We start from the raw sequence: 57,162 nt of genomic DNA on the forward strand, positions 1-57,162 counted from the left end.
CTTCGTCGTCCGCGGCGCCCCGGGCGCCCCCCCCCCCCCCGCCCCCCCCCCCGCCCCCCATACCCCCCCCCCCCCCCCCCCCCCCCCCCCCCCCGCTTCTCTGTCGTGACTCAGCGCAAATTAGTTGCGCAGGCGCCGCGCGTGACGCAGTCCGTGCAGCTGAGCATCGAACTCGTCGTCGACATGCGGGACTGCAGTCGCCGGCTCCGCGGATGCCGATCTGGTCTTCTTGGCGTTCCGACGCGCTGACTTCTTCCCCGCTCCGGCGTCGGAGCTGGAGGAGTAATACTGGCCGTAGTAGCCGTACTGCGCAGAGCCAATGCCCTTGGTGGGCACCTGGTTCAGGATCACACCGAGCACGCGCGCGCCGACTCGTCGAAGGTTCTCCAGCGACTTCCCAAACTCGTCGACTGTGGTCTTGCCTGCACGTACGGTCACGAGCATCCCGTCGGCCAATGTGGACAGAACCAGAGCATCGGTCACGGGGAGAAGCGGCGGCGCATCGATAATGACCACGTGATCAGCGACGAGCGTGTCGATGAGACGCACCATGGCCTGTGTTCCTAGGAGTTCAGCAGGATTCGGCGGCATTCGTCCGGCTGCAAGAATTTCCAGCTCTGGGATGGGGCCATACGGCATGAGGACGTCTTCAACGTAGGCGGTTCCGGCCAGCACATCAGACAGTCCGGCACCGCCAGGCAAATCGAAAATGATACTTTGCACGGAACGGCGAAGGTCAGCATCAATAAGGACTGTGCGCTTCCCAGTGGCTGCGATGGCGGCCGCCAGATTGGCCGCCACGGAGGACTTGCCTTCGGCGGCAACGGAAGACGTGACGACAATGGAGCCTGGCGGATTGTCCACATCGACATACGAGAGGTTAATCCGCAATTCCCGGAGCGCTTCGGCGAATGCATGGCCGTGTTTATCGTTCGCTAATTCCAAAGTCGGACCGCTGACTACGGCCCTGCCCTTCTTGAGCCGCTCATCCTGCGGAATTGTGCCGACAACCGAGCACCCCATCCCCTCCACGATCGTGGTGGACCGGATCCGACGGTCTAGATGCTGCCTCAAAATCGCATAAGCAGCTCCGAGAGCGATCCCCAAAACTGCGCCGATGAGGACCGCCAACTGCACGTTCGGCGAATACGGACTCGTAGGCAGGGTGGGCAACCCTAGCGTTTCAATCCGGACCGACGGACTAGCTTCAGAGTCAGTCACACCGGTTAGTTCAATGTCTCTAACCTGTCGGGCCAGGGACTCCATCCACACCTCAGCCAGTCGTTGCGCCTCGTCTGGGCTGGGTGCGACCGCCGCAATCCGTATCTCGGCGGTACCTGTCGGCACCGATACAGAGACTCGTTGAAGAAGCGTGCTCTCGCTGACTGGAACATCTAGAGTCCTTTTTACTTCACTCGCAACCGTCCTGCTCTTAGCAATGCTGCTGTAGGCTGTAGCTTTCGACTTGGACAGGTTGTCGCCAACCAAGGCGCTGCCAAGATCCTCTGATCCTACGACAAGCACAAGACCAGAGGCCGTAGATTGATACATTTTAGGTTGCGTAAGAGCCCAGGATGCCGCCAGCACCAAGGCAAGTACGACAATCACACCAACCCCGCGCCAGTAAGTGCGGAGGACAGCGAAATGCTGACGAAGATCTCGTCTCGCTGCTAGCTCTCGATTGGTTGCTTCCAAGTTCCTGCCCCCGAACGTCTACTGGATAGTTCCGCGCCACTCACACGGCCAGCGCCCAGTCCATTGTACTGACTCGATGCGGAGCGGACGTCAGCTCCCCGGCATCACGTCCAGAGCCGTCACGATGTCGGGTGGTGAATTGCTATTTCAGCATGGCCAGTACTTGCACAATATGCTGTGTAGAAACTACACTCTACGCCTCGAAGCGCCGAACGCTCAATTGAAGATTCTCCTGGCACTCTTGGCCAGGCACTGTGAGCGCCCCAAGGAAGATCCGACAGCTAGTCGTTCCGGCATCCTATACATTGGGAAGGCGAAGGGTCCCTAATAGAGTCGCCACCCCTGTCGAGGCCGCCTATCCCTCGTCGTGAAGACCAAGTGTACGCCTAACCGGGCATTTAATCGGTGAAACACGGGGCAACCCACGACGGAGAACGAGAAGCGGCCGACGTCGGGTAGACTCTGCGTGCCTCGCCATCATTAGCCCAGGGGGAAGAGTGTCAGCGTCTACGAGCTTCCCAGCGTCGAACTCAGCCCAGGTGAGGGTCGGGACGGCCATCCTGGCACTGACCTGTCTAGCGCTACTAGCGGGCCGATTCACACTTGACCGAATCTCGCCCGCACTCCCAAACGTTGACCTACGATGGGGGTTCGCCGTACTATTGGCGCTGCTTACGACTTGGTGGCTCTCGATGCCGACCTACCCAATCGAGCGCAGTATTCCAAAGACGGGCTACTACTGGTTTTCCGCGTGGGCACTATGGATGTTCATCTCCTCCGCATGGTCACCCCTCGGCGCACGTTTAAGTGAGCGATTAGAAGACATCTTTCTACTGTGGTTCTTCTGCTCCGTTTCCTGGTTACTCCTCTCGATACTTCCCGCCGAAATGACCCATCGAGTTTTCAACTGGCTCCTCGGGGTCGGCGTCGTATACTTTCTGCTGGCAGTAGCACAGGGCGGGGGCGCTCAAGGTCGCCTCGCGGCCCCGGGCGGTGGTCCAAACGTATTCGCCAGAATTATGCTTTTAGCATTTCTCGCTGCAATTATGTATCTAATCCAAAGGCGACGCACTCTGATTGCGATTAGTTGCGCTTCATTCTTTGCGATCGGGGCAGTCATGTCCGGTAGTCGCGGAGCCCTTTTGGGAATTGCCGTAGCGTTACTGCTGGCTTTCATCCCCTTAATCCGGCGACTGGGCGCCTGGAGGATCCTACTTTGCGTCACAGGGCTTTCTGCACTCGGGTTAATCGTAGCGCACTTCGCCAAACTGGACATAAAGACTTTCATCGAACGCAGGTATATCGAGCAAACATTCGAACAAGGTTATGCCTCAGGAAGGGTTGTCATTACTCAGGACGCCTGGGGAATGTTTCTAGAGAATCCATTCATCGGTGTCGGCTTAGATGGATACTATGCTCTGCAGGAAGTTAGCGGCGCCTTTCAGTACCCGCATAACTTGCTTCTATCGTCTGGCGCGGAGGGGGGCGTGATTGGAATGGTTCTCCTGTTAGGCGCATGGCTTTCTATCATTATCACTTCGACCAATGCTCGACCTCTCTCCGCGACAACACTGATTGCTCTCGTAGCGTTTCTATTTTTAGTGGTAGCCTCATTCACTTCAGGTGATTACTACGACTCTCGCTACAGCTGGTTTTTCGGCGCATTGGCTACGATTGCAGCCCAAAAGACCGCGCCATCTTACTATGCTGTTTCACGTCCACGAGTGGCCAACCATTTGGAATAGGCTAAGAGAACTCCACCGCGACGGCCCTGGTGCCGGCCGACGGCCAGATGGTCCGCATTGAAGAAAAAACACATTTGGGGCCCGCACTCCTAGCGGTACACCAGTTCCGCTGATATAGGTCGTAGGTCTTCACAAGACACCTCCGGAGGTGCCAGAAGGGATCTATCCGATTCCTTCGAGGATCCTGGGCGTTGCAGCGCCCGGGTTTTCTCCTGGTCTAACCCTCCGGAGGTGTGTTGTGTCTGCTCATGATCTCTCAGATGCCGTCGTCGTTGCAGTGGAGGTCGGCAAGAATGTCTTCGCTGTCTCAGCTACCGACGGGCGGCGGAGGGGACTGCTCGGACCTCTCGAGGCCCCGATGACCTGGACCGGGATGCGGTCGCGCGGATCGAGTCCGTCCTGCCGGCCCGGGCACCGGTCCGGGTCGGGATCGAGGCAGCCGGCCACTACCACCTGCCCCTTCTCGCAGATTCCTGCTGGCCGGCCGGGTGGCAGGTGCTGCAGCTGAATCCGGCCCATGTGGCCGAGCAGCGGCGCGTCCAGGGCCGACGTCGGGTCAAGACCGATGCCCTGGACCTAGAGGCCATCACCGAGCTCGTCCTGGCCGGACGGGGCATGCCGGGGCCCGGGCGCACCGACGCGCTCGAGGAGCTTCGGGCGCTGGCCTGGCACCGCTCCCGCCGAGTCCTGGCCCGGACGGCGGTGAAGAACCACCTCCTGGGCCAGCTCGACCGCACCTTCCCGGCCTCTCTGGGGCACTGGCCGACGTGTTGGGCACCCGGGTCGGACGCTTGGTCGCCGCGCATTTCGCCGACCCCGATCGTCTGGCCGCCCTCGGAGCGGACCGATTCGTTCAGTTCGCCACGGACCGGGGGGTGCACGTGTCCCGGACGGTCGCGGCCCGGCTGGTAGCTGCCGCCCGCGACGCGCTGCCCCAACGCGGCGCGGCCGCCGCGCGCGGAGTCCTCGCCGCTGACCTGGCCCTGCTCGAAGTCCTCGACGGCCAGATCGCCGCCGCCGAGGACGCTCTCGCGGACCTGCTTCCGGCCACGGCGTTCCAGGTGCTGCGCACCGTGCCCGGTTGGGGCGCCGTGCGGGCCGCGAACTACGGCGCCGCACTGGGCGATCCGTCCCGGTGGCCCGGGCCCGCGCAGGTCTACCGGGCCTCCGGGCTCTCCCCGGCCCAGTACGAGTCCGCCGGACACCGCCGCGACGGGACCATCAGCCGCGAAGGAAGCGTCCCGCTCCGCCGGGCCCTGATCGACCTCGGACTCGGGCTGTGGCTGCACGACCCCGCCGCCCGCGCCTACGGGGCCGCCCTGCGATCCCGCGGCAAGAAGGGCAAAGTTATCGCCTGCGCCATGGCTCACCGCGCGAACCGCATCGCGTACGCAATGGTGCGCGACCAGCGAGCCTACGACCCCGCCCGCTGGCCCCTCCAGGAGGACTGAACCCGCACAGCTCTTCCCCACCGCCCCGCCAGAGTGCACTCTGGATGGTGGCGGAGGGCCGGAACAGACGCCGCTTCCGCTATGGCGGGCCCCTACGGGTCACGCCGCGCCTAGCTGGGCGCCCGGCCCTTCGTCCCCACGCAGCTCGAACGACGCCAGATGGCCCACCGGCCCACCGGTGAGGCCGCATCAGTCAGCGTGAGCGCGACAGCAGGCGCACCGCGCCACCACCTCGAAGAGCACCACAGAGCGGACCCCGCCACGCCACGAAGCGCCCCCGCGCACACGTGGCCATCCCCACGCGCCCCCACGCTCCCCTTGACACGCCCTATAGCCAGCTAGGCACTCCTTCGCACCCCTGAGTTCATGCTCCTGGGGGGCGTCATGGAGCCGGTGGCTCTGCCGTCAATCTGCCGCGTGAAAACTTCGGCGCGGGACGCGCCCCGGTCGCGATGCGGACGTAGGTGAGACCCGCTACCCCCAACTAATCCATTGGCTTCACGCGGACACGGCAGGGAAGGTCCGAGCGCGGCCGAGACCGTAGCCGGAGCCTGTCGCCCCCCAACGCCCTAAGAGGTACCAGCCGCGCGCATCCGGCGGGCGCACTAACCCGTTCTGGGCACCTATCCGGAACGGCACATCATCGGCAACCAGGTTACGATCCCATACAACAATAGTTCGCAGAGGTCGGCCACCGCGGCTCCACGCGACGAACCGGTCCTCACCGCCCAGTAGCCGCGACAAGGGATTAACCCACGCTCTGGTCGATTGAGCGGATGCGCTGGTCCCAAACCAGACGCGATCCCGACAGGGATCGATAGGCCCTTCTCGTCGCATGACGGCCGCACTACGTGCGCTAATATGGCGATGCGGGTCCTAAAGAACCTGTTAACGGACTTCAACACAATCGAGCCTCGATTGAGCCCAGTTCCTGAACAGCGTGCGTACCCGAACTTGCTCGCGGCTGGCGTCAGTCTCAGCTGTCCCATAACACAGACGCCACACTCCGGTCGAAATCCGGAGTCTCGGCAGCATATCCCTGGTAACCGTGAACCTCGCGGGAGAGTCCACGGCCTCAACCACTCAGTCATCTTACCCACAAAAGTGAACCGAAGTACTTGGGAACTTCTAGGCCACACCCAGCTTCATATCCAATGGTCGAACGGAGCTAAGCCGAGGGTTGGTCAAGCTGACGCGATAAGTAAAATCAGCCATATTTCTGAGCTACCGACTCGAGCGGACTTCATTTGACGAAAGAACGTCATCAAAGACGTCAATAAGTTTGGCAGCGAGATTGTCACGGGCAAACTCGGTCTCTGCCAGATTCTTCGCTGAACGACGTGCCCTCGCCATACCTGCCTCATCATTGACAAACTCGACGAAACGCCGAGCATCTGCGTCAGATGCCTCAGGCGAAAGAACAACTCCCGCGCCACTCCTTTCCAGGATCTCTGCTTGCCACCCACCATGATTAATGGCGATTGGGCGCCCAGCAGCGAAAGAGTCGAAGACCTTATTGGCGCTGTTTCCTGCCAGTCCCGGTATATCAGCCACAGTTGAAATATTTATGGTCGCCGCGCCAAAAATGCCACAAACATTTTCTTTAGGGACTCCGGGGTCAAAGTACACAGTCGAATTTAGCAGAGATCTCTTCGCCGCAAGCTCGACGAGCTCATCTTTCTCGGGGCCTTCTCCAACGAGATAAAACAAGATAGTATCATCTATACTACGAACGCGATCAGCCAAATCAATAATGTAACGAACGTACTTTGCCGGGCCGAATGTTCCACAATAGACCGCCAACTTTTTTCCATAAAATTCAGGTCGCGAATCGATCAACTCTGCTCCTTGAGTATCTGCGTCCGCAAAGGTGTCCAGGTCCGAACCGTTCGGAATGACACTTACACGATCTTCAGAATATCCGGTCTCTACAACTCCGGCCTTCATTTCAGGAGATAAAGCGACAATGGCGTCGGCTCTTCGGTAGATAGTCTTCTCCAGCCAAACAGCAGCTGCGCGCATTATCGGATTCTTGAGAGCGCCCATCGCTATCGGTATAGCTGGCCACAAATCTCTTACCTCGAAAACAAAAGGCGACCGACGGCCTAAAACTGCAATCAGCCCAGGAATACCAATTGTTAAAGGAGTACTAGTCGCGAAAACCAAGTCACTATTCAGTTTTCGGGCTCGGAAGGAAGAAACTACAGCGAACTCAAGAAAAGCAACTAGACGCCTCATCACCCCCATTTTTTGATCGTATGGAACTGGGTAATAATGGACTCGTGCTCCATTGACGTCTTCGACCCGCCAAGTCTTCCGGCCAGAACGGCGCAGAGCCCGATCCGACGTAATGACGTCCACGCGGTGCCCCGCTCTCACGAGGCGCTTAGTCATCTCGTACGTACGACTTCCCCCGTTCTGTTCTGGTTTTACAAAATACTGATGCAGATAAGTGATATGCATGAGATACTCCCGGAGTTAAAAACAAAGAAGGGTTGATTAAGTCTCGATTGACGATTATATCGCCGTGTCAATATTCCTAAGGCGCTCCCAAGCCAGCGGCAGCGAGACAAGCAAGGCCATCTTAAGGCGCCTCAGATTTCTGCCTGATAGCCATCACGCAACTAACGAAGAAGCAAACTGAATACCCAAGTACAGAACCATAGGCGGCCCCCAAAGCGCCAAGAGACGGAATGAGGACGAGATATGCGAGTATGGATACCGCCATCCCTGCGCCCTCAATCACTGATACAGCTGTCCCCGCACCCCGAGATATAAGCACACCCTGCGTTAACCGGGATAGGGAGTAGAAAATGGCTGCAACACTCAGGGGAAGAAAGAGAGTCATGCCGGCCGCATACGGCTTCGGAAGAAATTGTGTAACAATGTAATCAAGAAGAAACGCAATTACTGCCACGAGGCCGACTGTAATTATTAAGGCAATCCCACACATTAACGACACCATCCTCTTTGAAGGAGGAGCTTCCTTCCAAGCGTGGAGTCGAGAATCAGCCCACTGCTGCACCGGCCATGTAGCCATATCAATCGCCGTTGCCACTACGACGTAGATTCCGAGCTCGGCTGCGCTGGAAAGCGCAGGTATCAATAGTCGGTCAGAGCGTACCATCGCAGTATTGCCTAGTGACGCAGGCAATAAGCGCAAACCCTGTGATCTGACTGTCCTCCCAATTTTGGCTTGACCCGAATCCACTGGAGGCGAAACACGACGCGGGGTACAGATGACCACCGTGGCCACGAGACCGGCCACGGTATAGGCGGCGAACCACACCTCAAAGGCTCCTACGTGCAAGACAGTCAGCAAGAGGCAGCATGCAACTAGCAGAACCTGACTCGCAATTCCAGTAAATACGAACGGACGCCAAGTCCGACTCGCAATATACGCTGTGCGTACAATCTTCATATGCATCGTTGATACCACGAAAATCGTCGATAGCACCCCGATCATCACAAATGAATAGTTCTCCGTACCCAGTCCGTATAGAACCAGGAGCAAGCCGATGATTCCCGCCCAGTAACCCGGGCGAACAAGACGTTCCAAAAATGAGACCGTCTCGTTGAACTGTCGGCCACTAACATTGGCAGTAAAGGGACGCTCCATGCCGAGCATCCCCAAAATTGCCAGCAAATACCCTACCTGGAGGGTCAGTGCGAGCTGCCCTCTGCCCGTTGGATCCAATACAGAGGCGGCCAATAGGTTGACTACGAAGGCGACCCCAGCAGCGAGGAGCTGTGACGAGACAAGCCAAGTCGTCATGGACATCGCGCCTAGCTGGTGGCGTGTGATTTTCCTGAGGTAAAACCTAGATCCCGTGCTGCTTGCCAAGATCAAGCACCCGTTCCCACGAGACCAGAACTTTTTCTCGTTCTAGCGAGACAAGTAGAAGATAGGCCAGATTCACTGAGCCGATTGGTAGCGTTTTCAATCGCAACTCCGTCCATTAGCGATCTCCCAAGGCGCTTCGAACTTGCTCTGCGTGGGCCTGCAGTCTAACGCTCTCATTAATCTTGGTCGCGAACACTGCGCAGCCGACGGGGAGATCCTTACTCGTTCGTAGGAGGGCATTGCCCAAACTCGGAATGCTGCCTCGCAACGCAGATAGCATTTCCGCGTCGCAGAACGAGTCAATATCATCGCAATTGACTGTCTTCCCGCCTATAATCCCCATCCTGGAAGTTTTTCCACGCCACTCGACGTCGAGATATGTCACGCCGAAAGCATCCAGTTTGGCAATTGCCTCTGGGAAGTTGGTGATTCTCACCCCGGGAACTTTGTTGGGTATGCTTCGTACAAACCAATGCTGAACTAATCCACCAGAGAAACCCAACCAAGTGTAAAGCTTTCGAGCCTTCATATTATCGGTAAACACATCGAGGCCGATGTTGGCGATCTCACGGTGCTCATGGATGTAATCGCCGATCAGGCGCCTAGCTACACCACGGCCGCGGAAGTTGGCGTCGACGCAAATATTAGAGAGGAATGCTTCATCCACCGAAAGACGATGCCACTCAACATAACCGACTACCTGATCGTCGACAATCGCCACAAGTCGTGTGACATCGTTTTGAACGTCAGGATACCTCAAACTAATCTTCCAGAGATTAGTTATCTCAGGTTGCATTTGTGTCATGTACGGCGTCAAACGTGACGGGAGGCTTGACCGAACCAGTCGCGAGGACTCCTCCAATGTCTCATTAGATAGATGTTCAATCTGCACGCTCAACTCGTTCCTGTCGCTCCACATCTAAGTCAGCCATCAGACGCTGCGGATCGACCTCGAAGCCTCTTCGCTGCAACACACCAAGAACCGTTTTAGCCAAGATGGCCACGTCTCCTGCCAGACTTAACGTTTCAACATATTCGATGTCATCTGAGAGACGCTGTTCCCAGGTAGCCGTATTCCTTCCGTTTAGCTGAGCTTTTCCTGTAATGCCGGGACGGACGTGGAAGCGAATCATTTCGTCTCGAGTATAGAACGGCATGTACCGCTCCAAGAGAGGCCTTGGTCCAACCAGAGACATATCGCCCTTGAGCACGTTAACTAGCTCGGGCAGTTCGTCCAAGCTAGTAGAACGGAGCCACGTTCCGAACGGAGTCATTCGATACTTGTCCGGAAGCATCTCTCCATTCGCATCGCGCTCGTCCGTCATCGTGCGGAACTTGTACATATAAAATAATGTCGCGTCCTTGCCCGGGCGAAGTTGTTTGAAGATTATCGGCGATCCGATTTTCACTCGGATGACGACTGACAAGATAGCCATTGGTATGGAGGCAAGGACAAGGACAGCGCTACTGATCACGACGTCCATAGATCTTTTTAGTGCTAGGGTAAGGCTCTTCCTAGGCCCGCCTATGGTACCTTGATAGGTTGTCATTCTATGTCCTTGTTATTGTCTTCGGCCGGCCTCTCCGGAAGTGGCGTCCGATAAGCGGGATAATAGGTCGATTCTTTCCACTCAACATTCGCCGCCACGAAATCGTTCATTCGTTGGGCTACAAGCTCCGCATATGCCTCCTTGTTGTGTGTGATGCGGCCAGTCCAGAACGGCACGGCTCCGCTAGGCGCAAATGAACGTTTGTAGCGTTCGATGCCATCCCCGGGCCGGGCTCCTCCTCCTAGCACGAATGATCGGAATCCATTTTCGATTCCCCAACGCATAATGCCAACCTTTAGCGCATCGTTAGGCCGGTAGTCGAAGGCCGCGCTGTCGGTGCCACCAAGAAAAGAGAACAATCGATCCGAGGACGTTAGGACTAGTTCAGTAGAGACGATGGCCCCTCCTAGAACGGCGTGGAAAAATACGACGTTCTCGGGCAGGTTGGAAATTAGGGACTTGAAGAACGTCTCATCGAAATAGTACTGTTCCCCGGCATTCCGTCTGTCCATCGTCCCTTCATAGATTCGTAAGAAGTCGGCTAGATGCCGTCCCCTTGGATCTTCGATAACGTTTACTCCGGACCTTTCGGCCTTCTTATAGTTTTTCCGAACTTTTTTTTCGAAATCTGTCCATAGTTCGTCTGGTGCGATATCGAGTGTTCGCACAATATTGAACGCGCTTGTTCTAACCTCGCCTGGATGGGGCAGGAGCCTTTCCAAGTCAACGTCCAATCTCACAAATTGCGAAACAATTCCTGTATTTGAGAGCCATCGTTCGAACCTCGACCAAAATTCTACCTTTTGCAACTCTGATAAGGTTCCGCGCACGTAGGCACCCCCGTAGCCATACGGGGAGACAATGTCTCTATACACATCTCCGTCTGGGGATTCAACTGGTCGGACAATGAAGGCATATATCACCGAGGAGCCATCACTTGTCCGAGCCGTAGCACACATCGCTCGATCACCTGGTGCGCAAAACAATTCAACATAGTCCGGATGGCTGAATGGCTCTCTTGTCCCACCCTGCCACTCATTCAACCAATCAGTTCGTTCTCGAGGCAAAACAGCGTCGAGAATCTCGAATTTCATTTCACGCCTCCGTGCTGCCTTGTGCCAAGAAGTTCGATATCGATGTGAAGATGCGGTCTACCTGTTCGTCGTGGAGAGCGGAGCCGCTCGGTAACGTGAGGCCAGAAAGAAACAAGCTTTCTGAACTTCCATTTACCTTTCGAGGTGCATTCGAGTATATTGGCTGAAGATGCATGGGTTTCCATAGGGGCCTGGCCTCAATAGAATCTTGACTCAGCGCTCTTTGGAAGTCCTGAGACGTCCACCCTGTCAGTTCAGAATCGACGATGATCGAAGTAAGCCAGTAGTTATCTTCAGCGTCAGTGGCGCCTCCAAAGATTTCCACGCCTGACACCTTCGCGAAGAACTGCCTATACTGGTCTCGCAAAGCCTTACGGCGTGCGATCATGTCGTTAAGCCGAGTCAGCTGGGCCCTCCCCAATGCGGCCAGCAGGTTGCTTAGTCGGTAGTTGTAGCCCACATCGGTGTGCTCGTAATGCGCCACCGGTTGCCGTGCCTGGGTTGCGAGATATCGGATACGCGCCGCCAGTTCACTATCGTTGGTCAGCAACATGCCGCCACCCGAGGTGGTCATGATCTTGTTCCCGTTGAAGGAAACGATCGAAGCACTCCCGAAGGAGCCGGCGGGCTTGCCCTGATGTGTTGCCCCCAACGACTCGGCGGCATCGCAAAGCAGAGGGATGCCATACTCGTCTGCCACACTCTCGATGGCGGTGTAGTCAACGGCCTTTCCCAGCAGATCCACCGGGACGATCGCCGCAACACGACTCCCCTTCGACACAAGCTCGTCCAACGCTTCCCGGAGCAGCTCCGGGTCCATATTCCCCGTGTCGGGGAGGGAATCCACGAAGTACGGTGTGGCGCCTGTGTACGTGATGGCATTGGCCGTCGCGGCAAAGGTCATGCTGGACGTGACGACGACATCGCCGGTTCCCACGCCGAGCGCCAGAAGCCCCAGGTGCAGGGCTGCGGTGCCAGAGCTCAGGGCAACCGCGTGCTCTACTCCCAGACGCGCCTTCAACTCGTCCTCGAAGGCGTCTACATCCGGTCCCAAGGGAGCGATCCATCCGGACCTGACCGCATTCACGATGTACTGTTCCTCGAGTTCACCGACATCGGGCGAGGACATGTGGATTCGTTCGTTCACGGAGCTTCTTTCTCAGGTGGACGCGTTCGGTGGCTGGAAAGCCCGGCGATGGTGTCCGCCGTCGCGGTCTCCATTCTTTCCTTCCAACCGCCGATATCAAGCCGTGCCGGGGCCAATGGTTCTACTTCCGTATGCGAAATCTTCGGGTGGAAGGGCCGCGAGTCGGACTCGCCGAACCCGATCAGCTCTTCATGCAGCTTTTCCCCCTCCCGGAGCCCCGTGAAAACGATCTCGATGTCCTTGCCCGACATGTCGATCATCCTCCGGGCAACGTCCAGGATTCGTACCGGCTCGCCCATGTCGAGGATCAGAACTTCGCCGGCACGGCCGATGCCACCAGCCTGGACCACGAGCTGACAGGCCTCGGGAATGGTCATGAAGTAGCGCGTGACGTCCGGATGGGTCACCGTCAGCGGTCCGCCCGCTTCGATGAGGGTCTGGAATGTGGGCAGCATGGAGCCGCGGCTGCCAATGACATTTCCGAAGCGGACCGAGATGTAGGGTCTGCCGGTGGCGCTGGCCATCCAGGCGGTCAGGCGCTCGGCAACGCGCTTGGAGTGTCCCAGGACGCTGGTCGGGTTCGCGGCTTTGTCGGTGGAGATGTTGACGAAAGTCTCGACATCGGCGGCCTCGGCCGCGCGAAGTACATTGAGCGTGCCAATGACGTTGGTCTTCCATGCTTCGTCCGGGTACTGCTCGAGCATCGGTAAGTGCTTGAGAGCGGCAGCATGGAACACCACGTCGGGCTTTCGATCGGCGAAGATGGCATTCAACGACTCGAGATCGCGGATGTCCGCCAGGACCACGTCGCGGGTGTGGAGCAGTCCGTGTCCCGTGGTGCCCAGCTGCGCACTCTGCAGCCCGGTCTCATCACGGTCCAGCATAATCAGTTCCGACGGTGCGTACTTCAGGATCTGCCGGCACAGCTCCGAACCGATCGAGCCGCCCGCCCCGGTGACGAGGACGCGCTTTCCCGCGAGGTAGCCGGCGATCGATTCGACGTGCGTATCGACCGGCGTCCGCCCAATGAGGTCCTCAATCGAGATGTCGCGCAGGTCGGACAGCTTCGTCTTGCCGGCCAGGATTTCCTCGAGCGGCGGGAAGACCATGACGTGTAGATGGACCGCAGCCGCTGCGTCCGAGACACGCCGTACGAGGTCGGCATCGGCATCGCCGATGGCGATGACGACGTTCGTCGCCTCCGTGCGGCGGGCGACTTCTTCCAGCTTCTCCAAACCGCCGACGACCTTGACGCCGTGGAGGATCAAGCGAGCTTTCGCGGGGTCGTCGTCCAGGAGAGCGACGGGGACGAAGTTCGAACCGGCGTCGTGGACCATCCTTCGCACCGCGGTTTCACCGAGGTAGCCGGCTCCGAAGACGAGGGTGCGCTCGGCCTGCGCTGCCGGACGAACTCGGCTCTGCAGCCGCTTCCGGACGACGAAGCGAGCGCATCCCATGATGACCAAGGCCAGCGGGGCCGCGATCAACGCGGTGCTGCGCGGGACGCTGACCTCGGGTCCGACCACCAGGAGTACCACCGTCGAGATCAGCGCAACGGTCATCGTCACCAAGCCGACCGACCGGGCTTCGTCGAAGGCGCCGTACTGGAAGCGCCCCATGATGGCGCTGAACACGGCCGCGACCACCACGTGGAGCGCAGCGACGCCGAGCGCAAAGATCACGAGGGAAACCAGGTGCATCCGCGTCACATCCAGCTCGAAGCGGAGCCAGGCGGCGACGACGATAGCGAAGATCCAGATGACGACGTCCACAAGGACCTTCGCCAGGCCGATGACCCAGCGCGCCGGATAGATTCCTGAATCGGGCGTCCCGCCCTCAGAGCGCACGTAGGCCTTCGGCATTTTCTCCCCCAAGAACTGTCGAACTGCCCCGCAGCAGCGGAGCCCGACTAACTCTAGCAGGAAAAAAGCATCAAGCTTCAAGCAATGGTAATTTTCCTATTCATAACCACGCTTGCGGCACATATCGGATCAATTCTGCACGCGGCGGGCGTGACGCATGCCGTGCAGCTCCTCGTCGAACTCGCTGAGCGGCTCGGCTGCGGCCGGAGCCTCGGCCTTGACCGGCGTCGTCTTCTTGATCCGGCGCTTGGTGCCCTTGGACTTCGAGCCCGACGATCCGGCGTCGTCGCTCGAGTAGTAGTACTGGCCGTAGTAGCCGTACCTCGATGAGCCCAGGCCCTTGGTCGGGACCTGGTTGAGGATGACGCCGAGCACCCGGGTGCCCACGCGATGGAGGTTGGCGAGCGACTTCTCGAGCTCGTCGATGGTGGTCTGGCCCGCCTTGACGCTGACGAGGGTTCCGTCGACGGCTGTGGACAGCACGGCCGCGTCGGTGACGGGCAGCAGCGGCGGCGCGTCGACGATCACCACGGCATCCTTCACCAGGTCCTCGATCAGGTGCTTCATGGACTTCGAGCCGAGCAGCTCGGACGGGTTCGGCGGGATGCGCCCGGCGCCGAGGACCTCCAGGGCGGGCAGGGGGCCGTACGGCAGGAGCACGTCGTCGAGGTCGGCGGCCCCGGAGAGCACATCGGTCAGACCGCCGCCGGCGGGGAGATCGAAGATCTTGGCCTGGACGGGCCGGCGCAGGTCCGCGTCGATCAGTACGGTGCGCTGCCCGGTGGAGGCGATCGCCCCGGCCAGGTTGGCGGCGAGGGAGGACTTGCCCTCGGCTGGCACCGAGGAGGTGACGACGATCGACCGCGGCGGGTTGTCGACGTCGATGTAGGAGAGGTTGGTGCGCAGCTCCCGCAGCGCCTCCGCGAAGGCGTGCGCCTGCCGGTCCGGGCCCACCTGGAGGGCGTCCGTCTCGACGATGGCGCGTCCCTGCTCGAGGCGCTCGTCGCGCGGGATTGTGCCCACGACGGCCTGGCCGAGCCGTTCCACCATGGCCGCCGAGCGGATGCGGCGGTCCAGATGGTTGCGGATCAGTGCGTACGCGAGGCCCAGCGCGAGGCCGGCGACGGCGCCGATCGCCAGCGCCAGCCGGACGTTCGGCGACGTGGGGCTGCTCGGGAGGGCCGCCCGGCCGAGTGGCTCCACGGTGACGGCCGGGCCGATATCGGCGGCCGACCCCTGCGTCTCGAGGTCAACGGCCTGCGCGGAGAGGGCCTCGACCCAGGCGTTGGCGAGCTCCTGCGCCTGCTCCGGCGTCCCGGCGCTGGCGGTGATGCGGATCTCCGCCGTCGCCGTGGGCACTTCGACGGAGACGCGACCGAGGAGCTCGTCCTCGCTGGCCTCGAGCCCCAGCGATTCCTTGACGCGCGCCGCCACCGGCCGCGTGGCGGCGATGCTGCTGTAGGACGTCGCCTTGGACTTGGAGAGGTTGTCGCCGGCGAGCGCCGTTCCCAGGTCGCTGGCCCCGGCCACCATGACGAGGCCGGAGGAGGACGACTCGTAGACCTTCGGCTGCAGCAGCGTCCACCCGAACGTCATGATCAGGACCATCAGGAGGATCGCGAGGATGCCCTTCCAGTAGGACCGGACGATCGTGAAGTAGTGGCGCAGGTCGGGGCCCGCTTCAGTCTGGTCGTCCCGTGGTTCCAAGGTGTGGTCCTCATGTTCCTAGTCGTGCGAGTGGTGCGCCCCCTCGCGGCACGCGCCCCCTGAGTCTACCGGGCAGGGGCCTGCGCCCGTGATGCAGGCAACGGTTACGCGGCGTGCAGGTCGCTCAGGGTGATCTGGGTGACGGGTTGACCGGGGTCGGTGGCGAAACCCAGCCCGCTGGGGGCCACGCCGGCGGCCACCACCTGGGCGGCCAGCGCCGCGATCATGGCCCCGTTGTCCGTGCAGAGACTCGGCTTCGGGATGCGCAGCGAGATGCCGGCGGAGTCGCAGCGCGCCTGCAGCAGCTGCCGCAGGCGCGAGTTCGCCGCCACTCCCCCGCCGAGCAGGAGGTTCTCCATGCCGTGCTCGGTGCACGCCATGACGGCCTTCTTGGTGATGACGTCCACCACGGCCTCCTGGAAGGACGCGGCGACGTCGGCCACGGGGACCTCGAGCCCCTTGGCCTGGTACTGCTCCACGAACCGTGCGACGGCGGTCTTCAGCCCGGAGAAGGAGAAGTCGTAGCGATGCTTCCCGGGCGCCTCGGCGGTCCCGACGAACTTCGGCAGGCTGAGCCCGCGGGGGAAGCGGATGGCCTTGCCGTCGCCCTCCTTCGCGAGGCGATCGATGACCGGGCCGCCCGGGTAGCCGAGCCCGAGGAGCCGGGCGACCTTGTCGTAGGCCTCGCCGGCGGCGTCGTCGATCGTCGCACCGAGGAGTTCGACGTCGTCCGTCAGGGAGTCGATCTTCAGGATCTCGGTGTGGCCGCCGGAGACGAGCAGGGCGCCGAGCCGGTCCGGCAGTTCTCCGCCGTCGAGCACGCCCACGCCGACGTGCGCGACGAGGTGGTTGACGGCGTACAGGGGCTTGCCAGTGGCGACGGCCAGCGCCTTCGCCGCGGCCACGCCCACCATGAGCGCCCCGGACAGGCCGGGCCCGCTGGTGACGGCGAGCGCGTCGACGTCGTCGAGGGCGACGCCGGCGGTGTCGAGGGCCTGCTGGAGCGTGGGCACCATGGCCTCGAGGTGGGCGCGCGAGGCGATCTCGGGGATAACCCCGCCGAAGCGGACGTGCTGCTCCATGGAGGTGCTGACCGTGTTCGCGAGCAGCTCGGTGCCGCGCACGATCCCGACGCCGGTCTCGTCGCAGGAGGATTCGATGCCGAGGATCAGGGGCGCGTCAGACATGGCATCGATTCTAGTGGGAGCCCCCACGCGCTTCAGGTCCGGCTACCCGGCGTCGAGGGCGCGGCCCGCTCCCGGCCGCCCCCGGTGGTTCCGAGCGCGGAGCAGCAGGCCTCCGGCCGCGAGGGCAGCGAGCCCGGCGAGCGCGAAGGTCACCAGGGGCCCTGCGTCCGTGCCGAGGCCCCGTTCCCAGGGGACGCTTCCGGAGCCGGCTCGGCCGGCGGGCGTGACGGAGACCTCTGAGCCCGCGCTCCTGACCGTGACCCGCAGGGGCCCGTCATCGCCCTGCCCCGTTGCGAGGACGTCGGGGATGTTGCTCTCCAAAGCCAGCCAGACGGTGCCGCTGGCGGGCTGGCCCTCGACGAGTGCGGCCGATTCTCCGCCGGCCAGGACCACGGGGGCGTCGGGGAGTCGGAGCGGCGCCCCGGGGCAGTAGAGGGCCTCGGCCGTGATTTCCCAGCGTTCATCGCACCCACGGGTGCGGACACTGAGGGGCAGTCGGCTGCCGACGGTGCGGTCGAGACGCGCCGACCAGACCTGATCATCGGTGCCGCGGGCCTCGATGCCGACGACCCAGCGGAGCATTTCGCCCGGGGTCTGCCCGGCCAGGGGGTCCGGGACGGTGAGCGAGGTCAGCGTGATCCGTTCGCCCCGGGCCGTCCTCTCGCCGAACGCCGAACCGCTGATCGGTGCCGGTCCGTCGGCAGGGACAGCACCCGCGCTCGGGCCCGCCCCGGCGAGCACTCCTACCGCGGCGAACGCAACCGCTGCGACCGACACCTGCAGCCTGCTCATGATCCCCCCGGATGTGCGCCCTGCCTGTGGGCGGTTAGGGAAATCCTAAGACTCAGATCCGGCTTTTGTCACGAGATCGCAGTAAACGACGTCCCGTGACATCACGGACGTTTGGCCGTGGGTCAGCTCGGCTCCGGGCCTGTGAGTTCCAATTGCATGATGACCGCGTCGACGCCGCCCTTGTAGTACCGCGGACGGACGTGGATCCGGCGGAACCCGAACCGTTCGTAGAGCGCCTGGGCGCGGGGGTTGTCCGCGCGGACCTCCAGCAGGACGTCCCGCGCTCCGCGGTCCCGCGCCTCCTCGATGAGGCCGGTGAGGAGCGCGCTGCCGATGCCGTGCCCCTCCTGCTCGGGGACCACGGCGATGGTCTGCACGTCGGCGATGGGCAGGACGCACATCATGCCGCAGTAGCCCACGATCTCGCCGTCGACCTCCGCTACCCAGTACTTTCGGGTCTGCGGTTGGGACAGTTCGGCGACGAACGCGTCCCGCGGCCACGCGTCCTCGGGGAAGAGCCGCTGCTCCAGGGCATGCACGGCGTCCAGGTCCGCACCGGTCATGGAGCGGATGCCGAAGCTCACGCGGTGCGCCCCTTCATCGCCTGCGGGACCTTGGCGTCCGCCTCCCGCAGGTACAGGGGCACCGGAGTCCGCAGGGCCTCTCCCGCGTGCAGGAGTCCGACGGCGGCTGCACCCAGCGCTGCCGCCTGCGGCTGAAGGCGGTCGAGTCCGGGGACGGCGTGGGCGCCCGCGGCCTCGAGCGCGTCCGGGTAGAGCGAGGCACCGATGCCGACCACGGGTCCGGCCGGGACCTGGTCGGCCGCCCCGACGTGCGGTCCGTCGACGAGCCGGCCGTCCGCGCTGTACCGGGCCCAGTAGACCTCGCGGCGCCGCGCGTCGATAGCCACCGTGAAGTCCTCCGTGATCGGCGCCGCGATCCCGGCGCCGTCGGGCTCCACGGCCCGATGGGCGACCTGCCAGGCGATCGCATCGAGGCTGACGACGCCGTCGACCGGCACCTGCCAGGCGAAGCCAAGCGCCTGCGCGGTGGCGAGGCCGACGCGCAGGCCGGTGAACGGCCCGGGGCCGACGCCCACGACGATCCGGTCCAGCTGGCCCCCGGCGACGCCGGCCTGCTCGAGGATCCCGCCGATGGCGGGGGCGAGCACCTCGGCGTGCGCGTTGGTCTCGGTGGCCGCGAAGGACTCGAGGACCTCGGTCCGTCCGTCGTCGTGCGCGCGCACCAGCGCGGCGGTGGCCAGGGCGGACGTGTCCACGGCGAGAATCAGCATGCTGACCATCTTAAGACGGCCGGACTGCTACCCCGCCGAGCCCACGAGGTGCAGCCGCGGCGGCTGACCCTCGTCGTCGTCGCGTGCACTGCTCGCGCTGCTTGCGCTCTTCGCGCCGCGGACGGTCTGCGCGCCGTCGATCTCCACCGCCTCGATCGGTTCCAGCCACTGGTAGCCCACGCCGCGCACGGTGCGGATCCACCGGGGAGCGCTGGCCTTCTCGCCCAGTTTCCGGCGCAGGTTGGCCATGTGCACCTCCAGGGTGCGCTGGGCGGAGCGGTCGGCCTCGGCGGCGCCGAGCCGGTGGATGAGAGCCTCGCGCCCCAGCACCCGACCACCCTGGATCTGCGCGGCGAAGAGCGCCATGAGGATGGAGAACTCGGTGCGCGTCAGCTCCACCTCGGCGTCCCCGACCGTCACCCGGTGGCCGGCCGGGTCCACCGTCAGCTCCTCGCAGGTGTAGATGCTGCGGACAGTCGAGGACCGCTTGGCCGGCTGGGTGAAGGCGTCCCGGCGCAGCAGGGACCGCAGGCGCGCGCGCAGCTCGCGCGGGCTCAGGCCGGTGTCGATGTACTGGTCCGCTCCGGCCTCGAAGCTGGCGATGCGCGTCTCCACGTCGCCGTGGGAGGCGATCACAGCGACCCGTGCCGGGGTGAGCGCCCGCAGCTGCCGGATCAGGTACGGCGTGGCGGAGTCTGGCAGGCGCGAGTCGAGCACCACGAGCTGCGGCTGCGCCGCGTTCACCTGCTCGACGACGGCGCGGGCGCTCTCCACGGGGATCATGGCCAGGCCGTTGGCCTGGCCGAGGGCGAGGGTGACTTCCCGGGCGACTCGCTCGCATTGTGCGACGACAACGCGCGGCTGGGAGCTGTTGGCTGCGGTTCTCTCGTTCGTCTTCATGCCCGTTAAGAGCCGGCCCCGGCCGGATCGTGACGCCGTTTTCCAGATTTTTTCTTGAGACTCTTGAGCGGTCCGTGCCGCGGTCTTGACGGATGCTTGAGTTCCGTCGTCGTATGGCTTAAGCGACGGCGACTTCCGCAGGACACGGTGGCACAATGAACAGCGGACGTCGTTGGGGACTCCGGGATTCGAAAGGCCCACGATGCTAGACCACGAGTCGGCGACCGACGCCGAACTCATCGGGGCCGCCCGCGACGGCTCGGACGAGGCGTACGCCGCCCTCTACCAGCGGCACTACGACGCTGCCCTGCGGACTGCCCGCTGGCGCCTCTTCGACGCCTCGCTCGCCGAGGACGTCGTCGCCGATTCCTTTTCCGCGATGCTGCAGCTGCTCCGCGCCGGGCGCGGCCCGGACGAGGCCTTCCGCCCCTACCTGCTGACCTGTGTCTCCCGCCGCTCCCTGCGCATGAACCAGGCCGACGACCGCGAGCTGAACACGGACTCGATCGAGCTCTTCGAGAAGGACACCGACCACGCGGACCCGGTCATGGAGAGCTTCGAGTCGGAGCTGCTCGGCCAGGCATTCCGTTCGCTGCCCGAGCGCTGGCAGCTGGTCCTGTGGCACCTGGAGATCGAGGGGGCCAAGCCCGCCGATCTGGCCGTCCAGCTGGGCTCGTCCGCCAACGCCGTGTCGGCGATCGGCGTCCGGGCCCGCGAGGGACTGCGTGCGGCCTATCTCAGCGCCCACCTCAACGCACAGACCGTCGAGGGGTGCGACCAGGCGGACCGGACCGCCGCCTACCTGCGGGGCTCCCTCTCGGCGAAGAAGCAGCAGCGGTACGAGGAGCACCTGGAGCAGTGCTCCGCCTGCTTCAGCGCCGTCATGCAGCTCAAAGACGTCAGCGCCGCCATGCACGGCGTCATCGCCCCGCTCTTCCTCGGGACCGGCGCGGCCGCCTTCCTCGGCTGGCTGCCGGTGACCGGTCTGGTCGCCGGTGCGGCCGGCGCCGGCGCGGCGGGAGCGGGGGCCGCCGGTGCGGGTGCTGCCGCGGCGCCCAAGCCCGGATTCCTCGGCAGCTCCCAGGGTGTCACCCTCGCGGTGGTCGGCGCAGCCGTCGCGGCCGCCGCCGTGGTCGGAGGGGTCGCCGTGGCCGGCGGCTTCTTCGGCGCGGAGAAGGCCGCCGTGTCCCGGTCGTCCGACGGCGGCACCGGTGGCGGCGACGCGGGTGACGCCGCGCCGGCTGGCTCGGGAGGCGAGTCCGCGGGCGGCGCGGCAGCGGCGCCCGCTCCGCCGGCCGATGCCCCGCCTCCCGCGGCGCCTGCCCCGGCCGAGGAGGCTCCGGAGGCGGCGTCGGCGCCGGCCGCGATCGAGCCCGCACCGGCCCCGGCTCCCGAAGCTCCAGTGCCCGAAGCCCCAGTGCCCGGCGCCCCGGTGCCCGAGGCGCCGCTGCCAGCACCGGCTCCAAGTGCCCCGCTGACCGTGGAGTCCGAGCCGCCCGCCGAACCGGCCACGCCGTCCGATCCCGAGCCAACGGGACCGAGCGAGCCGGTGCCGGCGACTCCTCCCGCGCCGGCGCCTTCCGCGCCGGCGTCTCCCGCGCCGGAGACCTCCGCCCCCGCTGAGCCGAGCCCGAGCCCCACAACAGAACCGACACCGGTTCCCACACCGTCGCCGAGCCCGTCGCCTACGCCTACGCCTACGGTCGAGCCGACCCCGAGCCCGTCGCCTACGCCCGAGCCGTCGCCCAGTCCGACGCTCGTCCCCGAGCCGACGCCGACGCCCGAGCCCGTCCCCACACCGGAACCGACGCTCGTCCCCTCGCCGACGCCGGCCCCGACGCTCACACCGGAGCCGATTCCGTCACCGACGCCGACGCTCGTTCCGTCCCCGATCCCGGATCCGACGCCCACGGTCGCGCCGACCCTCACCATCGCGCCCACTCCCCCGCCGTCGTGCGAGCCCGCCTGGCACGAGAAGTGCGGCGGCCCGGGGAAGGACGGAGGAGCGCCACCCACGGACGGAACGCTGCTGGAGGTCGTCGAGGACACGCTCGTCGGCACCGTGGACACGGTCCTCGGTCTCGTCCTCCGCGTGTCCCGCGTCTGAGCCGCTGCGCCGCAGGCGGGACTCACGCGCGAGTTCCGCGCCTCCGGCCGGCGACCGGCCTCGGTGGCTAAGTCAGCGGGTTCCGCTCCCACCGGGGACCGAAGCCCTGGATCCGCAGCAGCCGCGGGTCCGCGTCGTCGGTCTCGTCGAAGTCGAAGACCAGCTCGTCACCCGCGTCCCGGCCGGTAGCGCGGGCCAGGTGGATCTCCAACCGCGACTCGGCCAGGTGCTCTGCTTTCCCGTGCCCCCATTCGACGACCGTCACCGAGGTCCCCAGCGTGGACTCGAGGTCGATGTCGTCGAGCTCCTCGGCGGACCCCAGCCGGTAGGCGTCCACGTGCACCAGATCCGGCCCCTCGCCCAGGGAGGGATGGATCCGCGCCAGGACGAACGTCGGAGAGATGACGCCCTCGCGCACGCCGAGGCCCGTGCCGAGCCCCTGCGTGAAGGTCGTCTTTCCGGCGCCGAGCTCGCCGGAAAGCAGGATGACGTCCCCAGGCGCCAGGTGGCCCGCCAGCCTCTCGGCCAGGCTGCGCGTCGTGTCGGCGTCGACGCTCTCGATCTCGAGGGTCCAGTGAGGAGCGTCGCCATTCGGCACGGACGGATCCTGCTTACTCATCACTGGCTTCACCCCAGCTGCCCTCGATGTAGGTTCTCGGCACGCGCCCGCTGATCCGGGTCACGATCTCGTAGTTGATGGTCCCGGCCGCAGCGGCCCACTCGTCCACCGATGGCCCTCCGCGCCCGAAGACCACGACCTCACGGTCCAGCAACGCCTCCGGATCGGTCTCCGGCCCGGCGTCCACCACGAACTGGTCCATGGCGATCCGCCCCCGCGACAGCATCCGCTGCCCGCCGATCTGCACCGGTCCCTCCACCGCGATCCGCGGGATGCCATCGCCGTACCCGAGCGGAACCAGGCCCAGCGTGGTCTCCTCGAGGGTCCGGTACCGGAGCCCGTAGGAGACCCCCTGCCCGGACTGGACGCGCTTCGCGTTGGCGATGCGGGTCTTCAGCGTCATGGCCGGACGCAGCCCCAGGTCCTCGGGGCTCTGGTCCTCGAAGGGGCTCAGGCCATAGGCGCCGAGGCCCAGCCGGACCATGTCGAAGTGGGCGTCCGGGCGGGAGAGCAGCGCCGGAGTGTTGGCAGCGTGCCGCTGCTCCACATCAAAGCCCGCGTTCTCGGCGAGTGCGACGGCGGCGCGGAACGCCTCCAGCTGCTGGTCGGTCTCCGGGCGGTCGGGCTCGTCCGCCACGGCCAGGTGGGTCCAGACGCCCACCACGCGCAGCAGGCCGTCGTCCTGGTAGGCCATCGCGGTGTCGAGGACCTGCTCCCAGCGGTCGGCGGTCGCACCGTTCCGGCCGAGACCGGTGTCGATCTTCAGGTGGACGCGGGCAGGCTGCGCCGCTTCCTGAGCTGCGGCGGCGATCCGCTCGAGCTCCCAGCCGGAGGCCCCCAGGTCGACGCCGGCGTTGATTGCGGCGGTGAAGTCCGTGCCGGACGTGTGGAGCCAGGCGAGCATCGGCGCGTCGATCCCGACCGCGCGCAGGGCCAGCGCCTCCGAGACGTGGGCCGTCCCGAGCCAGGCCGCACCGGCATCGACGGCAACGCGGGCCACTCGCTCGGCACCGTGCCCGTAGGCGTCGGCCTTGACGACGGCCATGACGCTGGCGGGTGCTACCAGCTCCTTGATGCGCCGGACGTTGTGCCGGATGGCGGACAGATCGATCTCCGCCACCCGCTCCCAGGCCCCCTCGGGCGCGGCAGCGACGGCGTCGTCTGTTTCATGAAATTCTGAACTCACTGCGTCGGGGATCCTTAGCGGGGCTGGACTGCCGGAACGGCCTCCACGGCCGCGTACTTGTGCTCGGTCGCGGCCTTGCTGGGTCGCCACCACTCCTCGTTGCTCCGGTACCAGTCGATCGTCGCCGAGAGCCCGGCCTCGAAGTCCGTGTAGCGCGGCCGCCAGCCGAGCTCCGTCCGCAGACGCGTCGAGTCGATGGCGTAGCGCAGGTCGTGGCCCGGACGGTCCCGGACATGCTCATAGGCATCGGACGGTTGGCCCATCAGTCGGAGGATCGCCTCGACGACCTCCTTGTTGCTCTGCTCGCCGTCCGCCCCGATCAGGTACGTCTCCCCGATCCTGCCGTGCTGGAGGACAGTCCAGACAGCCGACGAGTGGTCGTCGGCGTGGATCCAGTCGCGGACGTTCCGGCCGTCGCCGTACAGCTTCGGCTCGATCCCGTCCAGGACGTTCGTGATCTGGCGCGGGATGAACTTCTCGACGTGCTGGTAGGGACCGTAGTTATTGGAGCAGTTGCTGATGGTCGCCCGCAACCCGAAGGATCTGACCCACGCGCGCACCAGCAGGTCGCTGCCGGCCTTCGTCGACGAGTAGGGGCTCGAGGGGTTGTACGGGGTCTCCTCCGTGAACCGGGCCGGGTCATCCAGGTCCAAGTCGCCGTAGACCTCGTCGGTGGAGATGTGGTGGTAGCGGACGTCGTGGGCGCGCGCGGCCTCGAGCAGCCGGAAGGTGCCCACGAGGTTCGTCTCCACGAACGGGCTCGGGTCGTCCAGCGAATTGTCGTTGTGCGATTCGGCCGCATAGTGCACGACGGCGTCGACCTCGCGCACCAGCGCATCGACGAGGCAGGCGTCCGCGACGTCCCCGACGACCAGCCGGACCCGGTCCTCGGGCAGGCCCGCCAGCGAGGCCGCGTTGCCGGCGTAGGTGAGCTTGTCCAGAACGACCACGTCAACGTCCGAGTTGGCCACGACGAAGTGGACGAAGTTGGAGCCGATGAAGCCCGCCCCGCCGGTTACTAGCAATTTCCGCATGGAATGAGACTACCGAACCCCCTGCGGCCGCCGTACTCTGCGCCCAGTCCCGCGGCACCCCGTGCAGACACAGGAGGTGTGCTTCTGAACCTAGAATGGCTAGCGGGGGCGACGTGCCTCCTCGTCGTCTTCCAAGGGGCCCGCCCATGCAACCAACTTCCTGCCGCGTCGCGCATGTCACCGAGGCAATGGGCGGCGGAATCGTAACCGTCATCGCCTCCATCGCCCGCCGGCAGGTCGAGCAGGGTGCAACCGTGGAGGTGCACTACCTGCGGCGGCCAGAGACTCCGAGCACCGGCGACCTCCAGGCCTTGTTCCCCGCGTCGACCCGGCTGGTGGAGTACAGCTCCGGCTCCCGGGTCCGCAGCCTCCTGAAACTGATGGAGGCCACGCGTCGCCTCCTGGTCCGTGGAGAGGCCGATTACGTCCATGCCCACTCCTCCATCGCCGGCGCCCTGGCGCGCCTCGCCGTACCTGTCGGGAAACCGGCTCGACGGGTCTTCTACTCACCGCACGGCTGGGCGTTCCTGCGGCTGGATCTACCGGCGTGGGCACGCCGGAGTTTCATCCTCGCCGAGAAGCTCCTGGCGCGGGGCCGCTCCACGGTGGTGCTGACCTGCCCCAGCGAGTTCGAGTACGGCGTCCGTCAGCTCGACCCACGCCGCGCGGCCCTCATTCAGACCGGCGTCGATCCGGCCGCACTGGCTGCCCCCGCACCGGCGCAGCCCTCCGGCCGCCGGCTCCGTGTCGGTACGGTCGCACGCATCTGCTACCAGAAGGCACCGTGGCGATTCGCCGACGTCGCGCGCCAGCTGTCCGCGGAGGCCGATTTCCGCTGGATCGGCGGCGGCGCCGCGGAGGACCGGGACCGCTGGATCGGCGACGCTCCCGTGGACGTCACCGGCTGGCTGTCGCCCGACCAGCTCGCGCGTGAACTGTCCGAGGTGGACGTCTTCCTGTTCCCGACGCTCTGGGAGGGCATGCCGATGGCCCTGATGCAGGCCCAGGCCCTGGGGATCCCGTCGGTGGTCTCCGATGCGGTCGGCAACAGGGATGCGGTCCGCGACGCCGCGACCGGCTACGTCTGCGAGGAGGAGGACGAGCTCGTCCGCAGAACGTGCGAGCTCCTGAGGGATCCCGTGCTCCGGCGGCGGATGTCGGAGACGGCACGAGAGTGGGCGCGGACTGCGCTGACGGATGAGAACGTCGGCCGGCAGACCCTGGACATCTACGCGGAGGCGGGCGCATGAGTCGGATCCTCGTCGTCGGGGGCAACGGCTTCCTCGGGGCCGCCCTCGTGGACGCACTCATCGACGGAGGGCACGACGTCCGGGTACTGGACAGGTTCTCCTCCCCGCGGCGGTTCCGCGCCTCCGCCGTCCGGGAGCACCGTGCGGATCTGGACGACCATGCGGCCGTAGCCCGGGCGGTGGCCGGAGTGGACGTCGTCTTCCACTTCCTCTCGACGACGACGCCGGCGAGCGCGGCTCGCGAGCCGCTGCGTGACGTCACCGAGAACCTCACGCTGTCCGTGCAGCTCGCCGGCGCGGCCGCGGCGGCCGGCGTCGAACGGTTCGTCTACGCCTCCTCCGGCGGCACCGTGTACGGACCGGTCCCGGCGGAGGGCCGGGTGGACGAGGACGTCCCGTTGCGGCCTATCTCCCCCTACGGGATCGGCAAAGCGGCCATGGAGAGCTACCTGGAGTACTTCCGGCTTGAGCACGGCATGGACCACCGCATCCTGCGCATCGGCAATCCGTACGGACCGGCGCAGATGCTGCCGCGTCCGCGAGGATTGATCGCCGTCGCGATGGACAGGGCACGGCGGGGCGAACCCTTCCAACGCATCGGGAACGCGGTCCGGGACTACCTGCACGTCGACGACCTGGTGCAGCAGGTACTCGCGGCCTCCCTGCTCCCCTCCGCCCACCGCACGTTCAACGTCGCCAGCGGCACGGGGCACAGCGTGAGCGAAGTCCTCGCCGTCGTCCGCTCGGTCACCGGCCTGCCCCTCATCGAGGAGGTGCAGGACAACGAGGCGACCTTCGTCGAACGCAGTGTCCTCGACCCCGGCCGGATCCTCACCGAGTTCGGTCTGTCCGAGCCGCGGCCACTCGCCGAAGGCGTCCGGCAAATGTGGGAAGCTATCCGCTGAGGGCGTCCTGCACGGGAGCTCTCGACTGACGGCCAAGAACGAGTGGGGGAAACGGTGCGCGGCATCATTCTGGCGGGCGGAACCGGTTCCCGCCTCTTTCCGATCACGCACGGGGTGAGCAAGCAGCTCCTGCCCGTCTATGACAAGCCGATGGTGTACTACCCGCTCTCGACGCTGATGCTCGCGGGCATCACCGACATCGAGATCATCACCACCGACCGCGAACAGCCGCTGTTCCAGGGTCTCCTCGGCGACGGCAGCCAGTTCGGCGTCTCGCTGACCTACAGGGTCCAGCCCTCGGCCGACGGCCTGGCGCAGGCCTTCCTCCTCTGCGAGCAGCACATCGGCGACGATTCCGTGGCCCTGGTGCTCGGCGACAACATCTTCTACGGCCCCGGCCTCGGCCTGAGCCTGGAGGACCTGACGCGATGCCAGGGCGCTACGATCTTCGGCTACTGGGTCAAGGATCCCCGCGCCTACGGCGTGGTGGAGTTCGACGGCGACGGCCGCGCCATCTCGCTGGAGGAGAAGCCGGCCCAGCCAAAGAGCAACTACGCCATCCCGGGCCTCTACTTCTACGACAACTCGGTGATCGAGAGGGCCCGTTCGCTCCGCCCCTCGCCTCGCGGAGAACTGGAGATCACCGACCTCAACCGGCTCTACCTGGAGGACGAGGAGCTGCACGTCCGTCTGATGCCCCGCGGCACCGCCTGGCTGGACACAGGGACCTTCGATTCACTCAACGACGCCTCCAACTTCATCCGCACCCTCGAGCACCGGCAGGGACTGAAGGTGGGCTGCCCGGAGGAGATCGCCTGGCGGCGCGGCTACCTGACCGACGACGACCTGCTGGAGCGGGCCGAGCCCCTCGCCAAGAGCGGCTACGGGATCTACCTGCAGGAGCTCGTGGCACGCGGGAGGACCGGCCAGTGACGGAGACTACCGCCGTCGTCGTCAACGGCCGGTTCCTCGGTCAGCCGGTGACCGGGGTCCAGCGCTTCGCCGAAGAGGTGACCGCCGCCCTGCTCCAGTCGGCCGAGTTCCCCGTCGAGATCCTCGTACCCCGTGGAGTGCGGCCCCGCGCCGACGGTCCCCTGGTGGGCGTTCCGGTCACGGAGGTCGGCAGGACTCGCGGACATCTGTGGGAGCAGGTCGACCTGCCCCTGCACCTCAAGCGCCACGGCTCGCCCCTGCTCATCGGTCTCAGCAGCACGGCCCCGGTCTGGTACCGGCGCCAATTCGCTCCGCACCACGACGTCACGTACGTCCGGTACCCGGAGAGCTTCTCCTGGCGGTTCCGGCTCCTCTACCGAGCGCTGGCGCCGCTCTTCCTGAAGAGGGCGATGCGCATCATCACCGTCAGCCAGTTCTCCAGGTCGGAGATCGCTGCCCACTTCGGTGTGGACCGGGAGAAGATCGTCGTCGTCCCCAACGCACCGTCCGCGATCTTCGCGCAGCGAGGTCTCGCGTCGGACCGGGCCGGGAAGGAACCGGCAGAACGCCCCTATTTCCTGGCCGTCTCGTCGCCCAACATCCACAAGAACTTCGATCGACTCGAGCAGGCCTTCGAGGCCTTCGCTGCTCAGCACGGAAACGACATCGAGCTGCGCATCATCGGGCAGCAAGCCAGCTCCTTTGCCAAGCGGGACGCTCCGCACTCGAGCCGGGTCCGGTACCTGGGACGCGTCACCGACCCGGAACTGGCCGATGCCTACGCTGGGGCCTTGGCCTTCGTCTTCCCGTCGCTCTACGAAGGGTTCGGCATCCCCCCGCTGGAGGCCCAGGCGGCCGGGGCGCCCGTGATCGCCTCCCGAGCCGCCTCCATGCCCGAGGTCCTCGGCGAGAGCGTGCTCTACATCGATCCTCTCGACACGGCCTCGATCACCGCAGGAATGACCGAGCTGGCCGGAAGTCCGGAGGTGCGCGCGGCGCTCCGAGCCCGTGGTTTCGAGAATGCCGCCCGATTCTCGTGGGAATCGTCGGCAACGCTCCTCGTGCGAGAACTTCGACGAGCCGCAGACATCACCTAGCGCGGAAGGGCAGCTGCCTAACGAGCGGGAGGACGTCCCGTCGGAGCCCGGGTACCAGGGACAGAAGCGAGCCGTAGATCATCAGCGCTGTAATGAGCCCAGCGGCGACGCGTACCACGTCGGGATAAGTCGCCAGCCACACGCTGTCGACCAGCAGGAGCACTCCGCCGACAACCGCGTGGACGGCGAAACTCCGGCATGCGCTCCCCACAATCTCTCCCAGAGCAAGCCCGGTCCGTCTCATCGGAAAGAGCGTGAGGACGACCCAATTGAGGGCCAGCGATGCGGTGACGGCGATCGCGACTCCCATCGCCCCCCAGCGCGCCGACAAGATGATCGCGATGATCATGATTGATCGAGTGATCAGCGAGTAGCGCAACTGCAGGCCTGTGAGCCCCAGCCCCAGGAAAACCCAGTAGTACACATAGCCCATCGATTGAAAGACGCCTCCCAAGGCCAGAACCGCGAACAGCGGCACGGCTGCGTCCCACTGGCCCCCTAGCAGCAGGCCGACGACGGGTTCCGACAAAGCCGCGCCGATGACGAACGCGGAGCCCAACGCGTAGGACAGGCCTGTCTGCGCGACCACGACGTAGCGGGAGAATCCGGGTAGGTCGTCCTGACGGCGCGCCAGTAGCGGCAACGCGACTCTCGTCAGTGGTGCCGCGATCTGCTGCACTGGAACCTTGAAGAGTCGATAGGCCTGATCGTAGAGCCCTAGTTGGACCGGCCCGGCGACGCGCCCCAAGACGATCGAGTCAACATTCGTACTGAGATACGACAGGAGTTGCACCCCCAGTGTGTTGCCCCCGAACTTCACCAGCGAACGCATTGGCGCCGATCTGGGAAGGCCGGGGAACCAGCGCCCCGCGGCTGTCGCCATCGCCAGAAGAGCGAAAGCGTAGGCCACCTGTTGGAAGACCAGCGCCCACGCCCCGGCTCCTGCGAGAGCCGCGATGACCGCAGTCATGAAGGCGAGGACCAGCGCTCCGATCTCAGAAACCGCCAGCCAGCCAAACCTGAGCTTCCTGGTCAGATCCGCAACGTATTGAGCACTGGCCGACGACAGAACGAATCCGACTCCCAAGATCCGGAGCATCTCGGCCACACCGTCGCGGTCGTAGAAGTTCTCGATCAGAGGTGCGAGGATCCAGAGCACCCCCCAGAGAAGCAGACCGAGGCCAAGGCTCAACCACCAGAGATTGGAACGTTGCCGGCTCGAGAACTCACGGGCTTGAATAGCCGCCGAGGAGAGCCCGAAGTCGCCAACGACGGTGGCGAGGCCCGCGACCGCAAAGACCATGGCGAACAAGCCGAAGTCTTCGGGTGCCAGCAGTCGAGCGAGGACGATCGTCGAGAGCAACTGCACGACGAATTTAGTGCTCTGAGACACTGCTGTCGTGGCAATCCCCCGTCGAGCATGACCACCGTCTGTTGTGACCATCATGGGTGTTACGCCTCGCCGCCCCTCCAAAGATGCCAGGGGAAGCTGGCGACGAGCCCGTCGCAGTCGAATTCGGGGCGATCCGACGCCCCCAACGACAGCGCCTCGTCAACGGATCGGGCAGCCCGCTGCGGGGCGCGTCCCGTGCCAGAGTAGTAATCGTCGTACTTGAAGTCCGGCTCTGTTGAGGCCACCATGCGTCGTGCAGGCACGCCGTAGGCTTCCGCGACAATCAGCCCGTGCAACGAGGAACCGACGACAAAGCGGCTGTTGGCAATCGTAGCCAGGCACTCTAGGAGGGGTGCTCGCGGGTTGAGCACATTGGGGCTCCCTGCCATAGACCTGTAATCGTGCAGATTGGGGACTACCGTATAGTCGGCCCGAAAGAGCGGCGCGCCGAGAGACGTAGACGGAAAGTACCTCGCTGTCAGTATCCCGGGGTCGCCGAAAACGGCGGGAACGGAAGCTCCTCGTGCCTCTAGGAACGACTTGGTCAGTTCTCCCCTGACCGCGTGAATTCTCGCCCCCGCCACGGAGTAGTCTCGCGCCAGCTCCTTACCGTTGACGCCGCTCCCCCACACGTGATCGCCCGGAGCGACCTCGTGCATAACCGACCCCACGGTGAACAGCCGCTCCGAGCCAACGGATTCACCAGGATCCAGACTCCGGCTCGCGAGCATCCGTTCGACCAGCCGCGGCCCGAGAAGGTCACCGAAGTTGTTGACCGGACGTCGAAGCGGGATCAAACGGCCCACGGGTCCGCGGAGGACAGGGCGGCGGGGATTCCACTCGTAGAGCTCAACCACGGGATCGCTCGACCTTTATGGCGCGTGCAAGCGCGGAAATTCCATCGTCCAGTCCACGCGAGGTGATCTCGTCCGTGAATCGAAGCGCCTCTGTACAGCCTCTGCGGCCCATGGCCCGCACTCCTTCTCGGTCATCGTCAAGGCCGCCTATTGCTCTCGCTAGGGATTCAGCATCACCCGGCGGGACGAGGACCCCTGCCCGTGAAGGGCCAAGCACCTCAACCGGCCCGCCCATCGCGGTCGCAATCACCGGACGGCCGGCCGCCATCGCCTGCACCATGACCTGGCCGAACGCCTCCGGCCGGAGGGTGCAGAGCGCGAGGACATGCGACTTTTCCAGAACAGCCCGTACGTCGTCGACGTGACCCAGGAACTCTATGGGGAGCCCACGGTCGCGCACGACGCGACGGATGTCCTCGGCGTAACGGGGGTCCGCGTGGGCAGATCCCCCGGCGATGATGGCCCGGACGTCGCGTCCCTCGTCCACCAGCCGTTCGATCGCTTCCACGAGGACGTGGAGCCCCTTCGAATGATCGAGTCGGCTGAGGGACCCGATGGTGAAGGCGCCTTCCGGAAATTCCGGCGCATCGGTGCGGCCAGTGCCGGACACGGGATATGCCACTTCGACCGGGCGTCCTTTAAGCCCTCGCGGCAGAGTCGATGCCGTGAAGGCGCTATTCGCCAGGTAGCCGTCGAAACGGGCCAGAGTGTGTCGGAACATCGCGAACCGCTTCAGCGTCCCGGGAAGCGAGGACCGGGAGAGATCCTCTCGCAAGTATGCAATTCGGAGTTGCTCCGTGTCGCGAGTCAGACCGAGGATGTTTGCTGCCGGGAGACTGTTCGTGACGACGATTTCCGCGTTCATGGCGCGGACTGCGGATTGAAGGGAGCGGGCACGTTTGACCTTGTCCGCATGGGTTTCGACGCCCGGCAGGACTTCGATGTGAAGGCCAAGGGCCTTGACGCGAGTGGCGAACTCACCCTCACCGAGGACGACGACGCTGCGCTCGAATTGGCTCGGTTGGGCTAGGTACCGCAGTAGCCCCAGCTGACCGCCGCCCAGCTCGCTGCTGTGGTCGACGAAGAGCACGCGCTTCCTCATGAGTGCCTCTCTGTCACGGACGGGACGGCGTTACGTTGCGAATGACTCCGGAACCGGAAGCTTCGCCGAATCTCCGCAATGGTCGACTGACGGCGCCGTTGTCGCGTCCACCAACGTGGCAGTCTCCCGAGAACCGAGTAGAGGTCGGCGTGCAGGCGACCGACAGTCTCTAGTGAACGACGGCGACGGAACGGTCCGGCGTCGACCGAGGCTCCGGCCTGCTGCGAGAGAATCGCCGCGACGTCCGCACTCGAGGGGGTCCCTTTGTAGGTCGAGACCGCCTCGGGGAACTCCCTCTTGAGGGCCTCCGTCGAGGGACTACTCGGAATCAGGATTCTGGCCCCGAGGCCCAATGCCAGAATGGCCGCCCCTGAGTTGTACATCGACTTGTAGGGCAGGGCGACCGCCGTCGATTCCAGTATCAGCGCTTCGAGGGCGGGCTCGTCGATGTATCCCGGCCGGAAGGAGGCGCCAGGGCAAGCCTCTGTCATCTGCGAGATCGTGGCAGCATACTCCGGCGAGGAAGCTTGACCGACGATGGTCAGCCTTGCCTCGGTGGAAATTCGACGGGACGCCTTAGCTTCACCGAAGGCCGATACCAGCCCTTCGATCCCCTTATAGGGACGGAGCGAGCCAAACGTCGTGATCGTCGGTTGCCGACCGGCAATCCGGGCCTCCTCGGGCGTGCGCGGGTAGACATGGTGGAGTATGACCACCCCCAGGTCGGGATCGTTCTCGGGTGACTCGTTGAGATAGATCCGGACATCGATCATTCGTTCGAGTCGGCTCGTCAGGAAACGAACGTAACCTGGTGTCTCCTCGTGGGCCGCGAGGTTGTGCTGGGTCAGTACGATCGGGACTCTGAAGGCCAGGAGTCGAACGAGGAAGATGGCCCCCGCCAGGACCTTCGGAACCCGCTTGAGGACCGTGGATGCCACGAACAAGTGCTCAGGCCAGTGGAAGTGGACCAGATCGTACTTCCCGAAAAGTGCTTTCGTCCAGGTGAAGCGGACCGGGTGTGAGCCTGCGGCCTCCACGGCTTGAGTCAGCAAGTCGATGTAAGGGTTACCCGACGCACCATCCGCCGGCACAGTGAGAAGCACTCGCATGGTCGCTGGGTCCGATCCCTCGTCTTGTTCCACAGAGCGCCTACCGGTTTCCAAGGCTCAGCTGTCCTCGCGGTCCTGTGCCGTTCGTGGACACACGGGGCACTGTCGTCGGCCTGGAGGCGTCGGGCCGACCGTCGGATTCCATGCGGAAGGCCGCATCATAGATGCCGAAGACGAGCATGGTCGCGACAAGACTGAAGTTGGCCATGAGGCTCCAACCGGTCAGGGTGATCATAAGGTAGCCCGGCAGTGCGAAGACCAGAGCCCTGCCAGCCGAGAATCGGGTGCGACGCCGGCTGCGCTTCAAGGCTCGGAGGAAGAGCAGCAGGATCGGCGCATAGAAGAGAACCGCCAGCACGAGGCCGAGCTCGGCGGTGTAGAGGAGGAAGGCATTGTGGACAGGCAGCCCGGAGGCGGTGACGGCGTCAAACGCTCCAACCACGGAGATATACGCGTTCGGGCCGGTGCCTTCCCAGAGATTCTGCGAAAGTTGGACCCACGCCGCTTCCAGGAGGACTGGACGCTGGCCGCCGGTCTCGTCAATCTCAAACCTGTCGAGCACCGGAGGCAGGAAGATCAAGGCGGTGGCCGCCAGGGCGAGACCCGCGGCCAGGCGGGTCACGAACCTGGCTTTGCCCGGGAGCGTTACGACCCATAGCCCGACCAGCAGAAAATGGGCGGCAAGGTTGGCCCGGCTGATCGTGAGCCCCGAGGTGATCAGGCTGAGGGCAACGACCCACCAGGCCGCGGACCGGACGTCACGTCGAGAAGCCAGCGTGAAGGGGAGCGCCACGACGCAAACGAGGAACGCGATCTTGGCGAGATTCGCCGGATGGCCGACAGTACCCGAGGCGCGGCCGAGCAAACTCTCGATCGAACGATCTGTACCGATGATCCAGGACGGAACCTCGTACTCGAGCACCTGCGCGGTCGACACCCCGAGCTGGACCAACAGGAGCAGCACCATACCGACGAGCAGATAGCGCGCGGAGGCTCCGTTCGAATAGATGTCGCGGCCCAGCACGCGCCCGAAGCCCCATGCCAAAATTCCGAGGACGAGGGCAAGCACCCCCGACCACTGCAAGACGCTCCCCTCCCAGACAGCGAACATGGCGAATGCCACGGCGCCGATAAAGAAGAGGAACGTCTTCGGGACAGGGAGTCGGCGGCGCTCGAGAGCGTAAGCCAGGAGACATCCCACGAGCATCGCGCCATAGGTGGTTGCCGTCGGCACCGGCGGACCGACTGTCGAGAAGACGTCCCCGGCACGGGGCAGGAACTCGACTATCGATCGAGGAACCGCGACGGCGGCCAGGATCCCGACTCCAGCCGCGACGGGCAACGAAATCCGAGGAAACAGCAGTCGCACCATCGTGAGGCCGACGACAACCGCCATCACCAGACCAACGCCGAGAAGAATCTCCCGCAAATCTACCCCCTCGCCGATGCGCCTTCCGCGTTCACCATCCTAGTGGCCCCAGCCCACGCAACCGGCATCAAGACCGTCGCCCGCCTTCAGGGGAAGTTGACGCGTACACTTTGTGTCATGGGGGCTCGGCGACTGATGGCCGACCTGCGCCATCACGCATATGAGGAGCATTTTTGGGAAACAACCTTGTCGTCATTGGTCAGGGGTACGTAGGTCTGCCTCTGTCGCTGGCGGCCACACGCGCCGGCTATACCGTGGTGGGCCTCGACGCCAATCCCCGCACCGTTCAGCGGCTCAATGCCGGACGCAGCCACGTGGACGATATCGATGATTCCGAGATCAGCAGCATGCTGGCCCACGGCTACCGTGCGACCGCAGAACCGGAATGCATCCGGGACGCCGACTTCGTGGTCGTCTGCGTGCCGACGCCCCTCGGCGAGGACGGCAGCCCCGACCTGAGCGCTATCGTCGCGTCAGCCGAGGCCATCGCTTCGCATGTGCGGCCCGGCTGCCTCGTGGTGCTCGAGTCGACAACGTACCCAGGCACGACCGAGGAAGTTTTTCTCCCGATATTGGAGTCCCGGGGTGCAACCGAGGGACGGACTTTTCACCTCGCGTTCTCCCCCGAGCGTATCGACCCGGGAAATCCCACCTATCGACTGGAGAACACGCCGAAGCTCGTTGGCGGCAGGACGCCCGACGCGACGCGTCGGGCGGTCGAGTTCTACGAACGCTTCGTCGAGGTAGTCGTGCCGATGAAAGGACCGCGGGAGGCCGAGACGGCCAAACTCCTCGAGAACACATACCGACACATCAACATCGCCCTCGTGAACGAAATGGCCAAGTTCTGCCACGAGCTCGATATCGATATCTGGGACGTCATCCGCGGGTCGTCCACGAAGCCGTTCGGCTTTCAAGCCTTCTATCCGGGCCCCGGCGTCGGCGGCCACTGCATCCCCATCGACCCCAACTACCTCGGCTATCAAGTGAAGAAAGTTCTCGGATATCCGTTTCGCTTCGTCGAGCTGGCCCAGGAAATCAACGGCTCGATGCCGCGGTACGTGGTCTCCCGGTGCGCTGAGATACTCAATCAGCACAAGAAGGCGATCAATGGGTCGAGGATCCTGCTCATAGGGGTCACGTACAAGCCGAATATCGCGGACCAGCGCGAGTCGCCCTCTGCACCCATCGCCTCGCTGCTTCAGGCCGCAGGCGCCGACCTCCAGTATTTCGATCCGCACGTTCCCGAATGGAGCGCTCCTAGCTCTCCCCTGTCTTCCGTCGTGGATGCCATGGCCTCGAGCCGCGAGGCGGACCTCGTTGTCATCCTCCAGGACCATGCAAGTGTCGACCTCGATTCGATCGTCTCGGAAGCCGGGGTCGTTCTCGACTGCAGGGGGCGCGTGGGCGGCCCGAACGTGATCAGACTCTGAGTCTGGTGCCGCAGCCCTCCAAGGAGGCAGGCGGTCTGTACCAAGTAATCCAAGTAGCACACGCATCTGGGGGAAGCGACCATGGTCGACGGAAAAACGGATTGGCGGCAAACTCTGCCACGTCGTCTGGCAGTGATCGATGCTGTAGCAGTAGTGTCGGCAATCAGCGTCGCTCACCTGACGCGTTTCGGAGCTGACGCTTCCGTTCCACTTTTCACCCGTGGCGATCACATCGAGTTCAACTACACGACGTTCGGGATCGTCACTGGTCTCGCCTGGATCGCTGCCCTCAAGATCTGGAATAGCCGCGACATCAAGATCCTCGGGGCCGGAAGCGAGGAATATAAACGCGTCTGCGCTTCCTCTCTTGCCCTCTTCGGCGCCATAGCAATCCTGTCGTATGCGCTGAGAATCGAGACGGCCCGAGGGTACGTGGGCGTAGCTCTCCCCTTGGGGCTGCTCCTCCTGCTCCTCGGGCGCTGGACGTTTCGGCGTCGACTCCTCTATCGGCGAGGCCAGGGCCATTACACGAGACGTCTCCTACTCGTCGGTCACCCCGGCGCGGTCAACCACCTCGCCAATTCGCTCCGCCTCGCTCCTGGCGCAGGCTATCTCCCGGTCGGAGCGGCGATCCCGTCCAGTACGGAACCGGAATCCCTCGCCTCGCTTTCCGTGCCGATGCTGGTAAGCGACCATTCAGTTCATTCGATAACGCACGTCATCGACTCCGAAGGCATCGATGCAGTTGCCATCTCCGCCGGATCAGACCTGCAGCCCACTGCAGTTCGCCAACTGGGCTGGGAGCTGCAAGCTCGAGAGGTCAGCCTCATCATGGCGCCCGCCCTGACTGACGTTGCCGGGCCGCGCATCCACACCCAGCCAATCGCCGGTTTGCCGCTCATTCATGTGGCGACTCCCAAGCTGGAAGGACTCCAGGCCGCCAGCAAACGTGCCTTCGATCTAATGTCCGCCGCTGTCGGCCTTTTGCTCCTGTCACCGGTATTCATAGCGGTTGCTCTGTCGATCATGTCCCATGACAAAGGTCCAGCGATTTTCCATCAGGAACGGGTGGGGAAGGACGGCCGGACGTTTCGCATGTACAAGTTCCGGTCGATGGTCGTCGACGCCGAGAAACGTCTCGACGAACTGTCGAACCTGAGCGAGGGCAACGGAGTCCTGTTCAAATTGAAGGCAGATCCAAGAGTGACCAAGATCGGGGCCTTCATCCGTCGCTACAGCATCGATGAACTTCCCCAGCTCTGGAACGTCCTTATCGGCGACATGAGCCTGGTCGGGCCGCGCCCGCCCCTACCCGCCGAGGTCGCGGTCTACGAGGAGTACGTCGATCGGCGGCTCATGGTCAAGCCCGGCATCACCGGGTTGTGGCAGGTGAGCGGCCGTTCAGACCTCTCCTGGGACGACAGCGTTCGGTTGGACCTGTACTACGTGGAGAACTGGTCGTTGACCCAGGACCTTCTCATCCTCGCCAAGACGGCCAAGGCCGTCATCGGAAAAGACGGGGCCTACTGAGGGCTGCTCAGGCCCCTCACTCGATACTCGCCGCGAGACGGCTCGCGCCGAACCCGTGTGTCCCGAGGCTCCGTGCGATTGCCGCATGCCTCGACGCCGCGCTCGCCGCGCAGACCAGGAGCTGAGACACCGCGGTCGGCCGCACCGTCGCCAGCATCTGACCCAGGAGCCCCGTCAGCACGTCGCCGCTGCCCGCCGTCGCCAAGGTCGGCGGCGCACCGGTGACCATGAGGATCTCCCCCGTCGGGGTGGCGCAAACCGTGGTCGCTCCCTTCAGCAGCACGACTGCGCCGTAGTCCCGCGCCGCACGCAGAGCCCACTTCACGGGGTCGTGGGCGACGGCGTCGCCGGAAACGTCGACCCCCGCGTTGATGAGGAGACCGCGCAGCTCGCCCGCGTGCGGGGTGAGAACGGCGAATGGAGCATCGCTACGGGTCTGCCCGGGCTTCAGAGACTTGAGCGTGCTCGCGTCGACGACGCACGGAGTGCCGCGCTCGGAGGCCGAGGCGAGCACTGCCGCCACGGCCTCCGACTGCTGAGCGGCGTCCCCGATCCCCGGACCGACCGCCCATGCGGAGACCCTGCCTGCCGGGCCCTGGTCCTCTTCCAGGGCCGAGCCCTCCAGCACGACGGACTCGGGGACGGCCGCGGTCACCGCGTCCCGGGCCCTGCCGGTTGTGACCGTGTACAGCATCCCCAGACCGGCGTTGACGGCACTGGTCGCCGCCAGGACGGCCGCGCCCGGATACTCGTCGGACCCGGCGATCAGCCCCAGCACACCACGGGAGTATTTATGGGCGTCCCGCGCCGGCGCGGTGTCCACGGCGTCGTCGGGTTCGAACAGCCGGACCGCGGCCGTGCCGAGGTGCTCCCCCAGACCGATGTCGACCACCTCGACCCGACCCGACAGCGTGGCTCCTCGGCCGACCACGAGCCCGGTCTTCAACGCGCCGAAGGTGACGGTGGAGTCGGCGCGCAGCGTCCCGGGGAGTGCGGCGCCGGTGTCGGCGTCGACGCCCGACGGGAGATCGCAGGCGACCACGTATGCCCGGGGCGGAAGCTCGACGTCGGACAGAGGGGCGGGCCTCGGCGCGTCAGCGCCGCCGTCCCCGGGCTCGGGGACCTGGGCGCCGGTGCCGAGGACGGCGTCGACGACGACGTCGGCGGTCGCGAGGGCAGAACGCGCCGGGGGCGAAGCGAGACTCCCCTCCCAGGGGACAAGCCGCCCGCCGGCCGCCTGGAACGCCGCGAGGCCCTCCGCGTGGCACCGGTCCGCCGTCTGGATGGCGGTCACGGCGACGCCGCGACGCCGCAGCATGGCCAGCGCGTGGAGTCCGTCCCCGCCGTTGTTCCCCGTGCCCACGAACGCGACGACGCGGGAACCGTAGACCCTCCCCCGCCGCCCGCGCAGGACGCCGGCAATGTGCTGCGCCAGCCCGTGGGCCGCCCGCTTCATCAGCGCCGGTCCCTGCCCGGCGTCGAGGAGGGGCCGCTCGGCGGCACGGACCTCGGTACCCGTGTAGACGTCGATCATGGCCCCACCTAACCACGCGCCGGCCGCAGAACCGAGGAGCCCGTCAGGACAGTTTCTCGGCCACCACCATCGCCGTGGCGAGATCGCCGTCGTGGCTCATCGAGAGGTGCCAGTACTCAACGCCCTTGGCGGCAGCGGCCTGCGCCACCGTCCCGTCGACGAAGATGTGCGGATCGCCGGCGTCGTCCTTCACCACTTGGCAGTGCTGCCAGTTCATGCCGACGGGCGCGCCGAGGGCCTTGGCGACGGCCTCCTTGGCGGCGAAGCGGGCTGCGAGCGAGCGGATCGGCAGCTCCCGCTCGGCCGGGACGAAGAGCCGCTCGAGGAGTGCGGGGGTGCGCTCCAGCTGCTCCTTGAATCGGGAGACTTCCACTACGTCCACGCCCACGCCCACAATCATGTCCGCAATTCTATCGGCGGCCCCTCGACAGCCCGGCACCGCGGACGTACGGTCGCGCCATGGAACGAGAACTTGCGAGCTGTGTCCTCGCGGACGGGTTCGCCCGGGTCCGGGAGACGGTCGACGAGGTCCTCGGGAGCACTCCGCCGGCGCACCTGCTCTGGCAGCCGCCCGGAGGCGGGAATCACATCGCCTGGCTCATCTGGCATCTCAGCCGCGTCACCGACGACCACGTCGCTGGCATCACGGCCGTGCTCGACGGCGCGCCTCCCCCGCGGGGCGACCAGTGGACGGCCCCGTCGGACCAGGCCTGGCGCGCCGAGTGGGCCGACCGCCTCGGCCTGCCGTACGACCGGGACGACTTCGGGCTCGGGCACTCACCCGACGACGTCGCCGCCTTCCCGCCCGTCGCGCCGAGCCTGCTGGGCGGCTATCACGCGGCGGTCCAGGACCGCACGGAGGCACTGCTGGGACGGCTCCGCCGGACCGACTTCGCGGTCGTCTGCGACGAACGCTGGGACCCGCCCGTGACCGTGGCGGTCCGGTTGGCGAGCGTGCTGAACGACGCGACGCAGCACGTCGGGCAGGCGTCCTATGTCCGCGGGCTCGCCGAGCGCGCCGGTGCCGGTTGAGGACGCCCTCGGAAGGTCAGCGGCCCTTAAACAGCAAGGGCAGCCCCCGCGGGGACTGCCCTTGTCGAGACCGGACGTGCCCGGCTCGGTCCGGACCTACTCGACGGTCACGGACTTCGCGAGGTTGCGCGGCTGGTCGACGTCGAAGCCCTTCGCGGTGGCGAGCTCGCAGGCGAAGATCTGCAGCGGCACGGTGGCCAGCAGCGGCATCAGCAGGGTCGGCGTCTCCGGGACGTAGAAGACGAACTCCGCGTACTGCTTGACCGCCTCGTCGCCCTGCTCGGCGATCACCAGGGTCTTGGCGCCGCGGGCGCGGACCTCTTGGATGTTGGAGACGACCTTCGAGTGCAGGGAGTCGCGGCCGCGCGGGGACGGGACCACCACGAAGACGGGCTGGCCGTCGTCGATGAGGGCGATCGGGCCGTGCTTCAGCTCGCCGGCGGCGAAGCCCTCGGCGTGGATGTAGGCGATCTCCTTGAGCTTGAGCGCGCCCTCCATGGCGACCGGGTAGCCGACGTGGCGGCCCAGGAACAGCACGGACTGGTTCTCGGCCATCGAGACGGCCAGATCCTTGATCTCGTCCTCGCGGTCCAGGATGTCCTGGATCTTGGCCGGGATCTTGCCGAGGTCCGCGAGGATGTCCTTGATCTGGCCCGTGAAGAGGTTCCCGCGCAGGTGCGCCAGGTAGAGGCCGAGGATGTAGGTCGCGGTGATCTGCGCCAGGAACGCCTTGGTCGACGCGACGGCGATCTCCGGGCCGGCGTGCGTGTACAGGACAGCGTCCGACTCGCGCGGGATGGTGGACCCGTTGGTGTTGCAGATGGAGAGCGTCTTGGCCCCCTGCTCCTTGGCGTAGCGGACGGCCATGAGCGTGTCCATGGTCTCGCCCGACTGCGAGATCGAGACGATCAGGGTCTTCTCGTCCACGATCGGCTCGCGGTAGCGGAACTCGTGGGAGAGCTCGACCTCGACCGGGATGCGGCACCAGGACTCGATGGCGTACTTCGCCACGGACCCGGCGTACGCGGACGTGCCGCAGGCGAGCACGATGATCTTCGAGATCCCCTTGAGCTCCTGCGGATCGATGCGCAGCTCGTCGAGCGTCAGGCGGCCTTCGGCGTCGGCGCGGCCGAGCAGCGTGTCGGCGACGGCGGCCGGCTGGTCGTGGATCTCCTTGGCCATGAAGGAGTCGTATCCGCCCTTCTCGGCGGCGGCGGCGTCCCAGTCGACCGTGAACTCCTTGCCCTCGGCGGGGTTGCCGAAGAAGTCCGTGATCTCGTGGGCGTCCGGCGTGATGGTGACGATCTGGTCCTGGCCCAGCTCGACGGCGCGACGCGTGAAGTCGATGAAGCCGGAGACGTCGGAGCCGAGGAAGTTCTCGTTCTCGCCGAGGCCGACGACGAGCGGCGAGTTGCGGCGGGAGGCCACGACGACGCCCGGGTGATCGCGGTGCACAGCCAGCAGGGTGAAGGCGCCCTCGAGCTTGCGGGAGGCGATCTGCAGGGACTTCGTCAGGTCCTGCCCGCCCTCGGCGCGGTAGATGTCGCCGAGCAGCACCGCGGCGACCTCGGTGTCGGTCTCGGAGAGGAAGGTGTGGCCCTTGGCCAGCAGTTCCTGCTTGATCTCGGCGAAGTTCTCGATGATGCCGTTGTGGATGACGGCGAGAGCGCCGTCATCGGCCAGGTGCGGATGCGCGTTCTGGTCCGTGGGGCCGCCGTGCGTCGCCCAGCGGGTGTGCCCGATGCCGGTGAGGGAGGCGCTCAGCGGCTCCTCCTCGATCACGCCGATGAGGTTGGCGAGCTTGCCCGACTTCTTGCGAGCCTCGATGCCCTGATCGGTCAGGACCGCGACGCCGGCAGAGTCGTAGCCGCGGTACTCCAAGCGGCGCAGGCCCTCGAGGACCACATCGAGGGCGCCGTGGTCGCCCGTCGTCTTAGAAGAATGGCCAACATAGCCTACGATTCCACACATGCCCCCAAGGGTACCGTCTTCGAATCACGCGCGTGGAATCACCCCACGTGGCGGGGACGGCGCGGCCTCGCGAGGGCGGCGGACCGCTGGCCCGTCGGACTTTGGCAGAATGGGCTGGTGACTTCCCCCCGGCTGACCGACAACGGCGTCTCCCCCTTCGTGGAACTGGAGCGCGATACGTGGTCCCGTCTCGCCAATTCCATCGAGCAGCCGCTGGACGAATCGGATATCGATCGCCTGCGAGGACTCGGCGATCAACTCGACCTCGCCGAAGTCAGCGACGTGTATCTCCCCCTCTCCCGTCTCCTGTACCTCTACGTCCAGGCCGCCGGCGAACTGCACAGTGCCACCACCCTGTTCCTCGGCGAGGAGACGCAGCGGACGCCTTTCGTCATCGGGGTCGCCGGCTCCGTGGCGGTGGGTAAGTCCACCACGGCCCGCGTGCTGCAGGAGCTGCTGCGTCGCTGGCCGGACACGCCGAACGTGCAGTTGGTCACCACCGACGGATTCCTCTACCCCAATGAGGAGCTGGAGCGCCGCGGCATCATGCACCGGAAGGGCTTCCCCGAGTCCTACGACCGACGGCGTCTCCTGCGCTTCGTCGCCGAGGTGAAGTCCGGTGCGGACGAGGTGCGGGCACCGATGTACTCGCACCTGACCTACAACATCCTGCGGGACGAGGAAGTGGTGGTCCGCCGCCCCGATGTTCTCATCCTCGAGGGGTTGAACGTGCTCGCCCCGGCCCGCGTGCGCTCGGACGGCACCACCGGGCTCGCACTGAGCGACTTCTTCGACTTCTCCGTCTACGTCGACGCCCGCTCGCAGGACATCGAGGAGTGGTATGTCCAGCGGTTCATGCGCCTGCGCAGCGGCGCCTTCGCCGACCCGGCCTCCTACTTCCATCGGTACGCCACGCTCTCCGACGACGACGCCCGTTCCACGGCGCTGAGGATCTGGCGCAGCATCAACGAGCCGAATCTCCGCGAGAACGTCCTTCCCACACGAGGCCGTGCACAGCTCGTCCTGACGAAAAGCCCCGACCACTCCATCCGGCGAATGCTGTTGAGGAAAATTTAACTGCGCCGCAATCAGATTAGTCCGCGCGCTACCAGTAATCTGACGGCATGATCCACGGATTCAAAGAGTTCATTATGAAGGGCAACGTCGTCGATCTCGCCGTTGCCGTCGTCATGGGTGCCGCCTTCGGTGCCGTCATCACCGCCCTCGTCGACAGCGTCATCATGCCGTTGATCTCCATGCTGGTCGGCTCCCCGAATTTCGACGAGTTCCTGGTCTTCGGCCAGGTGAAGTTCGGCGTCTTCCTCACCGCGCTGGTGAACTTCCTGCTCATCGCCGCGGCGATCTACTTCATCGTGGTCCTTCCGATGAACAGGATGATCGAGCGCCGCAACCGCCGTCTCGGCATCTCCGACGAGGAGGAAGCGGTGGATCCGCAGATCGCCCTGCTCACCGAGATCCGCGACAGCCTGCAGACCCGCTGATTTCTTCCCGCCCGTCAGGCGGTACCGACGTTCCGTCGGTACCGCCTTTTCCTTTCCCGTACTATCTAATGGATTGTGTTGGGCAATGATGCAGAGGGGGCGCGAGCCCGCCGGCATCTCGAGGGGGACGCGTGGATCTTCGGTTGGACGACGCCGTCCCGCTCGCCGCCGCACTGACCTTCTTCGAATGCCGTCGGCTCGGAATCCCAGCCATTCTGCTCAAGGGGACCCCGGCCGCCGACCTCGGGGTCCGCCCGCCCAAAGTCCCCGGGGACGTGGACGTCCTCTTGAAGGCACCGGACGCCAGCCTCCTCGCCCGCGCGCTTCACCGGCGCGGCTGGCTTGAGCGCCCCGTCACGCACGCGGGCGACCACCCCATCCATTCGGCGACGCTCTATCATCCGAGCTGGCCGAGCGACATCGACATCCACTTCGCGTACCCCGGCATGGACGACCAGCCCACCGCCGCGTTCGAGGCCCTGTGGGAGCACCGGCGGGAGGTGCAGCTCGGCGGTGTGCCGGTCGAGGCCCTGGACCTGGCCGGGAGCACGCTGGTGCAGGCCCTCCACGCGCTCCGGGAGCTGCACAAGGGCACCAACCAGCGTGAGCTCACCTTCCTCCTCGAGCAAGCACCGAAACCGGCCTGGGCGGAGCTGGAACGCCTCGCCGCGCGGACGGGATCCCTGGGAGCCCTCAGGCCGTACATCGCCCGGGCGTTCCCGGACGTCGATCCCACGGCGCTGCCGGAGCCCAGTGGACAGTGGCGGAGCCGCGCGGGGATCACCGCCCCGGGCGTACACCGCATGCTCTATCTGCGGCGCCTGCCATGGCGTCAGCGCCCCGCCTACCTGTGGCGCGCGCTGGTACCGTCCCGAGAGATGCTGGCCAGCCTGGATCTGCGGCTCCTCGAGGCGGACCGGACCACGCTGTGGGCCGCCCGTCTCCGCCGCCTGAGACTCTTCGTGAGGAGCGCGACGAGGAGCTTCCGGGAGTGGCTGAAGTTCCGGCCGCACTGAAAGGCCCCGGCCGATCGCCAAATCCAGGGAGACCGAAGCAGGATCCACTGGCCAACTTCAGGAGACGATAATGGACGACGAGGTGCAACTGATCAGTGACGGTGACGGCATAGCCGTCATCGGAAACGCCGCGGCGGTTGAGCGGTTCCTCGCAGCGGAGGGTCTCAGGTCGCGGGACATGGGACTGGCTCGGTTAGGCAATGTCCTCGCGACGGCATCTGGAACACTTCAGGCCGGTGCCGAGGCTGCTGCCCAGTCGGGCCGCTGGGTGAAGCTGACCGAAGAGTCATCGAGAGCCTTGCGCAAGTTCGACGCTATGAAGGGATCTACGGACGGGGTCAGTCGAGCCATTGTCATGGACAAGGGCAAAACTAAAGGCATCCTCGAGTTCGTCAAGACGGGCCCCGCGACGCTGGCGACGAATCCGGCGATGCTGGCCGGCGCTGCGGGAATCATGGCGCAGCTGGCCATGCAGCAGACCATGGACGAGATCACCGACTATCTCGCAGAGATCGACGAGAAGGTCGAGGACGTGCTCCGCGCGCAGAAGGACGCGGTGCTAGCGGACATGATCGGCGTCGATTTCGTCATCGAGGATGCGATGGCGGTCCGGACCGAGACCGGCCGCGTCTCGGAGACAACCTGGTCCAAGGTGCAGGCGACATCGATGACGATCGCCAGGACGCAGGGATACGCGCTGCGTCAGGTGGATGCGCTGGCCTCCAAACTGGAGCAGAAGTCGAAGATGGGCGAGATCGCCAAGGTCGCGGGCGAGGCGGAGGCCACGGTTCAGGAATGGCTCGCCGTCCTCGCCCGGTGCTTCCAGTTGCAGGACGCGATCGCCGTTCTGGAGCTGGACCGCGTGCTTGATGCATCCCCGGAGGAGCTAGAGGAGCATCGCGTGGGTTTGCAGGCGGCTCGGAAGAACCGACTCGAACTCATCTCGCGAAGCACCGAGCATCTCCTGGCCCGCCTGCGGAAGGCCGCGAATACGGCCAATACCAAGGTGCTGCTGCATCCCGCGTCCGCACAGGGCATTGTGCGCTCTACCAACCACGTCTCGACCGCCGTCGTCGACTTCCACGGCGTCCTCGGAATCGACCGCGGCTTGGAATCTCTGGAAGCCAAACGCTGGCGCGAGGCCGCGGGAGAAGCACGCGACAAGGTGCTGGAGACCGGGGCCGAGGGTGCCGAATCGGTCTTGCGTCTCGGCAGCGAGAGCCTCGATCGGGCCAGGTCCGTGACCGGGCGGCTCTCGGGCGGGATCAAGGACCGCGCACGCCTGGGCCGTAGAAGCGAGGAGAACGCGGCGCCGGACGAAGACTGACGGAACGATGGAGGGATAACGAAAGCGGGACGGTTACCCGGGGATGGGTAGCCGTCCCGCTCTCAGGACTACAGAAATGCTGGTGGTCAGGCCCGCGCGAGGTTGAGCTCGGTCTGCACCACGGCGGCCAGCTGGCGCGCCATGGCCTCGGCGACCTCCTGCTCCGTGGCCTCGACCATCACGCGGACCACCGGCTCGGTTCCGGAGGGGCGCAGCAGGACGCGGCCGGTGGAGCCCAGCTCGGCCTCAACCGCGCTGACGGCGTCGGCCACGGCCGGGTTCGCCTTGGCGGCGTCCTTGTCCACATCCTTCACGTTGATGAGGACCTGCGGCAGCACCGTCATGGCGGCCGCGAGCTCCTTGAGGGTCTTCCCGGTCGCCTTGACGCGCGCCGCGATCTGCAGACCGGTCAGGACGCCGTCACCCGTGGTGGCGTAGTCGGAGAAGATCACGTGTCCGGACTGCTCGCCACCGAGGTTGTAGCCCTCGGCGCGCATGGCCTCGAGGACGTAGCGGTCCCCCACGCCGGTCTCGCGCATGCTGATGCCGGCTTCCGCCATGGCGAGCTTCAGGCCCAGGTTGCTCATGACCGTGGCGACCAGTGTGTCGTCCTTGAGCCGGCCGGCCTCCTTGAGGGCCATGGCCATGATCGCCATGATCTGGTCGCCGTTGACCACGGTCCCCTCGTGGTCGACGGCCAGGCAGCGGTCCGCGTCGCCGTCGTGCGCGATCCCGAGGTCCGCCCCGTGCTCGAGCACCGCGGCCTGCAGGTGTTCCAGATGGGTGGAGCCGTAGCCATCGTTGATGTTGACGCCGTCCGGCTCCGCGCCGATGACCACGATCTCCGCGCCGGCGTCCGTGAAAACCTGCGGGGAGCAGCCGCTCGCCGCACCGTGGGCGCAGTCCAGGACCACCTTCAGGCCGTCCAGGCGGTTGGGCAGCGTGCCCAGCAGATGCATGACGTAGCGGTCCTCGGCGTCCGCGAAGCGGCGGATGCGTCCCACCTCGCCGCCGAGCGGCCGCGGCGGGTCCAGCTCGAGTTGCGCCTCGATCGCGTCCTCGAGGGCGTCGTCCAGCTTCTGGCCGCCGCGGGCGAGGAACTTGATGCCATTGTCCGGCGCCGGGTTGTGGGACGCGGAGATCATCACGCCGAAGTCCGCGTCCAGGTCCGCGACCAGGTAGGCGGCGGCCGGCGTCGGGAGCGTCCCGGCGTCGTACACGTCCACCCCCGCGGCGGCGAGGCCGGCCTCGATGGCGGCCGAGATGAAGTCACCGCTGATCCGCGGGTCCTTGGCCACCACGGCCACGGGCCGCCTGCCGGCCTCGGCCTGATTGAACCCGAGGACCACTGCCGCGGCCTGCGCCAGGGAGAGGGCCAGCTGCGGGGTGATCAATCCGTTGGCTTTTCCACGGACGCCGTCCGTGCCGAATAGTCTGCTCATCGTTGCCTATCATACGACCGGATAGAGATAATCGTGCGCACCGCATCGGTCCGGATCTGCGAATGGGTGCGCAGCCCGCCCGGAACGCGGAAGGCCCCGCAATCGAGATTGCGGGGCCTTCCGGTACCAGAAGCGGTGATGCGGCTTAGCGCTTGGAGAACTGCGAAGCCTTGCGGGCCTTCTTGAGGCCGGCCTTCTTGCGCTCGATGACGCGAGCGTCACGCGTGAGGTAACCGGCCTTCTTCAGGGTGGCGCGGTTGTTCTCGCGGTCGATCTCGTTCAGCGTGCGGGCCACGCCCAGGCGCAGCGCGCCGGCCTGGCCGGAGGGGCCGCCGCCGTGGATGCGCGCGATGACGTCGTAGGCGCCCTCGAGGCCCAGGGCCTTGAACGGCTCGTTGACGTCCTGCTGGTGCAGCTTGTTCGGGAAGTACTCCTCCAGCGTGCGGCCGTTGACCGTCCACTGGCCGGAGCCCGGGACCAGGCGCACGCGGGCGATGGCCTGCTTGCGACGGCCCACGGCGCCGCCGCCGATGGTGAGCGCCGGGCGCTCCGTGGCGACGGTCTCCTCGGCCTGAGTCGACTCGGTGGTGTAGCTCGAGGGAGTCTCGCCCTCGAAGTCGTTCAGCTCTTCAGTGTTCTGAGCCACGATTCTCCTTGAAAACTAGTTCTCTTGTTTCGGGGCCCAGTTACTGCGAAATCTGGGTGATGTCGAATGCCTTGGGCTGCTGGGCGGCGTGCGGGTGCTCGGCGCCTGCGTAGACCTTCAGCTTGGACAGCTGGGCATCGGCCAGCTTGTTCTTGGGGAGCATGCCCTTGATGGCCTTCTCCACGGCGCGGACCGGGTTCTTCTCGAGGAGCTCCGCGTAGTTCATGGACTTCAGGCCACCCGGGTAGCCGGAGTGGCGGTAGGCACGCTTCTGCTCGAGCTTGGCGCCGGTGAGGGCGACCTTCTCGGCGTTGATGATGATCACGAAGTCGCCCATGTCCTGGTGGGGAGCAAAGGTCGGCTTGTGCTTGCCGCGCAGCAGCGTTGCAGTCTGGCTGGCGAGGCGGCCCAGAACAACATCAGTGGCGTCGATTACGTGCCACTGGCGATCTGCGTCGCCGGGCTTCGGGGTGTACGTACGCACGGTAATTGCCTTCGTTTCCTTAGTTACTGGTCAAGCGCGCCCACCGCGACGGCTGTGAGATCCATCGGCGTTGCGCGCGCTGTGTTACGAGTAGCGCTCTACCAGTTCATCAGGTGAGGACTGATTCCAACCGGCTTCCCTATTGCGCCTGCACACATCACAGACCAGGGCCCTGCAACTGGGCCGTCACGTGAAGTGCGGGATGTCAGGCAGAGGACACGCACTAGCAGCCTTTAACTTTACGCGACAAAGTGGTATCGACCAAACGCCGCCCTCCGTGCCGCCCCGTGCCGCCGCGGGAATCCCGAGGTGCGCACCCTGGCGGACCGCCGTCGTACCCGCGTCCCCGGGCCGGGGCCTACTAGGGCGACGCGCCGGTGGAGGGGCCGGGCACGACGTCGTCCGCCGCCCGCCGGGCGCGGGTCTGCTCGGCGCGCGCGGCCAGCTCCGCATCCTCCGGGTACAGAACCTCCTCCAGCACCAGCGGGTGCGGGGCGGCCAGGACCGTCTTCGAGTCGCGGGTCTGCTCGGCCAGGCGGGCCGCGAGCCAGCCGGGGGCCTCGCGCCCGTCACCCACCTTGAGGGTGGCGCCGATCAGGGCGCGCACCATGTTGTGGCAGAACGCGTCCGCCACCAGGCGGGCGGTGATCACGCCGCCGCTCCCCCGCGTGAAAGCGAACTCGTGCAGCGTGCGGATGGTGGTGGCGCCCTCGCGCGGCTTGCAGAAGGTCAGGAAGTCGTAGCGGCCCAGGACGCTGGCGGCCTCCCGGTTCATGGCGTCCACGTCCAGCAGGTCGCGGTGCCAGAGCGTGATGCGGCGGGTCAACGGGTCCCAGCGCTCCGGGCCGTCGGCGATGCGGTACGAGTAACGGCGGGCCAGGGCGGAGAACCGCGCGTCGAAGCCCGGGGCGGCCAGCGCGGCCTCGTGGACCAGGATCTGGTGCCCGTCCCGGCCGAGGACCCCGCGCAGGCGGCGGAGCAGCGAGTGCATCGGATCGATGTCGTAACCGCGGGCGAGCGCCGCGACCTCTGCCTCGGCGAGATCGAAGTGAACCACCTGGCCGCGGGCGTGGACGCCAGCGTCCGTGCGGCCTGCGACCGTGACGCGGACCGGACGACGGATCAGCACGGCCAGGGCGTCCTCGAGGCTCCCCTGCACGGTGGGCAGGTGCGGCTGGCGGGCCCACCCGGAGAAGTCCGCGCCGTCATAGGCGAGGCGGAGGCGGATGCGGGTCAGTGCCGGGGCCTGCGCGGCGCCGTCGCCCGCGATGGTGAGGCCGGCCTCGGCGAGCGGGTCGGTATCGGGCATGCCGACCAGTCTAGTGCGGAACGACGGTGCGGGCGCCCCGGACCGCTGCCCCGGCCGCTGCGTCTAGGACTCCGGCCGCCCTCACTGGGTGTATTGACTTTCGATAGGTTCCGCATGATGATCGATTGACGCGGAGGGGTGCCGTCGGCCTGTCCCGCTGGACCGCGCCACGATCGAGCCACCGTATCCGCCCTACTGCCCGCTCTGCCCAGTGAAGGACCTCTTCATGCGTTATCTCCTCGCCACCCTCATCATGGCCGTCGGCCTCGGCCTGGGCGCCACGGGCTTCGTCTATGGCGAGGCGGACGACTCCCCCGGTCTGCAGGGTCTGAGTGCGCTGGTGGCGATCGCTGCCATCGTCCTCGGCGTGCGAATCCTGCGGTTGCGCGCCCGGCGCCGCGGCGAATCCCGGATGTAGTTCGCAGCCCGCTGACGCCGCCGGACCCCGCCCCCGCCACCGGACCCCGCCCCGCGACCGGCGCACCGCGGCCGCGCCCGTCTAAGTCGCCGCCATCGAGGTCGCCGCCGTCGAGGACGCGCCCATCGAGGTCGCATTCCCGCAGGATCTCGGCATCGGCGTCGCGAAGCACCACGTCGTCGGACTCGACGTTGCACTCCTACATCTTCAGACGCCTACTCCCCTGCAGGAGTGCGACGTCGATCCTTCGGCGCCGTCATCACGTGCCTCCGACGCCGGGCTCGTGTCGCCTGACACGCGAAATGCCCGGGCAGCACTCCGGGCTTCGCGAGATGCCGCATGAGCACCGCAGGGCACCGCCGGCCGGTGCTCGACCGGCATCTCACGGACGGTCAGGTGCTGGGTCGGCATCTCGCGGACAGGCACGTGCTGGGAGGGCACGTCGCGACCGGCCCAGTCGACCTCCGCCGTCGTCGGGGCGGCACCGGCAGGCTCCTGGAACGCAGAGAAGGCCCGCACCCAGGGGGTGCGGGCCTCCTTCAGCAGCTGCCGGGAGCGGCGAGGGACCTTACTTGGTCTCCTCGGCCTTCTCCTCGGTGGCCTCGGCGGTCTCGGTCTCCTCGACCGGGGCCTCGGTGGCCTCCGGAGCCTCGGTCTGCGCGACCTCGGTCTCCTCGACCTGCGGCTCCTCCACCGGAGCGGACTTCGCGGCGGCCTTCTCGGCCTCGGCCACGACCGACTGCTTCGGGGACAGCGGCTCCATCACCAGGGAGATGACGGCCATGGGGGCGTTGTCGCCCTTGCGGTTGCCGATCTTGGTGATGCGGGTGTAGCCGCCATCGCGGTTGGCCATGACCGGTGCGATGTTCTCGAACAGCTCGTGAACGATCGACTTGTTGGTGCGGCTGCGCGAGGCGATGGCACCCTGGACGCGACGGCGCGAGGCCAGGTCGCCACGCTTGGCGAAGGTCACCAGGCGCTCGGCGTACGGGCGCAGGCGCTTGGCGCGGTGCAGCGTGGTGGTGATCTGCTTGTGCTCGAACAGCTGGGCAGCCAGGTTGGCGAGCATCAGGCGCTCGTGGGCGGCACCGCCGCCGAGACGCGGGCCCTTAGCGGGGGTAGGCATTGGTATTTCTCCTCAAATGGAGTCCGAGCTCCGCATCCTCGCGGCGGGGAGATCGAACTGTAAACATCAAAGTGGGTGAGTCAACCGCGAAGGTTAGAACTCTTCTTCAGCGTGCTCGGGCTCGTCCTCGAGCGAGGCAGCGTGCGCGGCCAGATCGTAGCCTGGAGGGGAATCCTTCAGGTTCAGACCCAGGTCGATCAGCTTGGCCTTGACCTCGTCGATGGACTTGGCACCGAAGTTCCGGATGTCCATCAGGTCCGCCTCGGAGCGTGCGACGAGCTCACCCACGGTGTGGATGCCCTCGCGCTTGAGGCAGTTGTACGAGCGGACCGTGAGGTCCAGGTCCTCGATCGGCAGAGCCATGTCGGCGGCGAGTGCGGCGTCCGTCGGGGACGGGCCGACCTCGACGGTCTCCGACTCGCGGTTCAGCTCGTGGAAGAGGCCGAACAGGCCGACCAGCGTGCCGCCGGCGGACGCGACGGCATCGCGCGGGGCGATGGCCGACTTGGTCTCGACGTCCACGATCAGCTTGTCGAAGTCGGTGCGCTGCTCCACGCGAGTCGCCTCGACGCGGAAGGTGACCTTCAGAACCGGGGAGTAGATCGAGTCGACCGGGATGCGGCCGATCTCTGCATCTGCGCTCTTGTTCTGGGCTGCGGACACGTAGCCGCGGCCGCGCTCGATCGTGAGCTCCAGATCGAACTTGCCATCGGCGTTCAGCGTCGCGATGTGCAGGTCCGGGTTGTGGAACTCGACGCCGGCGGGCGGCGTGATGTCGGCCGCCGTGACGACGCCCGGGCCCTGCTTGCGCAGGTAAGCCACGACCGGCTCGTCGTGCTCGGAGGACACCGCGAGGTTCTTGATGTTGAGGATGAGCTCGGTGACGTCTTCCTTCACACCCTGGACGGTGGTGAACTCGTGCAGCACGCCGTCGATGCGAACACTGGTGACAGCGGCACCGGGGATCGACGACAGGAGCGTGCGGCGGAGCGAGTTGCCCAGGGTGTAGCCGAAGCCCGGCTCCAGCGGCTCGATGGCGAACCGGGAGCGGTTCTCCGAGACGACTTCTTCGGTGAGGGTGGGGCGCTGTGCAATAAGCACTACATTTCCTTTCAGCGAGCGTCCGCTATATGACGCAACACATGTGGGTGGAAACGACGTTGGCCGATGTTGGCGTCCGTCTTTGAAGTGAGTTGACGCTCCCGTCGGCGACCACCGCCGCCGTCGTCTCCTCTCAGAGCACGACGGCGGCGGTCACCTGACGCGATGGCGGCAACTTAGACGCGGCGACGCTTCGGCGGACGGCAGCCGTTGTGCGCGCTCGGGGACACGTCCTGGATGGACCCGACCTCGAGGCCAGCGGCCTGCAGCGAGCGGATTGCGGTTTCGCGGCCCGAACCCGGGCCCTTCACGAAGACGTCGACCTTCTTCATGCCGTGCTCCTGAGCGCGCTTCGCAGCGGACTCGGCAGCCATCTGAGCGGCATACGGGGTCGACTTGCGGGAGCCCTTGAATCCGACCTCACCGGCGGAAGCCCACGAGATGACAGCACCGGTCGGGTCCGTGATGGACACGATGGTGTTGTTGAAGGTGGACTTGATGTGGGCCTGGCCCAGGGCGATGTTCTTCTTGTCCTTGCGACGCGGCTTACGCGCCGCTCCACGAGTCTTTGGGGGCATTGAGATGTACTCCTACGAAATTCTTGGCTTAGTGGGCTCCGCTAGATTTAGCGGGCCTTCTTCTTACCGGCGACGGTGCGCTTCGGGCCCTTGCGGGTGCGCGCATTGGTCTTGGTGCGCTGACCGCGGACCGGCAGGCCCTTGCGGTGGCGGATGCCCTCGTAGGAGCCGATCTCGACCTTCCGGCGGATGTCGGCTGCCACTTCGCGGCGGAGGTCGCCTTCAACCTTGAAGTTGCCTTCGATGTAGTCGCGCAGCTGGAGCAGCTGCTCATCGGAGAGGTCTTTGACGCGCGTGTTCGGGTCGATGCCCGTTTCTGCGATCGTCAGTTCTGCACGGGTCTTGCCCACGCCGTAGATGTAGGTAAGCGCGATGATCACGCGCTTCTCGCGCGGGATGTCTACGCCAGCGAGACGAGCCATAACGGTTTGTCTTCTTTCTGATGATGCGGAGGTCTGTAGCAGTACGTCCGGTGTTCCACCGGTCCCCGGCCTCCGTGCCGGGGGTGTGCGTCCCGCGTAGTGGACGCTGTACTGCCGGGATTACTAACTACGCGCAGGGGTTCCCGAGCAGGGAATTAGCCCTGGCGCTGCTTGTGGCGTGGGTTGTCGCAGATCACCATGACCACGCCGCTACGGCGGATCACTTTGCACTTTTCGCAGATCGGCTTCACGCTAGGGTTGACCTTCAAGGTTTCTTCCTTTTGCGATGTGTTTGAGTGGAGCAGCAAGCGTTGCGCCCAGCTCCGGACAGTCCTGACTCGAGAGCCATTCGCGACCGGCGATGCGCGCGGCGCAGGCCTTACTTGTAGCGGTAGACGATGCGGCCGCGGTTCAGGTCGTACGGGCTGAGCTCCACCACCACGCGATCCTCGGGGAGGATTCGGATGTAGTGCTGACGCATCTTGCCCGAGATAGTGGCAAGCACGGTGTGACCGTTGGGCAGCTCGACGCGGAACATCGCGTTCGGCAGCGCCTCGGACACAGTGCCCTCTACCTCGATGACACCTTCTTTCTTGGCCATATCCTCCGCTAACGTTTGTGCCGGTTGCCTGGGCTTCCGGCGCTGATGTTTACTGGTCGCCCCGCTCCCCAGGCCCGGCGCATCGGGGATGCACCGTTTTGGGCATGGCTCTAGAGACAACCAACAGTCAAGGTTACTCCGTCACCGCACGAATCTGAAATCGAGGCGACGAGAGCTCGAACACGGGCGTTCCGGGGTCCGCGCGACGACCGACGCCGCCCCCGCCGCCACCGACCGCTGGGAGACAGCAGCATGAGGCAGCAGAACGAGGAACTCTGGGAGTTCGCACGCACCGAGCGGGCCGCCCTGGCGGATGACCTGGCCGGGCTGTCCGAGGAGCAGTGGCGCCACCCGACGCTGTGCGGCCAGTGGGACGTCGAGGACGTCGTCGCGCATCTGACGGCCGCGGCGAGCATCGGCCAGTGGGCGTGGATCCGCAGCATGGTCGCCGCCCGCTTCCGGCCCGACGTGCACAACCAGCGCCGCCTGGAGGAGCAGCGCGGGGCCACACCGGGCGAGACCCTGGAACGCTTCCGGGCGGTCATCGGGAGCACGACGGCGCCGTCCGGGCACACGCCCGCCTACCTCGGCGAGGTGCTCGTCCACGCGCAGGACATCCGCACGCCGCTGGGCCTCGACCACTCCCCCGGCGTCGAGGCGCTCACCCCGGTGGCCGAGTTCTTCACCGCGAACGACTTCACCGTCTCCAGCCGCAAGGCCGCGGCCGGCCTGGAGCTCCGGGCAGAGGACGGGCCCTTCGCGGCCGGCTCGGGCCCGGCCGTCACCGGTCCGACGCTCGCGCTGGTCATGGCCATGGCGGGCCGGGCGGCCTACCTCGAGGAGCTCGACGGCCCCGGTGTGCCGACGCTCCGCTCCCGGATCACCGGAACCAGCGCGGCGGGCTGATCCGCTCCCCTGCCGCGACCCGACGTCGGTCCCAAACCGGTCCCGACCCGTCGGTCGCAACCAACCGGCGCGACCAACCGGCGCGACCGGCTGCCGCGGGGCTACGGAATGATCGGCGACGGTGTGACGCCGTACTTCGCGAGGCGCTCCGCCCCGCCGTCGTGCGCGGTGAGCACCCAGATGCCCGCCGGGGTGACGGCGACGGTGTGCTCCCACTGGGAGGCGCGGCCGCGGTCGGTGGTGACGATGGTCCAGTCGTCCTCGAGGACGGCGGTCTCGATGCCTCCGCGCACCAGCATGGGCTCGATCGCCAGGCACATGCCCGGCTTGACGCGCGGTCCGCGGTGCCCGGAGCGGTAGTTCAGCACGTCCGGCGGCATGTGCATCTCGGAGCCGATGCCGTGTCCGACGTAGTCCTCGAGGATCCCGAGCCGGGAGCCGTCCTGCTCCGAGACGAAGTCGTCGATCGCCTCGCCGATCTCACCGACGAAGCGGGCCTCGGCCAGCGCCGCGATGCCGCGCCACATGGCCTCCTCCGTGATGTCGGAGAGCCGCTGGTCCTCCGGGTCGGGGGTGCCGACGATGACGGTGCGGGCCGAGTCGGCGTGCCAGCCATCGACGATGCAGCCGCCGTCGATCTTCAGCACGTCACCGTCCTGGAGCACCCGCTCCCCCGGGATGCCGTGGACGACCTCCTCGTTGACCGAGGCGCAGATGGTCGCCGGGAAGCCGTGGTAGCCCTTGAAGTTGCTGGTGGCGTTGTGCCTGGTGATGACGGACTCGAACACCTGGTCCAGCTCCGCCGTCGTCTTGCCGACCGCCGCCGCCGCGACGGTCGCGTCCAGCGCCTCGGCCAGGATCAGGCCGGCCTCGCGCATCTTGAGGATCTGGGGGTTGGATTTGTACTCGATCTTGGACGAGCGGATGAAGCTCATGGGGTTCCTCTCGGTGGAGCAGGCGGGGACGGCAAAGACGGCAGCCCTCGCGGTGGGGCGAGGGCTGCCGTCGGTGTCCGTCGGGAGGGTGCCGGTCAGGCGGCGGGCTGTCCGAGGGCGTCGAGCACGCGGGCGGTGACGTCGTCGATCTCGCCGATGCCGTCCACCTCGCGGACGATGCCGCGCTCGCGGTAGCGCTTCACGACGACCTCGGTCTGCTCGTGGTACAGCGCCAGCCGGTGGCGGATGACGTCCTCGGTGTCGTCGGCGCGGCCCTCGACGGCCGCACGCTTGAGCAGGCGCTCGACCAGCTCGTCGTCGTCGGCGGTGAGCTGCAGGACGGCGTCGAGCTCCTGGCCGTTCTCGGAGAGGATGCTGTCCAGCTCGTCGACCTGCGGGGAGGTGCGGGGGTAGCCGTCCAGGAGGAAGCCGTCCTTGACGTCGTCCTGCTGGAGCCGGTCGCGGACCATGTTGTTGGTGACGGAGTCCGGGACGAAGTCGCCGGCGTCGATGTACTTCTTGGCCTCGAGACCCAGCGGAGTCCCGCCCTTCACGTTGGC

53 protein-coding genes and 1 pseudogene (1 of these 54 running past the window's edge) are annotated in these 57,162 nt (G+C 65.7%); 17 read left to right on the forward strand and 37 right to left on the reverse strand.

Annotation, left to right across the window (positions count from 1 at the left end; translation table 11 throughout):
• Positions 1-120: 120 nt before the first annotated feature.
• Complete coding sequence (locus RIN46_RS09345) at positions 121-1,221, reverse strand: polysaccharide biosynthesis tyrosine autokinase (protein WP_309081059.1); 1,101 nt, start codon at positions 1,219-1,221, stop codon at positions 121-123.
• 1,166 nt (positions 1,222-2,387) lie between these two features.
• On the opposite strand from RIN46_RS09345, the gene RIN46_RS09350 reads away from it, so the two are divergent.
• From RIN46_RS09350 to RIN46_RS09355, 3 genes and pseudogenes are all read left to right on the forward strand, one after another.
• Entirely contained in the window at positions 2,388-3,440 is a 1,053-nt protein-coding gene (locus RIN46_RS09350; RefSeq protein WP_309081060.1) for an O-antigen ligase family protein, read from the forward strand.
• 399 nt (positions 3,441-3,839) lie between these two features.
• Positions 3,840-4,172, forward strand: a pseudogene (locus RIN46_RS14335) (transposase); the annotation flags it as partial.
• Between the two features lie 35 nt (positions 4,173-4,207).
• Positions 4,208-4,891 carry a transposase gene (locus RIN46_RS09355; RefSeq protein ID WP_309109453.1) on the forward strand — a complete coding sequence of 228 codons (684 nt, stop codon included), beginning with the start codon at positions 4,208-4,210 and terminating at the stop codon, positions 4,889-4,891.
• Positions 4,892-6,115: 1,224 nt separating this feature from the next.
• On the opposite strand, the gene RIN46_RS09360 is transcribed toward RIN46_RS09355, so the two are convergent.
• The 13 genes from RIN46_RS09360 to RIN46_RS09415 all read right to left on the reverse strand — a co-directional run bounded on the left by RIN46_RS09360 (position 6,116) and on the right by RIN46_RS09415 (position 20,268).
• A complete protein-coding gene (locus RIN46_RS09360; protein ID WP_309081062.1) occupies positions 6,116-7,354 on the reverse strand; it encodes a glycosyltransferase family 4 protein in 1,239 nt (412 codons plus the stop codon).
• 121 nt (positions 7,355-7,475) lie between these two features.
• Positions 7,476-8,672 (reverse strand): lipopolysaccharide biosynthesis protein, encoded by a 1,197-nt coding sequence (locus tag RIN46_RS14340; RefSeq protein WP_375141867.1) that lies wholly within the window; start codon positions 8,670-8,672, stop codon positions 7,476-7,478.
• Positions 8,673-8,850: 178 nt separating this feature from the next.
• Positions 8,851-9,654 carry a GNAT family N-acetyltransferase gene (locus RIN46_RS09365; protein WP_309109454.1) on the reverse strand — a complete coding sequence of 268 codons (804 nt, stop codon included), beginning with the start codon at positions 9,652-9,654 and terminating at the stop codon, positions 8,851-8,853.
• Positions 9,617-10,219, reverse strand: coding sequence for a sugar transferase (locus RIN46_RS09370; RefSeq protein WP_309081064.1), 603 nt, complete (start codon positions 10,217-10,219; stop codon positions 9,617-9,619). Before RIN46_RS09370 ends, RIN46_RS09365 begins: the two co-directional genes overlap by 38 nt.
• A gap of 62 nt (positions 10,220-10,281) precedes the next feature.
• Entirely contained in the window at positions 10,282-11,208 is a 927-nt protein-coding gene (locus tag RIN46_RS09375; protein ID WP_309109455.1) for a GNAT family N-acetyltransferase, read from the reverse strand.
• A gap of 172 nt (positions 11,209-11,380) precedes the next feature.
• Entirely contained in the window at positions 11,381-12,526 is a 1,146-nt protein-coding gene (locus RIN46_RS09380; protein WP_309081066.1) for an aminotransferase class I/II-fold pyridoxal phosphate-dependent enzyme, read from the reverse strand.
• Entirely contained in the window at positions 12,523-14,388 is a 1,866-nt protein-coding gene (locus tag RIN46_RS09385; protein ID WP_309081067.1) for a nucleoside-diphosphate sugar epimerase/dehydratase, read from the reverse strand. The genes RIN46_RS09380 and RIN46_RS09385 overlap by 4 nt, the downstream gene beginning before the upstream one ends.
• Positions 14,389-14,517: 129 nt before the next feature.
• On the reverse strand, positions 14,518-16,095 hold the full coding sequence (locus tag RIN46_RS09390; protein ID WP_309081068.1) for a polysaccharide biosynthesis tyrosine autokinase: 1,578 nt from the start codon (positions 16,093-16,095) through the stop codon (positions 14,518-14,520).
• 104 nt (positions 16,096-16,199) lie between these two features.
• Complete coding sequence (gene tsaD / locus RIN46_RS09395) at positions 16,200-17,282, reverse strand: tRNA (adenosine(37)-N6)-threonylcarbamoyltransferase complex transferase subunit TsaD (protein WP_309081069.1); 1,083 nt, start codon at positions 17,280-17,282, stop codon at positions 16,200-16,202.
• Between the two features lie 42 nt (positions 17,283-17,324).
• Positions 17,325-18,074, reverse strand: coding sequence for a hypothetical protein (locus RIN46_RS09400; RefSeq protein ID WP_309081070.1), 750 nt, complete (start codon positions 18,072-18,074; stop codon positions 17,325-17,327).
• 122 nt (positions 18,075-18,196) lie between these two features.
• A complete protein-coding gene (rimI, locus tag RIN46_RS09405) occupies positions 18,197-18,637 on the reverse strand; it encodes a ribosomal protein S18-alanine N-acetyltransferase (RefSeq protein WP_309081266.1) in 441 nt (146 codons plus the stop codon).
• Between the two features lie 17 nt (positions 18,638-18,654).
• Positions 18,655-19,368: a tRNA (adenosine(37)-N6)-threonylcarbamoyltransferase complex dimerization subunit type 1 TsaB gene (gene tsaB / locus RIN46_RS09410; RefSeq protein WP_309081071.1), complete on the reverse strand. Its 714-nt coding sequence runs from the start codon at positions 19,366-19,368 to the stop codon at positions 18,655-18,657.
• 27 nt (positions 19,369-19,395) lie between these two features.
• Positions 19,396-20,268 carry a response regulator transcription factor gene (locus RIN46_RS09415; RefSeq protein WP_309081072.1) on the reverse strand — a complete coding sequence of 291 codons (873 nt, stop codon included), beginning with the start codon at positions 20,266-20,268 and terminating at the stop codon, positions 19,396-19,398.
• A gap of 202 nt (positions 20,269-20,470) precedes the next feature.
• Between RIN46_RS09415 and RIN46_RS09420 the strand changes: the two genes are divergently transcribed.
• On the forward strand, positions 20,471-22,375 hold the full coding sequence (locus tag RIN46_RS09420) for a sigma-70 family RNA polymerase sigma factor (protein ID WP_309081073.1): 1,905 nt from the start codon (positions 20,471-20,473) through the stop codon (positions 22,373-22,375).
• A gap of 67 nt (positions 22,376-22,442) precedes the next feature.
• Here RIN46_RS09420 and tsaE read toward each other — a convergent pair whose 3' ends face one another.
• Genes tsaE through rfbB form a run of 3 tightly spaced genes read right to left on the reverse strand, consistent with a single transcriptional unit; the run spans position 22,443 to position 25,214 of the window.
• On the reverse strand, positions 22,443-22,994 hold the full coding sequence (gene tsaE / locus RIN46_RS09425; protein ID WP_309081074.1) for a tRNA (adenosine(37)-N6)-threonylcarbamoyltransferase complex ATPase subunit type 1 TsaE: 552 nt from the start codon (positions 22,992-22,994) through the stop codon (positions 22,443-22,445).
• Positions 22,987-24,180, reverse strand: a complete 1,194-nt coding sequence (gene alr, locus RIN46_RS09430) for an alanine racemase (protein WP_309081075.1) — start codon at positions 24,178-24,180, stop codon at positions 22,987-22,989. The genes tsaE and alr overlap by 8 nt, the downstream gene beginning before the upstream one ends.
• A gap of 14 nt (positions 24,181-24,194) precedes the next feature.
• Positions 24,195-25,214 carry a dTDP-glucose 4,6-dehydratase gene (gene rfbB / locus RIN46_RS09435; RefSeq protein ID WP_309081076.1) on the reverse strand — a complete coding sequence of 340 codons (1,020 nt, stop codon included), beginning with the start codon at positions 25,212-25,214 and terminating at the stop codon, positions 24,195-24,197.
• 146 nt (positions 25,215-25,360) lie between these two features.
• On the opposite strand from rfbB, the gene RIN46_RS09440 reads away from it, so the two are divergent.
• From RIN46_RS09440 to RIN46_RS09455, 4 genes are read left to right on the forward strand one after another with little or no spacing between them, the layout of a single operon-like run.
• Positions 25,361-26,464: a glycosyltransferase family 4 protein gene (locus RIN46_RS09440; RefSeq protein WP_309081077.1), complete on the forward strand. Its 1,104-nt coding sequence runs from the start codon at positions 25,361-25,363 to the stop codon at positions 26,462-26,464.
• Positions 26,461-27,369, forward strand: a complete 909-nt coding sequence (locus tag RIN46_RS09445; RefSeq protein WP_309081078.1) for an NAD-dependent epimerase/dehydratase family protein — start codon at positions 26,461-26,463, stop codon at positions 27,367-27,369. The genes RIN46_RS09440 and RIN46_RS09445 overlap by 4 nt, the downstream gene beginning before the upstream one ends.
• A 54-nt stretch (positions 27,370-27,423) precedes the next feature.
• On the forward strand, positions 27,424-28,302 hold the full coding sequence (gene rfbA / locus RIN46_RS09450) for a glucose-1-phosphate thymidylyltransferase RfbA (protein WP_309081079.1): 879 nt from the start codon (positions 27,424-27,426) through the stop codon (positions 28,300-28,302).
• Positions 28,299-29,399 carry a glycosyltransferase family 1 protein gene (locus tag RIN46_RS09455; protein WP_309081080.1) on the forward strand — a complete coding sequence of 367 codons (1,101 nt, stop codon included), beginning with the start codon at positions 28,299-28,301 and terminating at the stop codon, positions 29,397-29,399. The genes rfbA and RIN46_RS09455 overlap by 4 nt, the downstream gene beginning before the upstream one ends.
• On the opposite strand, the gene RIN46_RS09460 is transcribed toward RIN46_RS09455, so the two are convergent.
• The 5 genes from RIN46_RS09460 to RIN46_RS09480 form a co-directional block, all read right to left on the reverse strand.
• Positions 29,392-30,846, reverse strand: coding sequence for a lipopolysaccharide biosynthesis protein (locus RIN46_RS09460; protein ID WP_309081081.1), 1,455 nt, complete (start codon positions 30,844-30,846; stop codon positions 29,392-29,394). The genes RIN46_RS09455 and RIN46_RS09460 overlap by 8 nt on opposite strands.
• A gap of 5 nt (positions 30,847-30,851) precedes the next feature.
• Positions 30,852-31,649, reverse strand: coding sequence for a polysaccharide pyruvyl transferase family protein (locus RIN46_RS09465; RefSeq protein ID WP_309081082.1), 798 nt, complete (start codon positions 31,647-31,649; stop codon positions 30,852-30,854).
• A complete protein-coding gene (locus tag RIN46_RS09470) occupies positions 31,642-32,751 on the reverse strand; it encodes a glycosyltransferase (RefSeq protein ID WP_309081083.1) in 1,110 nt (369 codons plus the stop codon). Before RIN46_RS09470 ends, RIN46_RS09465 begins: the two co-directional genes overlap by 8 nt.
• Positions 32,748-33,788: a hypothetical protein gene (locus RIN46_RS09475; protein ID WP_309081084.1), complete on the reverse strand. Its 1,041-nt coding sequence runs from the start codon at positions 33,786-33,788 to the stop codon at positions 32,748-32,750. The genes RIN46_RS09470 and RIN46_RS09475 overlap by 4 nt, the downstream gene beginning before the upstream one ends.
• A gap of 112 nt (positions 33,789-33,900) precedes the next feature.
• Complete coding sequence (locus RIN46_RS09480) at positions 33,901-35,289, reverse strand: hypothetical protein (protein WP_309081085.1); 1,389 nt, start codon at positions 35,287-35,289, stop codon at positions 33,901-33,903.
• A 173-nt stretch (positions 35,290-35,462) separates the two neighbouring features.
• Between RIN46_RS09480 and RIN46_RS09485 the strand changes: the two genes are divergently transcribed.
• Positions 35,463-36,722, forward strand: coding sequence for a nucleotide sugar dehydrogenase (locus RIN46_RS09485; protein WP_309081086.1), 1,260 nt, complete (start codon positions 35,463-35,465; stop codon positions 36,720-36,722).
• An 81-nt stretch (positions 36,723-36,803) separates the two neighbouring features.
• Entirely contained in the window at positions 36,804-38,252 is a 1,449-nt protein-coding gene (locus RIN46_RS09490; protein WP_309081087.1) for a sugar transferase, read from the forward strand.
• A gap of 16 nt (positions 38,253-38,268) precedes the next feature.
• On the opposite strand, the gene RIN46_RS09495 is transcribed toward RIN46_RS09490, so the two are convergent.
• Both RIN46_RS09495 and RIN46_RS09500 read right to left on the reverse strand, forming a co-directional pair.
• On the reverse strand, positions 38,269-39,786 hold the full coding sequence (locus tag RIN46_RS09495) for an NAD(P)H-hydrate dehydratase (RefSeq protein ID WP_309081088.1): 1,518 nt from the start codon (positions 39,784-39,786) through the stop codon (positions 38,269-38,271).
• A gap of 43 nt (positions 39,787-39,829) precedes the next feature.
• Positions 39,830-40,186, reverse strand: a complete 357-nt coding sequence (locus RIN46_RS09500; RefSeq protein ID WP_309081089.1) for a holo-ACP synthase — start codon at positions 40,184-40,186, stop codon at positions 39,830-39,832.
• A gap of 59 nt (positions 40,187-40,245) precedes the next feature.
• On the opposite strand from RIN46_RS09500, the gene RIN46_RS09505 reads away from it, so the two are divergent.
• Entirely contained in the window at positions 40,246-40,818 is a 573-nt protein-coding gene (locus RIN46_RS09505) for a DinB family protein (protein ID WP_309081090.1), read from the forward strand.
• 96 nt (positions 40,819-40,914) lie between these two features.
• On the opposite strand, the gene glmS is transcribed toward RIN46_RS09505, so the two are convergent.
• A complete protein-coding gene (glmS, locus tag RIN46_RS09510) occupies positions 40,915-42,789 on the reverse strand; it encodes a glutamine--fructose-6-phosphate transaminase (isomerizing) (protein ID WP_309081091.1) in 1,875 nt (624 codons plus the stop codon).
• Between the two features lie 114 nt (positions 42,790-42,903).
• Here glmS and coaA point away from each other — a divergent pair, with 114 nt between their 5' ends.
• From coaA to RIN46_RS09530, 4 genes are all read left to right on the forward strand, one after another.
• Positions 42,904-43,866, forward strand: coding sequence for a type I pantothenate kinase (coaA, locus tag RIN46_RS09515; RefSeq protein ID WP_375141871.1), 963 nt, complete (start codon positions 42,904-42,906; stop codon positions 43,864-43,866).
• A 47-nt stretch (positions 43,867-43,913) separates the two neighbouring features.
• The gene (gene mscL / locus RIN46_RS09520; RefSeq protein WP_309081093.1) at positions 43,914-44,291 is read left to right on the forward strand and encodes a large conductance mechanosensitive channel protein MscL; all 378 of its coding nucleotides are present in this window, start codon (positions 43,914-43,916) and stop codon (positions 44,289-44,291) included.
• A 131-nt stretch (positions 44,292-44,422) separates the two neighbouring features.
• Positions 44,423-45,307, forward strand: coding sequence for a nucleotidyltransferase family protein (locus RIN46_RS09525; RefSeq protein ID WP_309081094.1), 885 nt, complete (start codon positions 44,423-44,425; stop codon positions 45,305-45,307).
• 70 nt (positions 45,308-45,377) lie between these two features.
• Positions 45,378-46,634: a hypothetical protein gene (locus tag RIN46_RS09530; protein WP_309081095.1), complete on the forward strand. Its 1,257-nt coding sequence runs from the start codon at positions 45,378-45,380 to the stop codon at positions 46,632-46,634.
• Positions 46,635-46,720: 86 nt separating this feature from the next.
• On the opposite strand, the gene glmM is transcribed toward RIN46_RS09530, so the two are convergent.
• From glmM to truA, 4 genes are all read right to left on the reverse strand, one after another.
• Positions 46,721-48,076: a phosphoglucosamine mutase gene (gene glmM, locus RIN46_RS09535; RefSeq protein ID WP_309081096.1), complete on the reverse strand. Its 1,356-nt coding sequence runs from the start codon at positions 48,074-48,076 to the stop codon at positions 46,721-46,723.
• 145 nt (positions 48,077-48,221) lie between these two features.
• Positions 48,222-48,722, reverse strand: coding sequence for a 30S ribosomal protein S9 (rpsI, locus tag RIN46_RS09540; RefSeq protein ID WP_309081097.1), 501 nt, complete (start codon positions 48,720-48,722; stop codon positions 48,222-48,224).
• Between the two features lie 40 nt (positions 48,723-48,762).
• Positions 48,763-49,206, reverse strand: coding sequence for a 50S ribosomal protein L13 (gene rplM, locus RIN46_RS09545; RefSeq protein ID WP_309081098.1), 444 nt, complete (start codon positions 49,204-49,206; stop codon positions 48,763-48,765).
• A 361-nt stretch (positions 49,207-49,567) separates the two neighbouring features.
• A complete protein-coding gene (truA, locus tag RIN46_RS09550; RefSeq protein WP_309081099.1) occupies positions 49,568-50,515 on the reverse strand; it encodes a tRNA pseudouridine(38-40) synthase TruA in 948 nt (315 codons plus the stop codon).
• 226 nt (positions 50,516-50,741) lie between these two features.
• Between truA and RIN46_RS09555 the strand changes: the two genes are divergently transcribed.
• Positions 50,742-50,933: a hypothetical protein gene (locus RIN46_RS09555; RefSeq protein ID WP_309081100.1), complete on the forward strand. Its 192-nt coding sequence runs from the start codon at positions 50,742-50,744 to the stop codon at positions 50,931-50,933.
• A gap of 568 nt (positions 50,934-51,501) precedes the next feature.
• Here the strand turns inward: RIN46_RS09555 and rplQ are convergent.
• The 6 genes from rplQ to infA form a co-directional block, all read right to left on the reverse strand.
• Positions 51,502-52,059: a 50S ribosomal protein L17 gene (rplQ, locus tag RIN46_RS09560; protein ID WP_309081101.1), complete on the reverse strand. Its 558-nt coding sequence runs from the start codon at positions 52,057-52,059 to the stop codon at positions 51,502-51,504.
• Positions 52,060-52,152: 93 nt separating this feature from the next.
• A complete protein-coding gene (locus tag RIN46_RS09565; RefSeq protein WP_309081102.1) occupies positions 52,153-53,160 on the reverse strand; it encodes a DNA-directed RNA polymerase subunit alpha in 1,008 nt (335 codons plus the stop codon).
• Positions 53,161-53,336: 176 nt separating this feature from the next.
• Entirely contained in the window at positions 53,337-53,738 is a 402-nt protein-coding gene (gene rpsK, locus RIN46_RS09570; RefSeq protein WP_309081103.1) for a 30S ribosomal protein S11, read from the reverse strand.
• A gap of 47 nt (positions 53,739-53,785) precedes the next feature.
• Complete coding sequence (rpsM, locus tag RIN46_RS09575; protein ID WP_309081104.1) at positions 53,786-54,160, reverse strand: 30S ribosomal protein S13; 375 nt, start codon at positions 54,158-54,160, stop codon at positions 53,786-53,788.
• A 155-nt stretch (positions 54,161-54,315) separates the two neighbouring features.
• Positions 54,316-54,429, reverse strand: coding sequence for a 50S ribosomal protein L36 (gene rpmJ / locus RIN46_RS09580; RefSeq protein WP_309081105.1), 114 nt, complete (start codon positions 54,427-54,429; stop codon positions 54,316-54,318).
• A gap of 110 nt (positions 54,430-54,539) precedes the next feature.
• Positions 54,540-54,761, reverse strand: coding sequence for a translation initiation factor IF-1 (infA, locus tag RIN46_RS09585; protein ID WP_309081106.1), 222 nt, complete (start codon positions 54,759-54,761; stop codon positions 54,540-54,542).
• Between the two features lie 252 nt (positions 54,762-55,013).
• Here infA and RIN46_RS09590 point away from each other — a divergent pair, with 252 nt between their 5' ends.
• Positions 55,014-55,667, forward strand: a complete 654-nt coding sequence (locus RIN46_RS09590; protein WP_309081107.1) for a maleylpyruvate isomerase family mycothiol-dependent enzyme — start codon at positions 55,014-55,016, stop codon at positions 55,665-55,667.
• 101 nt (positions 55,668-55,768) lie between these two features.
• Here RIN46_RS09590 and map read toward each other — a convergent pair whose 3' ends face one another.
• Together map and RIN46_RS09600 are read right to left on the reverse strand one after the other, a co-directional pair.
• On the reverse strand, positions 55,769-56,602 hold the full coding sequence (map, locus tag RIN46_RS09595; RefSeq protein WP_309081108.1) for a type I methionyl aminopeptidase: 834 nt from the start codon (positions 56,600-56,602) through the stop codon (positions 55,769-55,771).
• 95 nt (positions 56,603-56,697) lie between these two features.
• Positions 56,698-57,162, reverse strand: the 3' portion of a protein-coding gene (locus RIN46_RS09600) for an adenylate kinase (protein WP_309081109.1). 111 nt of this gene lie beyond the right edge of the window; only the last 465 of its 576 coding nucleotides appear in the window; the start codon falls outside the window, past its right edge; the stop codon is at positions 56,698-56,700.

It is taken from the genome of Zhihengliuella sp. (assembly GCF_031178195.1).
Lineage (GTDB): Bacteria > Actinomycetota > Actinomycetes > Actinomycetales > Micrococcaceae > Zhihengliuella.

Excerpts from the sequence above, each read along its gene's own strand:
- tsaE (WP_309081074.1), bottom strand. The coding sequence starts at position 22,994 with ATGAGTAAGCAGGATCCGTCCGTGCCGAATGGCGACGCTCCTCACTGG.
- RIN46_RS09500 (WP_309081089.1), bottom strand. The coding sequence starts at position 40,186 with ATGATTGTGGGCGTGGGCGTGGACGTAGTGGAAGTCTCCCGATTCAAG.
- RIN46_RS09400 (WP_309081070.1), bottom strand. The coding sequence starts at position 18,074 with ATGAGCAGGCTGCAGGTGTCGGTCGCAGCGGTTGCGTTCGCCGCGGTA.
- RIN46_RS09470 (WP_309081083.1), bottom strand. The coding sequence starts at position 32,751 with ATGAGGAAGCGCGTGCTCTTCGTCGACCACAGCAGCGAGCTGGGCGGC.
- RIN46_RS09555 (WP_309081100.1), top strand. The coding sequence starts at position 50,742 with ATGCGTTATCTCCTCGCCACCCTCATCATGGCCGTCGGCCTCGGCCTG.
- rfbB (WP_309081076.1), bottom strand. The coding sequence starts at position 25,214 with ATGCGGAAATTGCTAGTAACCGGCGGGGCGGGCTTCATCGGCTCCAAC.
- tsaB (WP_309081071.1), bottom strand. The coding sequence starts at position 19,368 with ATGCTGATTCTCGCCGTGGACACGTCCGCCCTGGCCACCGCCGCGCTG.
- rpsM (WP_309081104.1), bottom strand. The coding sequence starts at position 54,160 with ATGGCTCGTCTCGCTGGCGTAGACATCCCGCGCGAGAAGCGCGTGATC.
- RIN46_RS09350 (WP_309081060.1), top strand. The coding sequence starts at position 2,388 with ATGCCGACCTACCCAATCGAGCGCAGTATTCCAAAGACGGGCTACTAC.
- RIN46_RS09590 (WP_309081107.1), top strand. The coding sequence starts at position 55,014 with ATGAGGCAGCAGAACGAGGAACTCTGGGAGTTCGCACGCACCGAGCGG.
- RIN46_RS09365 (WP_309109454.1), bottom strand. The coding sequence starts at position 9,654 with ATGTGGAGCGACAGGAACGAGTTGAGCGTGCAGATTGAACATCTATCT.
- infA (WP_309081106.1), bottom strand. The coding sequence starts at position 54,761 with ATGGCCAAGAAAGAAGGTGTCATCGAGGTAGAGGGCACTGTGTCCGAG.
- rpsK (WP_309081103.1), bottom strand. The coding sequence starts at position 53,738 with ATGCCCCCAAAGACTCGTGGAGCGGCGCGTAAGCCGCGTCGCAAGGAC.
- glmS (WP_309081091.1), bottom strand. The coding sequence starts at position 42,789 with ATGTGTGGAATCGTAGGCTATGTTGGCCATTCTTCTAAGACGACGGGC.
- RIN46_RS09445 (WP_309081078.1), top strand. The coding sequence starts at position 26,461 with ATGAGTCGGATCCTCGTCGTCGGGGGCAACGGCTTCCTCGGGGCCGCC.
- tsaD (WP_309081069.1), bottom strand. The coding sequence starts at position 17,282 with ATGTCTGACGCGCCCCTGATCCTCGGCATCGAATCCTCCTGCGACGAG.
- RIN46_RS09370 (WP_309081064.1), bottom strand. The coding sequence starts at position 10,219 with ATGGACGTCGTGATCAGTAGCGCTGTCCTTGTCCTTGCCTCCATACCA.
- rplQ (WP_309081101.1), bottom strand. The coding sequence starts at position 52,059 with ATGCCTACCCCCGCTAAGGGCCCGCGTCTCGGCGGCGGTGCCGCCCAC.
- RIN46_RS09420 (WP_309081073.1), top strand. The coding sequence starts at position 20,471 with ATGCTAGACCACGAGTCGGCGACCGACGCCGAACTCATCGGGGCCGCC.
- truA (WP_309081099.1), bottom strand. The coding sequence starts at position 50,515 with ATGCCCGATACCGACCCGCTCGCCGAGGCCGGCCTCACCATCGCGGGC.
- RIN46_RS09440 (WP_309081077.1), top strand. The coding sequence starts at position 25,361 with ATGCAACCAACTTCCTGCCGCGTCGCGCATGTCACCGAGGCAATGGGC.
- glmM (WP_309081096.1), bottom strand. The coding sequence starts at position 48,076 with ATGAGCAGACTATTCGGCACGGACGGCGTCCGTGGAAAAGCCAACGGA.
- RIN46_RS09415 (WP_309081072.1), bottom strand. The coding sequence starts at position 20,268 with ATGAAGACGAACGAGAGAACCGCAGCCAACAGCTCCCAGCCGCGCGTT.
- RIN46_RS09385 (WP_309081067.1), bottom strand. The coding sequence starts at position 14,388 with ATGCCGAAGGCCTACGTGCGCTCTGAGGGCGGGACGCCCGATTCAGGA.
- RIN46_RS09530 (WP_309081095.1), top strand. The coding sequence starts at position 45,378 with ATGGACGACGAGGTGCAACTGATCAGTGACGGTGACGGCATAGCCGTC.
- RIN46_RS09490 (WP_309081087.1), top strand. The coding sequence starts at position 36,804 with ATGGTCGACGGAAAAACGGATTGGCGGCAAACTCTGCCACGTCGTCTG.
- RIN46_RS14340 (WP_375141867.1), bottom strand. The coding sequence starts at position 8,672 with ATGTCCATGACGACTTGGCTTGTCTCGTCACAGCTCCTCGCTGCTGGG.
- map (WP_309081108.1), bottom strand. The coding sequence starts at position 56,602 with ATGAGCTTCATCCGCTCGTCCAAGATCGAGTACAAATCCAACCCCCAG.
- mscL (WP_309081093.1), top strand. The coding sequence starts at position 43,914 with ATGATCCACGGATTCAAAGAGTTCATTATGAAGGGCAACGTCGTCGAT.
- RIN46_RS09460 (WP_309081081.1), bottom strand. The coding sequence starts at position 30,846 with ATGATGGTCACAACAGACGGTGGTCATGCTCGACGGGGGATTGCCACG.
- rimI (WP_309081266.1), bottom strand. The coding sequence starts at position 18,637 with ATGACCGGTGCGGACCTGGACGCCGTGCATGCCCTGGAGCAGCGGCTC.
- RIN46_RS09360 (WP_309081062.1), bottom strand. The coding sequence starts at position 7,354 with ATGCATATCACTTATCTGCATCAGTATTTTGTAAAACCAGAACAGAAC.
- RIN46_RS09505 (WP_309081090.1), top strand. The coding sequence starts at position 40,246 with ATGGAACGAGAACTTGCGAGCTGTGTCCTCGCGGACGGGTTCGCCCGG.
- RIN46_RS09495 (WP_309081088.1), bottom strand. The coding sequence starts at position 39,786 with ATGATCGACGTCTACACGGGTACCGAGGTCCGTGCCGCCGAGCGGCCC.